The organism is Pedobacter sp. SYP-B3415 (assembly GCF_004138205.1).
GTDB lineage: Bacteria > Bacteroidota > Bacteroidia > Sphingobacteriales > Sphingobacteriaceae > Pedobacter.
The window spans coordinates 1-57,671 of record NZ_RXNQ01000003.1 but is presented as its reverse complement, the minus strand read 5'-3'; the positions used below and the strand labels follow the sequence as shown (position 1 = coordinate 57,671).

50 protein-coding genes (1 of these 50 running past the window's edge) are annotated in these 57,671 nt (G+C 48.1%); 30 read left to right on the top strand and 20 right to left on the bottom strand.

Translation table 11 applies throughout. The annotated features are described in order from the left end of the window. On the bottom strand, positions 1–56 hold the 5' portion of the coding sequence (locus EJV45_RS02055; protein ID WP_129713984.1) for a SulP family inorganic anion transporter. 1,438 nt of this gene lie to the left of the window's left edge; 56 of the gene's 1,494 nt are visible here — the first part of the coding sequence; it begins with the start codon at positions 54–56; the stop codon falls past the left edge of the window. Positions 57–162: 106 nt separating this feature from the next. Next, entirely contained in the window at positions 163–645 is a 483-nt protein-coding gene (locus EJV45_RS02050) for a GNAT family N-acetyltransferase (RefSeq protein ID WP_129713983.1), read from the bottom strand. 135 nt (positions 646–780) lie between these two features. On the opposite strand from EJV45_RS02050, the gene EJV45_RS02045 reads away from it, so the two are divergent. The 4 genes from EJV45_RS02045 to EJV45_RS02030 are packed head-to-tail and all read left to right on the top strand — an operon-like array spanning position 781 to position 6,087. Next, positions 781–1,326, top strand: a complete 546-nt coding sequence (locus EJV45_RS02045; protein ID WP_129713982.1) for a gluconate 2-dehydrogenase subunit 3 family protein — start codon at positions 781–783, stop codon at positions 1,324–1,326. After that, positions 1,319–3,034: a GMC oxidoreductase gene (locus EJV45_RS02040; RefSeq protein ID WP_129713981.1), complete on the top strand. Its 1,716-nt coding sequence runs from the start codon at positions 1,319–1,321 to the stop codon at positions 3,032–3,034. The genes EJV45_RS02045 and EJV45_RS02040 overlap by 8 nt, the downstream gene beginning before the upstream one ends. Continuing rightward, positions 3,031–5,487 carry a bifunctional UDP-N-acetylmuramoyl-tripeptide:D-alanyl-D-alanine ligase/alanine racemase gene (locus EJV45_RS02035; protein WP_129713980.1) on the top strand — a complete coding sequence of 819 codons (2,457 nt, stop codon included), beginning with the start codon at positions 3,031–3,033 and terminating at the stop codon, positions 5,485–5,487. The genes EJV45_RS02040 and EJV45_RS02035 overlap by 4 nt, the downstream gene beginning before the upstream one ends. A 9-nt stretch (positions 5,488–5,496) precedes the next feature. Beyond that, complete coding sequence (locus EJV45_RS02030; RefSeq protein ID WP_129713979.1) at positions 5,497–6,087, top strand: DUF502 domain-containing protein; 591 nt, start codon at positions 5,497–5,499, stop codon at positions 6,085–6,087. Positions 6,088–6,126: 39 nt separating this feature from the next. Here the strand turns inward: EJV45_RS02030 and EJV45_RS02025 are convergent, their stop codons facing one another. The 3 genes from EJV45_RS02025 to EJV45_RS02015 form a co-directional block, all read right to left on the bottom strand. After that, on the bottom strand, positions 6,127–6,753 hold the full coding sequence (locus tag EJV45_RS02025; protein WP_129713978.1) for a hypothetical protein: 627 nt from the start codon (positions 6,751–6,753) through the stop codon (positions 6,127–6,129). Between the two features lie 388 nt (positions 6,754–7,141). Further along, the gene (locus tag EJV45_RS02020) at positions 7,142–7,849 is read right to left on the bottom strand and encodes a TIGR00730 family Rossman fold protein (protein WP_129713977.1); all 708 of its coding nucleotides are present in this window, start codon (positions 7,847–7,849) and stop codon (positions 7,142–7,144) included. 13 nt (positions 7,850–7,862) lie between these two features. Next, on the bottom strand, positions 7,863–9,341 hold the full coding sequence (locus EJV45_RS02015; RefSeq protein WP_129713976.1) for a sodium:solute symporter: 1,479 nt from the start codon (positions 9,339–9,341) through the stop codon (positions 7,863–7,865). A gap of 71 nt (positions 9,342–9,412) precedes the next feature. Between EJV45_RS02015 and recR the strand changes: the two genes are divergently transcribed. The 11 genes from recR (at position 9,413) to EJV45_RS01960 (ending at position 22,173) form a co-directional block, all read left to right on the top strand. Continuing rightward, entirely contained in the window at positions 9,413–10,030 is a 618-nt protein-coding gene (gene recR, locus EJV45_RS02010; RefSeq protein ID WP_129713975.1) for a recombination mediator RecR, read from the top strand. A 13-nt stretch (positions 10,031–10,043) separates the two neighbouring features. Then, complete coding sequence (locus EJV45_RS02005; protein ID WP_129713974.1) at positions 10,044–10,838, top strand: glycerophosphodiester phosphodiesterase; 795 nt, start codon at positions 10,044–10,046, stop codon at positions 10,836–10,838. A gap of 8 nt (positions 10,839–10,846) precedes the next feature. Beyond that, positions 10,847–11,668: an SDR family oxidoreductase gene (locus EJV45_RS02000; protein WP_129713973.1), complete on the top strand. Its 822-nt coding sequence runs from the start codon at positions 10,847–10,849 to the stop codon at positions 11,666–11,668. A gap of 263 nt (positions 11,669–11,931) precedes the next feature. Continuing rightward, positions 11,932–12,927 carry an anthranilate phosphoribosyltransferase gene (gene trpD / locus EJV45_RS01995; protein ID WP_129713972.1) on the top strand — a complete coding sequence of 332 codons (996 nt, stop codon included), beginning with the start codon at positions 11,932–11,934 and terminating at the stop codon, positions 12,925–12,927. Between the two features lies 1 nt (position 12,928). Continuing rightward, positions 12,929–13,579: a phosphoribosylanthranilate isomerase gene (locus tag EJV45_RS01990; RefSeq protein WP_240755165.1), complete on the top strand. Its 651-nt coding sequence runs from the start codon at positions 12,929–12,931 to the stop codon at positions 13,577–13,579. A 4-nt stretch (positions 13,580–13,583) separates the two neighbouring features. Then, positions 13,584–14,765 (top strand): tryptophan synthase subunit beta, encoded by a 1,182-nt coding sequence (trpB, locus tag EJV45_RS01985; RefSeq protein WP_129713971.1) that lies wholly within the window; start codon positions 13,584–13,586, stop codon positions 14,763–14,765. A gap of 21 nt (positions 14,766–14,786) precedes the next feature. Next, entirely contained in the window at positions 14,787–15,551 is a 765-nt protein-coding gene (gene trpA, locus EJV45_RS01980) for a tryptophan synthase subunit alpha (RefSeq protein WP_129713970.1), read from the top strand. A gap of 102 nt (positions 15,552–15,653) precedes the next feature. Next, positions 15,654–16,250: a TetR/AcrR family transcriptional regulator gene (locus tag EJV45_RS01975; RefSeq protein WP_129713969.1), complete on the top strand. Its 597-nt coding sequence runs from the start codon at positions 15,654–15,656 to the stop codon at positions 16,248–16,250. An 86-nt stretch (positions 16,251–16,336) separates the two neighbouring features. Continuing rightward, positions 16,337–17,515, top strand: a complete 1,179-nt coding sequence (locus EJV45_RS01970) for an efflux RND transporter periplasmic adaptor subunit (protein ID WP_129713968.1) — start codon at positions 16,337–16,339, stop codon at positions 17,513–17,515. Between the two features lie 25 nt (positions 17,516–17,540). Then, the gene (locus EJV45_RS01965) at positions 17,541–20,726 is read left to right on the top strand and encodes an efflux RND transporter permease subunit (protein ID WP_129713967.1); all 3,186 of its coding nucleotides are present in this window, start codon (positions 17,541–17,543) and stop codon (positions 20,724–20,726) included. Then, a complete protein-coding gene (locus tag EJV45_RS01960) occupies positions 20,713–22,173 on the top strand; it encodes a TolC family protein (protein WP_129713966.1) in 1,461 nt (486 codons plus the stop codon). The genes EJV45_RS01965 and EJV45_RS01960 overlap by 14 nt, the downstream gene beginning before the upstream one ends. Before the next feature lie 71 nt (positions 22,174–22,244). Here the strand turns inward: EJV45_RS01960 and EJV45_RS01955 are convergent, their stop codons facing one another. Further along, complete coding sequence (locus EJV45_RS01955; protein WP_129713965.1) at positions 22,245–22,865, bottom strand: L-threonylcarbamoyladenylate synthase; 621 nt, start codon at positions 22,863–22,865, stop codon at positions 22,245–22,247. A gap of 77 nt (positions 22,866–22,942) precedes the next feature. Here EJV45_RS01955 and EJV45_RS01950 point away from each other — a divergent pair, with 77 nt between their 5' ends. Then, positions 22,943–24,610 carry an FMN-binding glutamate synthase family protein gene (locus tag EJV45_RS01950; protein ID WP_129713964.1) on the top strand — a complete coding sequence of 556 codons (1,668 nt, stop codon included), beginning with the start codon at positions 22,943–22,945 and terminating at the stop codon, positions 24,608–24,610. A gap of 19 nt (positions 24,611–24,629) precedes the next feature. Here EJV45_RS01950 and asnS read toward each other — a convergent pair whose 3' ends face one another. The 4 genes from asnS to sucC all read right to left on the bottom strand — a co-directional run bounded on the left by asnS (position 24,630) and on the right by sucC (position 30,727). After that, complete coding sequence (gene asnS, locus EJV45_RS01945) at positions 24,630–26,078, bottom strand: asparagine--tRNA ligase (RefSeq protein WP_129713963.1); 1,449 nt, start codon at positions 26,076–26,078, stop codon at positions 24,630–24,632. Positions 26,079–26,731: 653 nt separating this feature from the next. Then, positions 26,732–27,262 (bottom strand): ferritin, encoded by a 531-nt coding sequence (locus EJV45_RS01940; RefSeq protein WP_129713962.1) that lies wholly within the window; start codon positions 27,260–27,262, stop codon positions 26,732–26,734. Positions 27,263–29,019: 1,757 nt separating this feature from the next. Further along, positions 29,020–29,379, bottom strand: a complete 360-nt coding sequence (locus tag EJV45_RS01935; RefSeq protein ID WP_129713961.1) for a hypothetical protein — start codon at positions 29,377–29,379, stop codon at positions 29,020–29,022. Positions 29,380–29,536: 157 nt separating this feature from the next. Continuing rightward, on the bottom strand, positions 29,537–30,727 hold the full coding sequence (gene sucC / locus EJV45_RS01930) for an ADP-forming succinate--CoA ligase subunit beta (RefSeq protein WP_129713960.1): 1,191 nt from the start codon (positions 30,725–30,727) through the stop codon (positions 29,537–29,539). A 176-nt stretch (positions 30,728–30,903) separates the two neighbouring features. Between sucC and EJV45_RS01925 the strand changes: the two genes are divergently transcribed. The 4 genes from EJV45_RS01925 to EJV45_RS01910 all read left to right on the top strand — a co-directional run bounded on the left by EJV45_RS01925 (position 30,904) and on the right by EJV45_RS01910 (position 35,939). After that, the gene (locus tag EJV45_RS01925; RefSeq protein WP_129713959.1) at positions 30,904–32,532 is read left to right on the top strand and encodes an acyl-CoA carboxylase subunit beta; all 1,629 of its coding nucleotides are present in this window, start codon (positions 30,904–30,906) and stop codon (positions 32,530–32,532) included. 148 nt (positions 32,533–32,680) lie between these two features. Then, positions 32,681–33,643 carry a thioredoxin-disulfide reductase gene (gene trxB, locus EJV45_RS01920; RefSeq protein WP_129713958.1) on the top strand — a complete coding sequence of 321 codons (963 nt, stop codon included), beginning with the start codon at positions 32,681–32,683 and terminating at the stop codon, positions 33,641–33,643. A gap of 262 nt (positions 33,644–33,905) precedes the next feature. Continuing rightward, positions 33,906–34,970, top strand: a complete 1,065-nt coding sequence (serC, locus tag EJV45_RS01915; RefSeq protein ID WP_129713957.1) for a 3-phosphoserine/phosphohydroxythreonine transaminase — start codon at positions 33,906–33,908, stop codon at positions 34,968–34,970. 18 nt (positions 34,971–34,988) lie between these two features. Beyond that, positions 34,989–35,939, top strand: coding sequence for a D-2-hydroxyacid dehydrogenase (locus EJV45_RS01910; RefSeq protein ID WP_205942311.1), 951 nt, complete (start codon positions 34,989–34,991; stop codon positions 35,937–35,939). A 48-nt stretch (positions 35,940–35,987) separates the two neighbouring features. Here the strand turns inward: EJV45_RS01910 and EJV45_RS19395 are convergent, their stop codons facing one another. From EJV45_RS19395 to EJV45_RS01900, 3 genes are all read right to left on the bottom strand, one after another. Next, positions 35,988–36,134 (bottom strand): hypothetical protein, encoded by a 147-nt coding sequence (locus EJV45_RS19395; protein WP_165304956.1) that lies wholly within the window; start codon positions 36,132–36,134, stop codon positions 35,988–35,990. An 11-nt stretch (positions 36,135–36,145) separates the two neighbouring features. Beyond that, positions 36,146–36,685, bottom strand: a complete 540-nt coding sequence (locus EJV45_RS01905) for a hypothetical protein (RefSeq protein WP_240755164.1) — start codon at positions 36,683–36,685, stop codon at positions 36,146–36,148. Positions 36,686–36,823: 138 nt separating this feature from the next. Continuing rightward, a complete protein-coding gene (locus EJV45_RS01900) occupies positions 36,824–37,603 on the bottom strand; it encodes an S-adenosyl-l-methionine hydroxide adenosyltransferase family protein (RefSeq protein ID WP_129713956.1) in 780 nt (259 codons plus the stop codon). Positions 37,604–37,706: 103 nt separating this feature from the next. Between EJV45_RS01900 and EJV45_RS01895 the strand changes: the two genes are divergently transcribed. The 5 genes from EJV45_RS01895 (at position 37,707) to EJV45_RS01875 (ending at position 43,735) form a co-directional block, all read left to right on the top strand. Continuing rightward, positions 37,707–38,666: a PhoH family protein gene (locus tag EJV45_RS01895; RefSeq protein WP_129713955.1), complete on the top strand. Its 960-nt coding sequence runs from the start codon at positions 37,707–37,709 to the stop codon at positions 38,664–38,666. A 1,365-nt stretch (positions 38,667–40,031) separates the two neighbouring features. Continuing rightward, positions 40,032–40,982: a phosphoribosylaminoimidazolesuccinocarboxamide synthase gene (locus tag EJV45_RS01890; protein ID WP_129713954.1), complete on the top strand. Its 951-nt coding sequence runs from the start codon at positions 40,032–40,034 to the stop codon at positions 40,980–40,982. Positions 40,983–41,066: 84 nt separating this feature from the next. Then, entirely contained in the window at positions 41,067–41,453 is a 387-nt protein-coding gene (locus tag EJV45_RS01885) for an anti-anti-sigma factor (RefSeq protein WP_129713953.1), read from the top strand. Between the two features lie 62 nt (positions 41,454–41,515). Then, positions 41,516–42,421 (top strand): ribonuclease Z, encoded by a 906-nt coding sequence (locus EJV45_RS01880; RefSeq protein WP_129713952.1) that lies wholly within the window; start codon positions 41,516–41,518, stop codon positions 42,419–42,421. 96 nt (positions 42,422–42,517) lie between these two features. Beyond that, positions 42,518–43,735, top strand: coding sequence for an MFS transporter (locus tag EJV45_RS01875; RefSeq protein ID WP_129713951.1), 1,218 nt, complete (start codon positions 42,518–42,520; stop codon positions 43,733–43,735). Here EJV45_RS01875 and EJV45_RS01870 read toward each other — a convergent pair. From EJV45_RS01870 to pyrE, 4 genes are all read right to left on the bottom strand, one after another. Continuing rightward, entirely contained in the window at positions 43,725–44,837 is a 1,113-nt protein-coding gene (locus EJV45_RS01870) for an acyltransferase family protein (RefSeq protein ID WP_205942310.1), read from the bottom strand. The two genes, EJV45_RS01875 and EJV45_RS01870, sit on opposite strands and share 11 nt — an antisense overlap. A gap of 162 nt (positions 44,838–44,999) precedes the next feature. Next, positions 45,000–47,603: an ATP-dependent chaperone ClpB gene (gene clpB, locus EJV45_RS01865; protein ID WP_129713950.1), complete on the bottom strand. Its 2,604-nt coding sequence runs from the start codon at positions 47,601–47,603 to the stop codon at positions 45,000–45,002. A gap of 297 nt (positions 47,604–47,900) precedes the next feature. Beyond that, positions 47,901–48,299: an SRPBCC family protein gene (locus tag EJV45_RS01860; protein WP_129713949.1), complete on the bottom strand. Its 399-nt coding sequence runs from the start codon at positions 48,297–48,299 to the stop codon at positions 47,901–47,903. Between the two features lie 48 nt (positions 48,300–48,347). After that, positions 48,348–49,004, bottom strand: a complete 657-nt coding sequence (gene pyrE / locus EJV45_RS01855; RefSeq protein ID WP_129713948.1) for an orotate phosphoribosyltransferase — start codon at positions 49,002–49,004, stop codon at positions 48,348–48,350. Here pyrE and EJV45_RS01850 point away from each other — a divergent pair. Beyond that, positions 49,003–49,665 (top strand): NUDIX hydrolase, encoded by a 663-nt coding sequence (locus EJV45_RS01850; RefSeq protein WP_129713947.1) that lies wholly within the window; start codon positions 49,003–49,005, stop codon positions 49,663–49,665. The genes pyrE and EJV45_RS01850 overlap by 2 nt on opposite strands. Here the strand turns inward: EJV45_RS01850 and coaD are convergent. From coaD to EJV45_RS01835, 3 genes are read right to left on the bottom strand one after another with little or no spacing between them, the layout of a single operon-like run. Next, entirely contained in the window at positions 49,625–50,086 is a 462-nt protein-coding gene (coaD, locus tag EJV45_RS01845; protein ID WP_129713946.1) for a pantetheine-phosphate adenylyltransferase, read from the bottom strand. The two genes, EJV45_RS01850 and coaD, sit on opposite strands and share 41 nt — an antisense overlap. A 49-nt stretch (positions 50,087–50,135) precedes the next feature. Then, positions 50,136–50,669 carry an RsmD family RNA methyltransferase gene (locus EJV45_RS01840; protein WP_129713945.1) on the bottom strand — a complete coding sequence of 178 codons (534 nt, stop codon included), beginning with the start codon at positions 50,667–50,669 and terminating at the stop codon, positions 50,136–50,138. Beyond that, complete coding sequence (locus tag EJV45_RS01835; protein WP_129713944.1) at positions 50,657–51,475, bottom strand: DUF3822 family protein; 819 nt, start codon at positions 51,473–51,475, stop codon at positions 50,657–50,659. The genes EJV45_RS01840 and EJV45_RS01835 overlap by 13 nt, the downstream gene beginning before the upstream one ends. A 136-nt stretch (positions 51,476–51,611) precedes the next feature. Between EJV45_RS01835 and EJV45_RS01830 the strand changes: the two genes are divergently transcribed. The 4 genes from EJV45_RS01830 (at position 51,612) to mnmE (ending at position 57,562) form a co-directional block, all read left to right on the top strand. Then, positions 51,612–52,772 carry a putative sensor domain DACNV-containing protein gene (locus tag EJV45_RS01830; protein WP_370291114.1) on the top strand — a complete coding sequence of 387 codons (1,161 nt, stop codon included), beginning with the start codon at positions 51,612–51,614 and terminating at the stop codon, positions 52,770–52,772. 2 nt (positions 52,773–52,774) lie between these two features. Beyond that, positions 52,775–54,193 (top strand): ATP-dependent RecD-like DNA helicase, encoded by a 1,419-nt coding sequence (locus EJV45_RS01825; RefSeq protein ID WP_129713943.1) that lies wholly within the window; start codon positions 52,775–52,777, stop codon positions 54,191–54,193. A gap of 1,105 nt (positions 54,194–55,298) precedes the next feature. Continuing rightward, positions 55,299–55,982 (top strand): MCP four helix bundle domain-containing protein, encoded by a 684-nt coding sequence (locus tag EJV45_RS01820; RefSeq protein ID WP_129713942.1) that lies wholly within the window; start codon positions 55,299–55,301, stop codon positions 55,980–55,982. A gap of 221 nt (positions 55,983–56,203) precedes the next feature. Beyond that, positions 56,204–57,562, top strand: coding sequence for a tRNA uridine-5-carboxymethylaminomethyl(34) synthesis GTPase MnmE (gene mnmE / locus EJV45_RS01815; RefSeq protein WP_129713941.1), 1,359 nt, complete (start codon positions 56,204–56,206; stop codon positions 57,560–57,562). The last annotated feature ends 109 nt before the right edge of the window (positions 57,563–57,671 follow it).

The following is a 57,671-nucleotide window of genomic DNA, read 5'->3' as shown; positions in this document are numbered from 1 at the left end:
TCGTTCTTATAATTGATCGTTTGGCTGAAATTAAACAGCCCGGATATTTGTTTCATGTGCGTAGCGTGGCCAGGCGGATAAATTGGCAGGATTGCATTTCAGCTGTTTTTGCAGCGTTTTTCATCCCCGGCTGTGCGAATGCAAAGGTAAGAAAATCTGCGCTCAGCCATTCGGCTGTCTGCAGATCATATCAATGCGGTCATATCCCGGGCCATAGGCATCTTTATTTATTGCGGTGACCTGAAAACCTGCGCGTTCAAAAAAGCGGTAGGATAACTGCGTGGTGTCAAGGTGAATTGTCACCCCTGGGCATGCTGTAAAAATGGCTTTTAGCCTGTACATCAGCAGCTTCTGGCCTATGCCCATGCGTTGCTGCCGGTGCAAAACCATTCCCCAGGTTAACCAGGCCTCAGCTTTTGGCTGGTGAATGGCATATCCGCCGCAGGCTAAAATATCTTCGGCGGCCGATACCACAAAATAGGCGTGTTGCCAGTCGCTCTCTTTGTGATGCGAACGCTGTGCTGCATCGTCGATATATGCAGTGAAATCGTCAATTTCCGCTGGCGCAAAGTACTCAGGGACATTACTGTAAAACACCCGGAGACAGCCAGGCCGGTCTGCCGGTTCGTATGGTCTGAGAGTCATGGTACTAAAATACGTATTTTGACGTTCATGGGGTTATTGCGGCTGGGGGAACGCGGCTTGCAATCTGCTTCGAATAACCTTAACTTCGTGTATTGCCAGGCAAACCGCCCGGCATATGCACAGGCAAACTACATCATGAAAAGACGAACGGCAATCCAACAAATTCTTATTCTGGCCGGTGGGGTGGTGCTGCTCCCTTCCTGTCTTCAATCGTCAGGTAAGGCAAGTATTGCGCTGAGTCATCTTGATATGACACTAGATCAGGAGCAGCTTCTGGCAGAGGTAACTGAGACAATTCTGCCAAAAACAGATACCCCGGGGGCGAAAGATCTGAAGTTACATTTGTATGTGATGAAAATGGTAGATGACTGCCATCCGGAAGAGGAGCGTAAAAGCTTTTTGCAGGGGCTTAAAAATCTGGATGCGTACTGCACCGATGCGTATGGAATGAATTTCAGCGGCCTGACTCCGATCGACAGGGAACGCGCGTTGCTGGCCATTTCGAACAAAACGCAGGAGCTTCCTGAAGGGCTTAACGAATTTTATCAGATTGTAAAAAACCGGTCGATAGACGGTTATCTCAACTCTGAATATGTAATGAAGAATCTGGTGGTTTGGGAGTTGGTTCCCGGCCGCTACAACGGGTATTTTCCTGTTAAAACCGCAAAAATAAATGGCTAATTTCAATATAGACGCAAAAGCGCAGCAGACCTTTGATGCAATCGTGATCGGGTCTGGAGTAAGTGGGGGCTGGGCAGCCAAAGAATTTACCGGTAAAGGCTTAGCAACGCTTGTGCTTGAACGTGGCCGTGATGTCAGGCATTTAAAGGACTATCCGACAACAAATATGTATCCCTACCAGTTTGCGCACCGCGGAGCGCTTACCCAGGAGATAAAGACTGAAAATCCTGTAGCAAGCCGCTGTTACGCTTTCCGTGAAGATGCCATGCATTTTTTTGTGAAAGACAAAGAACATCCTTATGTACAGGAGAAACCTTTCGACTGGATACGCGGCTATCAGGTGGGCGGTAAATCGTTGTTGTGGGCCCGGCAAACCCAGCGGTGGAGCGATTTTGATTTTGAAGGGCCGCTACGCGACGATTTTGCGGTTGACTGGCCAATCAGATACAAAGATCTTGAACACTGGTATAGTTACGTGGAACGCTTTGCAGGCATATCGGGCAACAAAGACGGCCTTGCTGAATTGCCTGACGGCGAATTTTTACCGGGCTACCCGCTTAACGCAGTGGAAGACCATTTCAAAAAAACATTATCTGGAAAGTACAGCGGAAGAAAGCTGATCAGTGCACGATGTGCGCATCTTTCTCAGCCGCAGGACATACACCTGCAGCAGGGCCGGGGGCAGTGTCAGAACCGTGTGCTGTGCCAGCGCGGCTGTCCGTTCGGCGGATATTTCAGCAGTAATTCCTCAACCCTGCCATGGGCTGAAAAAACGGGGAAACTTACGCTGAAGCCAGATTCGGTTGTAGAATCGATCATTTACGACGAGCAAAAGGGGCGGGCCACAGGTGTAAGGGTCATAGACGCGAAAACAAAAAAAACAACCGAGTATTTTGCAAACGTCATCTTCGTCAACGCGGCTGCCCTCAATACAAACCTTATTCTTTTAAATTCTGTTTCGTCACGCTTTCCTGAGGGGCTGGGGAACGACAGCGGTGTGCTTGGAAAATATGTAGCGTTCCATAACTACAGCGCGCGTGTTTATGCTGAATTCGACGGACTCAGGCAGTTCAAAACAGACGGCCGTAATCCGGCAGGGGGCGGCTATATTCCCCGGTTCAGGAACCTTCATAAACATGAAATGGATTTCAAACGGGGCTACGCAGCAGGTTTCTCAGCTTACCGGGGTTTTGAGCCTGATATGTCGGGAATAGGGGCAACATTGAAAAAAAACATCAATGAGAAAAACCTTGGCCCTTGGCGGGTAAACTCACACATGATGGGAGAAACCATTCCTAAAGAAAGCAATTATGTGCGCCTGAGTAAAGATAAAAAAGACGATTGGGGCATTCCACAGCTGCAGATCGCCGTCGCCTATGACGATAATGACGCAAAGATGAAGGCAGACTACCTGGAACAATTGTCGGATATGTTTGCTGAGGCTGGTTTCAGCAATATCCGCAAGGACGAATCATCGCAGGCGCCCGGTCTTGATATTCATGAGATGGGAGGAGCGCGCATGGGGCTCGACCCGAAAACATCGGTTTTAAATAAGTGGAACCAGATGCATGCCTGCAAGAACGTGTTTGTAACCGATGGCGCGTGTATGACCTCAACGTCTACGCAAAATCCCTCGCTCACCTATATGGCTATGACCGCCCGTGCTGTAGATTATGCTGTAGCTGAAATGAAAAAGCGCAACATATGAGTAAGGTGACCTATGTTGCCAGGCAGATCGCAGAAGTTCTGGACGCTGAAACAGCATTATTCGATCCTGAAGCAAAGATACAGTACCTGGCTACAGACAGCCGTAGTCTGACTGACCCGGCCCGTTCGCTTTTCTTTGCTCTTGAAGCGCTTCGAGACGGGCATGAGTTTGCCGCTGATGCGTATCAGCGCGGTGTGCGGAATTTCGTATTTCGTGCCCGCACACATGCAAATAAGTTTGCAGGTGCCAATATTTTTTACGTTGATGATGTCCGGGCGGCCCTGCAAAAGCTTGCTGCCTTTCACCGGCGCAGTTTTAACCTGGAAACCATCGCCATAACGGGGAGCAACGGAAAAACCATTGTAAAGGAATGGCTTTACCAGTTGCTGGTTGAAGACTTTAACATTGTCCGGAGTCCAAAGAGCTTTAACTCCCAGATCGGAGTTCCGCTTTCGGTATGGCAGATCACACCTGAGAATGATCTGGCAATTTTTGAAGCAGGCGTGTCGAAGGCAAACGAGATGACAGCGCTGGCGAATGTCGTCAGACCTACTATCGGTGTACTGACCAACATTGGCGACGCACACTCGGAAGGTTTTGCCGATAATAAGGAAAAACTGGCTGAGAAGCTGAAACTTTTTAAGGGTGTAAAATGCCTTATTGCCTCACCCGATTACCTGCAATCGCCGTTACCGGACGACCTGGCTATAGAAAACATCTTTACCTGGAGCATGACAAGGCCGGCAGATTTACGCATCATGTTTTCTGAGCCTATTGAAGGCCGAACTTATCTGCGTGCGCTTTACCAGGAAAAAGAGATCGAATGTTTGCTGCCCTTTGTAGATCACGGCTCGGTCGAGAACGGGATTATCTGCTGGGCAACATTGCTATCAATGGGTTACACTCCTGAGGTATGTGATGCGCGGCTGGAGAAGTTAAGCCCGATCGGTATGCGTCTGGAGCTGAAGAACGGTATTAATCAGTGCTCGGTAATTGATGACTCATACAGTGCTGACGTTTCATCGCTGGCTATCGCGCTCGATTTCATGAATCTGCAAAACCAGCATCCGCGGCGAACGCTTATTCTGTCTGATATTCCGCAGTCGGGAAAAAATGATGCAGAACTGTATGTTGAAGTTGCGGCGCTTTTGCACAATAAGAATGTAAACCGGCTCATCGGGATCGGTCCGCAAATCAGCGCATTTGCAGAATTTTTTTCGATGGAGACGGCATTTTTTGATAGCACGGAGGCGTTTCTGGAAGCTTTTCCGGGAATGCATTTCAGTGAGGAAACGATCCTGGTAAAAGGAGCCAGGCGGTTTGGCTTTGAGCGAATCAGCAAGGTGTTGACGCAGAAAGTTCATGATACGGTTCTTGAAATCAACCTGAACGCCTTATCAGCGAACCTGCAGTTTTATCGCTCACAACTTGACAGCGGTACAAAAATCATGGCCATGGTCAAGGCCTTTTCTTATGGAAGCGGAACATTTGAGATTGCTAACCTCTTACAATTTAATAAAGCAGATTACCTGGCAGTAGCTTATACCGACGAAGGTGTCGCATTGCGGAAGGGAGGGATCAAGATGCCTATCATGGTGATGAGTCCGGAGTTTGCAGCGTTTGAAGCCATCGTACAACACCGGCTAGAGCCTGAACTTTACAGTCTTGAGGTATTGAATAACTTCCTGTTATTTCTTGGAAACCGGCATAAAGATTATCCGGTACACCTCAAACTCGATACGGGCATGCACCGGCTGGGGTTTGACGAGAAGGACATAAACGAACTCAAAGACATTCTGAGTAAGACTGACGCGATCAAGGTAACGAGTATCTTTTCTCACCTCGTTGCCTCTGATGCCGCTGAGCACGATGGCTTTTCCATAAAGCAGATCGAAGCCTTTAACCGTATATCGCTTGATGTGTTATCGGTGCTTGACTATATGCCGCTTCGTCATATCTGCAATACATCGGCTATTGTGCGCTGGCCTGATGCACACTTTGACATGGTGCGCATTGGTATCGGCCTCTATGGCTTTGATGCTGCGCTTGCTGCCGGCGCCTTGCAGACTGTGGCAGTTCTGAAAACTACTGTTACCCAGGTAAAAACGCTCCAGCCGGGCGAATCTGTTGGTTATTCACGCGCGGGAATGATGCCTGACGGTGGACAAATTGCCACGGTAAAGATCGGGTATGCTGATGGCTATAGCAGGGCATTTGGAAATGGTGTGGGCAAAATGCTCGTTGCCGGACAATTGGTGCCGGTTGTAGGCTCGGTCTGTATGGACATGTGTATGCTGGATGTAACCGGACTGAAAGTCAGTGCAGGGGATACAGCGATTGTTTTTAACGATCAGCATTCCATTTCAGCGCTGGCAGCATCGATCGGAACTATTCCGTACGAAATCCTGACTAATATATCACAGCGGGTCAAACGGGTTTATTTTTATGAGTAAATTTGTTCCATGAATAGAATAGGCCGGCCTTTATTGAACTACCTGATCAAAGGACTTCTGATTGTTGTTCCTGTAGCGCTCAGCATTTTTATCGTGGTATGGGCAGTGACAACGGTAGACAGCTGGGTAAATGTAAACAGTGTACTGGGCGTTGATCCGCGCACGGGCGAGAGTCGGAACATACCCGGCCTCGGTTTGCTTACAGTTTTACTGATAATCCTGATTGCAGGGATTTTCGTTACAAATTTTGTAACCGAACCCATGTACAACTGGTTTCATCGCATACTAAATCGCCTTCCGCTTATCAATTTTATCTATGGATCGATTAAAGACCTTACAGAGGCATTTGTTGGCGATGAAAAAAAATTCAATCACCCGGTGCTGGTTGAGGTAGAGGGCGGAATGAAGAAAATAGGATTTTTAACACAGCCTGATCTCAACAAGCTTGAGTTACCGGATGAAGTTGCGGTGTACTTTCCACTCTCTTATTCTTTTGCCGGACAACTTTGTATTGTGCGCAGAGAACGTGTCAGAGACCTGCACATCAGTGCCGCTGATGCAATGAAGCTGGTTGTTAGCGGGGGCGTTAGCGGTTTATGAAAAGCTGCAAACGGAATTGCGTCTGCAGCTTTGTAAAAATTATTGAATGCGCTGAAATGACAGGAACTGTACCTGCATCTGCGTTGTGCTACCTGCGCCATAGGTATTTCCGAACGCCGCAATGGTAGTTCCTGCATTTAGTCTGATGATGGCCTTACCTGTCAGGCTGATGGATGTTCCGGCCCAGGTTTCGCCAAGAATTGGTCCGTAAAGACCGCTAACGAAGTTCGATACAAGCTCCCGATCGTTACCTGTGTTTTTCAGGTGAATACCGATAACGCCAGAGTGCTGATCAAAGAAAGTACCCGGACTTATCGTGAATGCTCCCTCTATCACATATAAGCCCGTTACCGGTACTGTGTAGGCGTTATTTGAGAAGCCGGAGGCGGATACGCTACCGGGCGATTTGCCCAGAGCAAGTTGTACGGGTTCATTGCTGAAGATAATATCAGAGATATTTCCCTTCAATGTGATTGAAAGATTTGACTGGTTTTCCGCAGTGGGATCTGCGATCTGATCATTTCTTGTCTGGTCAGCGTTAGCGATGTATCGCTCATGCGCTGAACTGGTCTTTTGCTTCTCGGTAGTTTGTGAGAATGCGGGCATGACTGAATTTATACTGATCAGTCCTGCGAATGTTAGTTTCAAAACGGTGTGTTTTTTCATTTTATTCAACTTATTGTAAATGCGCATAGCTCAACGCTTGCAAGCGTTGTGGACGCAATGGTATACAGTTAGTTGTTTTCTTAGCGGAAGGTACGGAAACCGCCGATGCGGTAGCCGGTGAGTAGGGGCAACATTAACACCAACACTTGAAAGTTTATAAAACACTTGATTATTTCGAAGATTTTGAGACGGTTAGTGGTGGCTTTTAGCGCTGTAGCCATGTCAGGGGGCGGAAAACGTGGTAGAAGACAAAAACTCTCCAAAATGTTGTAGAGCTTAATGCTCTGGAGAGTAATGTGTTAGGTGTGGAATTTTATTCCGGTATTGGGGTATGATGGGAAGAAAAAACCTTCTAGGTTTCCAAAACCTAGAAGGTTTAGGGGAAGGTTTAGAAATTCGGCTTAAGCACGTACTTCTCGTAAAACTTGAAGATATGTTCCGTCGCTTCTTCTGCGGTATCTACCAGTCTGAACAAATTCAGGTCTTCAGCATGAATGTTGTGCTCAGTTTCCAGCATCGATGTTTTTAACCAGTCGATCAAACCTTGCCAGTACTTTTTACCCACCAGGACGATCGGGAAACGGGCAATTTTGCCAGTCTGGATCAGTGTCAGCGCCTCAAATAACTCATCCATCGTACCGAAGCCCCCGGGCAGCACAATGAAGCCCTGAGAATACTTCATAAACATCACTTTTCGAATAAAAAAATAGTCAAATTCTAGAAGCTTGTTGTGGTCAATGTATTTGTTGTGAAACTGCTCAAAAGGCAGCTCAATATTCAATCCGACAGACTTACCGCCGTTGTTAAAAGCGCCCTTATTACCTGCTTCCATAATACCAGGACCGCCACCGGTAATTACACCATATCCCCGTTCAGTAAGCAAATGACCGCAGCGCTCAGCAAGAGCGTAGTAAGGATTGCTTTCTGCCGTTCGTGCCGACCCGAAGATCGTAACACAGGGGCCAATTTTTGCTAATTTTTCAAAACCGTCAACAAACTCAGCCATGATCTTGAAGATCTGCCAGCTGTCTGTAACCTTAATCTCCTGCCAGTTTTTGTTTTCGAAAGCGCTTCTTATCTTGTCTTCACTCGTCATATCGGTAGATTTTTTAGAATTTAGTCTGATTCGTGGTCGGCTTACTCGTTATCAGCAACATCAGGTAGGTAATCAATCCGTTCAGTACAATAAGTTCAAAACCGATCACATAGCCTGTAAACCGCTCAGAGTTTGCCGCGATCAGGTAACATAGCACCGGCGAAATAAGGCAGATCCATGGAACCAACTTATCCGTCACCCCGCGGCGGCTGATCATTCCAAAGGCAAATAAGCCCAGCAGCGGGCCATACGTATAACCAGCGGCTGTAAAAATGGCTGTTACCACAGAATCATCATTAAGGACTTTGAAGATCATGATCACCAAAACCATAAGTGCCGAGAAGCCGATGTGCACCCAATGCCTCATGGTAACAAGTTTCGGATCATTTTGATCTGATTTTTTGTCAAAATGAAGAAAATCTACGCAAAATGAAGTTGTAAGGGCGGTGAGTGCCGAGTCGGTTGTTGCAAAGGTCGCCGCCGTCAGTCCGAGCATAAAGATGATTCCGGGCACAATGTTCAGGTGGTTGAGGGCGATCTCCGGATACAGATGATCGGCTGTTTGCAATGCGGCTACGTCAATATTATTTTGGGCTGCATAGATATACAGCAGGGCACCAACACCCAGGAAAAAGATATTCATGATCACAAATACCGCAGTGAAACTAAGCATGTTCTTTTTGGCCTCACCAATGGTGCCCATGCTCAGGTTCTTTTGCATCAGGTCCTGGTCAAGTCCGGTCATGGCAATCGTAACGAAAATTCCGCCGAAAAACTGTTTTAAAAAGTGTGATTTGCTCCCGAGAAAATCCTCCCAGAAAAAGATTTTAGAATAACTGCTGGTTTTTACCGCCTCGAACGTTCCGGCAATGTCAAGATTCAGCGAGTCAGAAATAAAATAAAGCGACAGAACCACAGACAGCAACAGAAATACGGTCTGAAGGGTGTCTGTTATGATAATCGTTTTCAGGCCGCCCTTACGCGTGTACAGCCAGATGAGAACCAGGCATATGATGATTGTTAGCCAGAATGGAACGTTCCACGCATCGAAAATGAATTTCTGAAGTACAATCGCAACAAGATACAATCTGAACGCAGACCCAATGGTTCTTGATACAAGGAAAATCATCGCCCCCGATTTGTAGCTCCAGTAACCAAGACGTTTTTCCAGATAGGTATAAATGGAGATCAGGTTGATCCGATAATAAAGCGGAAGCAGTACAGTGGCAATGATAATGAACCCAACGGCATTGCCAAGAATAAACTGGAAGTAACCAAAGCTCGATTTTCCTACCGCACCCGGAACTGAAATAAACGTTACGCCAGACAGCGCGGTACCAATCATGCCGAAGGCTACGAGATACCATTTCGAGTTTCGATTGGCAACAAAAAATGTTGAATTGTCTGAAGATTTACGTGAGGTGAAGTAGGAAATAAGGATGAGAATGAGAAAATACCCAATTAAAAATGAGAGGAGTATGGTTGGGGTCATGTTTGTGGTTTTAGCCGCTAAATGTAGCAATAAAATGAAATTTTAACGGAAGATAAACATAAATTTGCAGGATGAATTTTTCCTCAAAATTGCTCGAAAATGCGGTTGCTGAATTTGCGAAGCTGCCGGGAGTAGGGCAGAAAACCGCGCTCCGGCTCGTGCTGCATTTGCTGAACAGGGAAGAGCAGGAGGTTGAAGATTTTGGAAATGCCATCATCACCCTGAAAAGAGAAATCAAACATTGCCGCAGCTGTCATAATATTTCAGATACAGATACCTGCGAGATCTGCGCATCACCAAAACGAGATACAGCCCTGATCTGTGTTGTTGAAGATGCCCGGGATGTCATGGCTATTGAAAACACAGCACAGTACTTTGGGCGGTACCATGTTTTAGGCGGGCTCATATCTCCGATGGACGGGATAGGCCCGGCCGACCTGTTTATCGAAAGTCTTGTAAACCGTGTGCAAACTCAGGAGGTCAAAGAGGTTATTCTGGCGCTTAGTCCGAATATGGAAGGTGATACAACCTTGTTTTATCTCTATAAAAAACTCAAAGATTTTAATATCCCGATAACCACAATTGCCAGGGGTGTTGCCTTCGGCGGAGAACTGGAATACGCCGATGAGATCACCTTGGGACGCTCTATCGTAACCCGGGTTCCGTATGAGAATGCGATGATGCGCTAAACTATACGTGCTTATGAATGCTGTCAAGATTTTGTTTATTAATATGTTATGTGTTCTGACTTTAGCGCAGTGCCTTCCGGCATATGCTCAGGTCCGGATCCACTCACATAACGACTACACCCACCGGCAGCCGCTGACAGAAGCCCTCGGGAAAGGCATTTACTCCATTGAAGCTGATGTGTTTTTGCAGTTTGATTCACTTGTTGTAGCCCATACCCGTAAAGGACTTGGTCAGGCCAAAGGCTTGAATGAACAGTACCTTACACCGCTCAAAAGTTATCTGCTGGGCGATACGCTGCCGCCGGTATTGAAACCCGGACAGTTGATGGTCGATTTTAAAGATTCCTGGCAAACTACCTATCCCGTGTTTATCAAAGTCGTGCAGCCGCATCTGGCCATGTTCAGACGTAAACCGGACGGGCCGGGAATGCTGCTCACCATAAGTGGCAATCGCCCGCCAGACAGCACATTTCATCGTTACCCCGACTTCATCTACTTTGACGGATTGCCTTTTGTAAAATACCGTCCAAGGGATCTCAGGAAGGTGGTCATGATCAGCGATAATTTCAAAAAGTCGTCCGCCTGGAACGGCGCCGGGCAGCTCCCGGCGGCTGATCAGGTGGCGCTGAAAAAAATAATTGACGATGCTCATCTGAAAGGCAAGCCCGTTCGGTTCTGGAATGCGCCCGATACAGAAGAGGCATGGAAACAACTTGCGGAATTGGGCGTAGATATCATAAATACCGACCGTGTAAGTGAATGCAAACGTTATCTGCTTTCTCTGCAAAAACCTAAAAATACTCTTTAGCTGATAAAATGCAAGACATTAAAAATAAGATTGTTATCATTACCGGTGCATCATCAGGTATAGGCCGGTCGCTCGCCACTGTCCTGGCGTCTCGCGGTGCAAACCTAGTGGTGGCTGCGCGTAATGCGGAAGCGTTGAACGAACTTGCGGAGGCATTGCGCAGGACTTACCAGGTGCAGGTTGTGGCGATTCAGACAGACGTCTCACAGGAGCAGGACTGCCGCCGGCTTACAGAGCAGGCGCTTTCTGTATTCGGCCGGATTGATATTCTGATCAATAACGCCGGACTTTCCATGCGTGCCCTCTTTCGCGACACCGAATTGTCTGTCCTTAAAAACCTGATGGACGTAAATTTCTGGGGCACGGTGTATTGTACAAAATATGCGCTGCCCGCATTGCTTGAGAGCAAAGGAACAATCGTTGGCGTCTCATCTATAGCAGGTTTTCGGGGGCTGCCGGGCCGGACAGGTTATTCTGCCTCTAAATTTGCCATGAACGGCTTTGTAGAATCGCTTCGTACAGAGCTGCTTCATACAGGTGTTCACGTTCTGTTGGCCTGTCCGGGCTTTACTGCGTCAAATATCCGCGTCGCTGCGCTTTCGAAAGACGGGTCTTCCCACGGCGAAACGAGTATGGAAGAAGGCAAAATGATGAGTGCCGACGAGGTGGCTGTGCGGATCGCGGACGGGATCATCAAACGGCAGCGCACCCTTGTTATGACTAATCAGGGTAAGCTCGCCGTATGGCTGAACAAATTACTGCCGGCTCTGGCCGATACCATGGTATATAAACATTTTACAAAGGAGAAAAACCCCTTGATCAGGGCTTAAATTTGCGGATATCTGTAAAATCGATAATTTTTTTGCAAATCCTAAAAAAATAACAATATTTGCCTCTGTACATGAACAGACAAAATGTAAATATCAGCTGGTGGTGGCATAACGATAATCGTTAGGCAAATCCGTCCGTGCATATTGAAATTATAATCATATTCAAGAAAAACAGGGTTGCCGAAAACGCAGCCCTTTTTTTATGGCCATTAAAAAGCCTGCAGCTGTGAATATTTTAAACAGAATGAAAGTTTCAACATTAGATGAAAACGATACTGAACCACCTTTTCGAAAATAAAACCTTTGGCCGCGATGAAGCAAGGCAAATCCTGATCTCTATTGCCCGGGGTGAATATAATAACTATCAGATCGCCTCGTTTATGACGGCTTATTGCATGCGCAATATGACTGTTGCAGAGTTGCAAGGTTTTCGCGATGCGATGCTGGAGCTTTGCATCAAGGCAAGCCTGCCCGCTGATGCGCTGATTGATCTGTGCGGAACCGGCGGCGACGGGAAAGATACCTTTAATATTTCCACACTGGCCAGCTTTGTTGTAGCGGGGACCGGAAATAAAGTAGCCAAGCACGGTAACTATGGTGTCTCATCAGGCTGTGGTTCCTCAAATGTAATGGAATACCTCGGGTATCGCTTCACCGCCGACCAGGGACATCTCAGCAGACAGCTTGACCAGGCCGGTATTTGTTTTCTGCATGCGCCTTTATTCAATCCGGCTATGAAAACTGTGGCACCGATTCGCAAGGAACTTGGTGTGAAGACATTTTTCAACATGCTCGGCCCGATGGTTAATCCGGCTCAGCCGAAATACCAGATGGTTGGCGTTTTTAGTCTGGAACTGGCTCGTTTGTATGCCTATCTTTATCAGGAAACGGATAAAAAGTATACCATTTTGCATGCGCTTGAAGGTTATGATGAGATCTCACTTACCTGCGATGTAAAGACATTTACAGACCAGGGCGAACACCGCCTCAGCTTGGCTGATATGGGCTTTGAGAGGATAGACCCGGGGGCCATTCGCGGGGGCAACAGTGTTGCATCTTCTGCCGCTATCTTTTTAGACGTGCTGAACAACCGTGCCTCAGCTGAACAGAGCAATGTGGTACTCTGCAATGCAGCCTTAGCCCTGCGTACCATACATGGCGCAGAGACAAGTTTCGCGGATTGTTATTATGAGGCAGAAGAGTCGCTTCAGAGCGGAAGAGCACTTGCTGCATTTACCAAACTTATTGAGGTTAACTAACATGAAAATAAAGATCTGCGGCATGCGCGAAGCCGGAAACATCAGCGAACTGGCCGAACTGGCACCAGACTATATGGGATTTATATTCTATAAACCCTCACCCCGTTTTGCAGGAACATTGCTGCCTGATCTGCTGTCGCGCCTGCCGGTGGCCATAAAAAAAACCGGTGTGTTTGTTGATTGCCGTCCTGAAGAAGTTCTTGAGATCAGCCTGCAGTTTGGATTAGATGCCATACAGTTACATGGATCGGAGAGCCCGGGTCAATGCTTCGAAATTACTGCCCTGTTTGCCGACAGGCCCCGGCCCGAAATGATCAAAGCGTTTGGAGTCGGGCCAGGTTTTGATTTTTCGATAACTGAAGACTACCGGGATGCGGTCGGCTATTTTTTGTTTGATACCCGTACACCCGGGCATGGAGGCTCGGGAAAAACATTCGACTGGAGATTGCTTGAAAACTATAAGGGGGACAAGCCTTTCTTTCTCAGTGGCGGAATTGGGCCTGAGCACATCGATGAACTGCGTAAGTTCAATGACAGCCGGCTGTATGCGCTTGACCTGAACAGCCGTTTCGAATTAGCACCGGCACTTAAAGACATTGCGGGCTTAACAACGACTATAAACACACTGCGCGGAAACGCGATAAATCAATAAGGATATGAGTTACTTTGTAAATGAAGAAGGATATTATGGTGATTTCGGTGGTGCCTACATCCCGGAAATGTTGTATCCAAATGTTGAAGAACTGAGATCAAACTATCTCAAAATCATCAATGAACCGGGTTTTCGTGCTGAGTTTGATCAGTTGCTGAAAGATTATGTGGGTCGACCGTCGCCTCTTTATCTTGCAAAACGCCTCAGCGCCAGGTATGGTGCAAATATCTTTTTAAAACGCGAAGACCTGAACCACACCGGTGCACATAAAATTAACAACACCATCGGACAGATCCTGATGGCAGAACGTTTGGGTAAGAACCGCATCATTGCAGAAACCGGTGCCGGTCAGCATGGCGTTGCCACCGCAACGGTTTGTGCTCTTCGCGGACTGGAATGTGTGGTCTATATGGGCGAGATCGACATACAGCGGCAGGCACCGAATGTTGCCAGAATGAAAATGCTAGGCGCCAAGGTGGTTCCGGCAACATCTGGAAGCAGAACACTCAAAGACGCAACCAACGAGGCTATGCGCGACTGGATAAATAACCCGGTAGACACACATTACATCATTGGTTCTGTTGTAGGCCCGCATCCGTACCCCGACATGGTTGCCAGGTTCCAGTCAATCATATCTGCCGAGACCAAAAAACAACTTTTAGAGCAGACCGGCAGTGAACTTCCTGATTATGTGCTGGCCTGCGTAGGCGGCGGCAGCAATGCCATGGGTATGTTCTACCATTTTATCGATGATGAAAGTGTAAAACTAGTTGCTATTGAGGCCGCCGGAAAAGGTGTTCGCTCGGGCTATTCTGCAGCAACGACCACACTTGGGCAAGAAGGAGTACTGCATGGAAGCCGGAGCATTCTCATGCAAACGGAAGACGGACAGGTTGTAGAGCCGCATTCAGTGTCTGCAGGTCTGGATTATCCCGGCATTGGCCCGCAGCACGCGCATCTTTTTAAGACCGGCCGGGGCGAATATGTTTCAATTACCGACGATGAGTCTCTGCAGGCAGGATTACTCCTTACACAACTTGAAGGCATTATTCCGGCAATCGAAAGTGCACATGCATTGGCACAGCTGGAAAAAATGAAATTTACCCCAGGTCAGAACGTCGTAGTCTGCCTCTCGGGAAGGGGAGATAAAGACATGGAAACCTATATGAAACATTTCGGACTATAAAAAGTCATCACATATACAGCAATGAACAGACTAGAAGCTCTCTTTCAGAGAAAAAAAGGAAATATTTTATCGATCTATTATACAGCGGGCTACCCGGATTTGCATGATACAGTAAGAATAGCTGAGGAACTGGAGGCGGCCGGGGCAGACCTGCTTGAGATCGGCTTTCCTTATTCAGACCCTGTAGCAGACGGGCCGGTGATACAAGGCAGCAGCAAAGTTGCACTTGATAATGGCATGAACCTGAAGCTTCTTTTTGAACAGTTAAAAGACCTTCGCAGCCGTGTTTCCATTCCGGTGCTTTTGATGGGATATGTTAATCCGGTGCTTCAGTATGGTGTAGAAAAATTCTGTGAGTCCTGCAAAGCGGTTGGTGTAGACGGATGCATTGTTCCTGACTTGCCAATGGCCGAGTATGAACGCCATTATAAATCTTGTTTCGAAGAAGCGGATCTTTGCAATATCTTCCTCATCACTCCGCAAACCTCAGCAGAACGGATCAGAAAAATTGACGGGCTGAGCAGGGGATTCATTTACCTGCTGTCGTCGTCTGCAACAACCGGAAAAAACCTCCAGGTTTCTGAAAATACTGAAGGCTACTTTGCTCGCATCAAATCAATGAACCTTAAAAACCCGTTGATGATCGGTTTTGGTATCAGTGATAAAGCCACATTTCAAAAAGCTTCAGCCTACGCCAGCGGAGCCATTATCGGTACTGCATTTGTGAAAAGCCTCGGTGAAGGAAAACCTGTAAATGATTTTATTCGCTCAATTACAGGTAGTTAACAGAGAGGAGAGTGGTAATGACAAATGGATGATACGGTGCCCCTCATCCATTTCATACCTTTGTTTAACAGTGTTAAATGATTTACGGCTGTAATCGCAAGTATGGGTAGTAAAGAACGGATCACGAGATTAAAGGAAGAAACCAGAACAAACATTCTGGACGCTTCCCTGCAGATTGCGCAAAAGGAGGGGTGGCAGGCATTGAGTATGCGTAAGATCGCTGATGAGATCGAATACACTGCACCGATTATTTACGAGTATTTTCCAAACAAGGAAGGCATTCTTTCTGAGCTCGCCAGAAAAGGTTATTTGCTTCTGTCTAAACAAATGAGGGAAGCAAGAGCAGATCATAGCGAACCAGAGAAGCAACTGGAAGCCATGTGGGTTGCCTATTGGAACTTTGCCTTTGCCAACCGTGAGTTTTACCAACTCATGTTTGGAGTAGAAATGATCTGCTGTAACATGAAAAAGTGCATGGAAGAGGCAGATCATGTGCAGGAGCTTACGTGTGAGGTAATCAGACAGTTGTATAAAACAGACGTGTCTGACCAGGAGGTTTGCCGGAAATACTATACTTTCTGGTCGATTATTCACGGTCTGATATCTATTAACCTCGTTAACAGAGGAATGAACGAAGAGATCAACCAGTCGATTCTGAAAGACGCGATCATCGGTATCATTCGCTCTATAAATGGCTAGGCCATTTTTTTTCAATAATATTTAACACTGTTAAATTTTTTATACACGTTTAATAACAAAAAGTAATAATAAAAACCGAAATCCCCATGAAAACAAAATTGCTGTACCTTTCATTTAACGCTGTTAAACTGTTTAACAACGTTTTGAAGGTTTTATTTTTATCCCTTGTATCTACCGTTATCCTTTCGTGTGCGCAGAAGCCCGAGCAGCCGCCCGCACCACCAGCCCCGGTTTTGCCTGTATCTACGATTACAAGGACAGCTGAGACTACCTATAACGAATATCCGGCTGCGGTACAGGGTGCGGTTGATGTGGACATACGCCCGCAGGTGAGCGGTTATCTGGAGAAAGTGCTGGTAAACGAAGGTGCGTATGTAAAAGCTGGTCAGCCGTTGTTCCAGATTAATGAGCGTCCGTTTCGCGAAGCACTTAACAATGCCTTAGCTGCGTTGCATGCGGCAGAAGCAGCTGTTGCAAATGCCCAGGTCGAGATTGATAAGATCAATCCGCTGGTAGCCAACAAAGTTGTGTCAGATATCCAGCTGAGAACAGCCCGTGCCGCTTATAAAATGGCCGTCGCCAATGTAGAACAGGCGAAAGCCGGTGTGGCAACTGCCCGTATCAATCTTGGATACGCCCGGATTAAAGCGCCTGTAAGCGGTTATGTAGGCCGCATCCCCAAGAAACAGGGCAGCCTTGTGTCTGCAACAGACCCCGAAGCGCTGACTCGGTTGTCTGACATTCATGAAGTGCACGTGTACTTCTCATTGGGTGAAACAGAGTTTAACAGCTTCAATGCCAAGTATGCCGGTAAAACCTTTGAGCAGAAGCTGCGTAACATGCCTCCTGTAACACTGACACTGGCTGATGAAAGCGAATACCCTGTTAAAGGAAAGATAGATATGGTTGATGGGCAGTTCGATAAAAATACCGGTGCTATAACGCTTCGTGCGAGCTTTCCAAACGCTGATGGAACCCTCCGCTCGGGCAACACCGGCAAGATCCGCCTTGGCGTTAACCACCGCGACGCGATGCTCATTCCTCAATCGGCAACGATAGAAATGCAGGACAAGATTTTCGTCTATGCATTAAACAAACAAAATAAGGTGAATAAACAACCTGTCACCATTGGCGGCACCAGCGGCAACCAGTACCTGATCAAATCGGGTTTGGAGCCGGGCGATCGTATTGTGCTCAAAGGTTTCGAAGTGCTGAAAGATGGTGATGCTGTTGTACCCGAAAAATTAACCTCCTCCCTGAAATAAACCCCTCCTTAAAAAGAAAATTAACATGTTTAGGAAATTTATAGAAAGGCCTGTCCTGGCCACGGTGATCTCAATCATCCTGGTTATCCTTGGCGGACTTGGCCTGAGCAGGCTGCCTTTAGAGCAGTTCCCTGATATTGCACCCCCCGCGATCCAGGTTACCGCCCGTTACCCGGGCGCAAACGCCGAAACCGTCCTTCGCGCCGTTGCACCGTCGCTCGAAGAGTCTATTAACGGCGTTGAGAATATGAGTTACATGAGCTCAACCGCAAGTAATGACGGCTCGCTTGTAATCAGTGTATTTTTTAAGCTTGGTACAAACCCTGACCAGGCATCTGTGAACGTGCAAAACCGCGTGGCACAGGCCACCGCACAGCTGCCCGCCGAGGTAGTTCAGGCTGGCATTACCACCGCCAAACAGCAAAATAGTATTGTAATGGTAATAGACCTTTTCGCTGAAGAAGGCGGGGAATATGACCAGACCTTCCTTGCAAACTATGCGCAGATCAATATCATTCCGGAAATCAAACGTATATCGGGCGTTGGGCAGGCAAATATCTTTGGTGGCATCAAGGACTATTCGATGCGCGTCTGGCTCGATCCGGCGAAAATGGCATCATACAACCTGACGCCCAAAGAGGTGTTTGCGACTATCCAGGATAAAAACCAGGAAGCTGCACCCGGAAAATTCGGCGAAAGCAGCACACAGGCCTTTGAATACGTTATCAAGTATAAGGGCAAGCTGAATAAACCTTCAGAGTACGAAAATATGGTGATCCGCTCAAACAGCGATGGCTCTGTTCTTCGCCTTAAGGATGTAGCGCGCATTGAGTTCGGTGCTTACAGTTACAGCAATTATGCCCGTGTAGATGGCAAGCCTGGAACAAACATCCTGGTTATGCAGCTTTCCGGTTCAAATGCCAATGAAATTCAGGTAGCCATTGGTAAACTGATGGAGAAAGCAAAAAAGAGCTTCCCGAAAGGAGTAGAGTACCATGTGCTTTACAATACCAAAGAGCCACTCGATCTCTCAATTGACCAGGTGAAACATACGCTTATCGAAGCCTTTATTCTGGTGTTCATCGTAGTATTTATTTTCCTGCAGGACTTCCGCTCTACATTAATCCCCGCCATCGCCGTCCCTGTAGCGATTATAGGTACCTTCTTTTTCATGCAGCTTTTTGGCTTTTCAATTAACCTGCTCACACTGTTTGCACTGGTGCTCGCCATAGGTATCGTCGTCGATGATGCTATTGTCGTCGTTGAGGCCGTCCATGCCAAAATGGAGAACGAACACATGCCGCCGCGCGAAGCTACGCTTTCGGCCATGAGCGAAATTACGGGTGCGATCATCTCGATTACGCTTGTCATGTCTGCCGTGTTTCTGCCTGTCGGATTTATGGAAGGTTCTACGGGCATGTTTTATCGTCAGTTCGCCTTTACGCTTGCTATCGCGATTGTTATTTCTGCGGTAAATGCTTTGACATTAAGTCCGGCGCTGACTGCCCTCTTCCTGAAAGACAAACTGCATGATGCCGCTTCCGGCCACAAGCCTAAAAATTTTAAAGAGCGGTTTTTTATGGGCTTTAACGCCGGTTTCGATAAACTAACCTTTAAATACCTCAGCAGCCTCCGCTTCCTGTTCCGTTATCGCTGGTTCAGCCTGGCAGGTCTGGCGGTCGTGATTCTGGCTACGGTAGTATTGATGCGACGTACGCAATCGGGATTTATCCCGTCAGAAGACCAGGGTTTCTTTGTGATCTCACTCAGCATGCCGCCGGGTGCATCGCTCGACCGGACCACAGCAGCAATCAAAGAGGCAGAGAAACGGCTCATGACCATGGAAGGTAAACGTTACATTTCTGTTGTGTCTGGTCTGAACATTCTGACCCAGGCTTCAAATCCGTCTGCAGGCGTTATCTTTTACCTGCTTAAACCTGTTGAGGAACGCGGTAAGATCAAGGACATCAATGGTATTATGGCCGATGCGCAGCAGCGGCTCAGCGGCATCAAAGGCGCTACATTCTTTGCTTTTACCTTTCCAACCGTTCCGGGATTCAGCAATGTTGATGGTCTTGACTTTGTGTTGCAGGACCGTACCGGCGGGCAGCTTGACAAATTCGGAAACATAGGCAACAACTTTATTGCCGAGCTGATGAAGAGACCGGAGATCGCAGTCGCTTTTACCTCCTTCCGCGCTGATTATCCACAGCTGGAGATGGAAGTTGACGACGTAAAGGCAGAGCAGCTCGGTGTCAGCACGCAGGATATTCTTCAGACTATGCAGACCTATTTTGGCAGTGCGCAAGCCTCAGACTTTAACCGGTTCGGCAAGTACTACCGGGTCATGGTACAGGCTGATGTGGCCGATCGCCAGGATCCTTCAGCAATAGACGGTGTCTTTGTACGCAACCGCCAGGGGGATATGGTCCCGATCAATACCCTGGTGAGCCTGCACAGGGTTTATGGCCCTGAAACCGTGTCACGTTATAACCTGTTTAACTCAATCGGCATCAATGCGATTCCAACACCCGGTTTCAGCTCGGGCGATGCGATCCGTGCTGTAGAAGAAGTGGCAGCCCGCCACCTGCCAAATGGTTTTACCTACGAGTTTTCGGGTCTGACCAAAGAGGAAATCACTTCAGGCGGACAATCGGTAATCATTTTTGCGCTTTGTCTGCTGTTTGTGTATTTCCTGCTGGCCGCCCAGTATGAAAGTTATATCCTGCCCCTTTCTGTTTTGCTCTCTATTCCGACCGGCGTATTCGGCGTATTTGCGGCCATCGGGCTTACCGGTATATCAAACAACATCTATGTGCAGGTCGCGCTGGTCATGCTGATCGGTCTGCTCGCTAAGAATGCGATTCTGATTGTAGAGTTCGCGGTGCAGCGCAGAAAGGCGGGCAAAACTTTACTGGCGTCGGCCATTGAAGCTTCAAAACTCAGGCTGCGCCCGATTATTATGACTTCTCTGGCCTTCATAGTTGGCATGATTCCAATGATGGGCGCCACGGGGCCATCTGCTCAGGGTAACCACTCGATCAGTATCGGCGCCGCAGGCGGGATGGTTTCAGGCGTAATCCTCGGCCTGTTCATTATCCCGGTCCTGTTTATCGTATTCCAGTACCTGCATGAAAAAGTAAGCAGCAAACCACGGATACGGACAGAACAAAAACAACCTCAAGAAAAAATGATTTATGAAACTGTATAATCCCTATATCAATTCAATTTCCCGTCACCGCTGGAAAATTCCGGCGGTGACCTGGGCGGCCATCACCCTGGTTCTCTTTCTTGCAGGCGGCTGCAAGGTGTCTAAAGATGTACCATTACCGGTAAAGGCGCTTCCTGAAAGCTACCGGAGCACAGCCGCGGTCGGCGACTCAAGTATTGCCGCGATTCCTGTGCAAACATTTTTTACGTCAAGAGACATCCGTAGCCTGATTGATACGGCGCTGCTGCGGAATAACGATCTGCAGCTGGCACTGCGAAATATTGATGCGGCCGAAGCGCTTTACAAACAGGCACGGCAGGGAAATTTACCCGAGCTGAAGCTTAACGTAACGGCGACTACAACCAGGCCTTCAGATAACAGCCTGAATGGCATTACGGCGGGGCAGTTTCTTGGGACCAGACATATTGAAGATTTTAATGCCAATCTTGGTCTTGTATGGGAAGCCGATATCTGGGGTAAAATAAAAAGCCGGAATGCCGCTGCACTGGCGGCCTATCTGCAAACGAAGGAGGCGCGGAATGCGGTTCAAACACGTGTCGTCGCAGCTGTAGCCGAAGGTTACTACGGGCTGCTTATGGCAGATGCGCAGCTGGATGTTGCCCGTAAGAACGTCAAATTAAATGATAGTACTTTACGCATTATTCGCCTGCAGTTCAACTCCGGACAGGTTACTTCGCTCGCGGTACAACAGGCCGAAGCGCAGCAGCTGGCTGCTGCGACGTTGGTCCCGAGGCTTGAGCAGGTACGCATCCTTCAGGAGAATGCGCTGAGCATTCTGACCGGGAAAATTCCAGGGCCGGTAGAACGCTCGGGTACGCTTCAGACGGCAGAAGTGGCCGATGAATTTGGCGCCGGATTGCCTGCCGCTCTGCTGGGAAACAGGCCTGATATTCGCACAGCTGCCCTGGCGCTCGATGAGGCCAATGCACGTGTAGGCATTTCAAAAGCGAGTATGTACCCCACGCTTACAATCAGCGCCACAGGCGGTGTAAACTCTTTCAAAGCCAGTAATTGGTTCAATGTTCCGGCCGCCTTGTTTGGCGTTGTGTCTGGAGGAATAACTCAGCCGATTTTTCAGCGCAGACAGTTAAAAACTGCTTATGAAATCTCAAAGATTGACCGGGAAAAATCAGTCATTCAGTTCAGGCAGGCGGTACTTGTGGCCGTTGGCGAGGTATCAGATGAACTGGTGCGTGTAGATAAATTGAAATCAGAATATGAATTGGCCGAACAGCGCGCCCTGAAATTGCAGTTGGCAGCGCGAAATGCCGGATTGCTGTTCAAAAATGGCATGGCCAATTACCTCGAAGTGATAACCGCGCAATCTGCTTTGCTGCAGAGTGAGCTTGACCTGGCTGGGATCAGAACAGCCAGGCTGACTGCCGGTGTAAGACTCTATCGCGCCCTTGGCGGCGGATGGAAATAGTGATTTAATTTCAGATTTCGGGCCCCCGTTGCGAAAGTGCGGGGGCTTTTTTTGCAAATGTAATTTACTGCCTACAGGTAAGCTTCAAGATCGCCTTTGCCTTCCCTGATTATTTCAAAATCGCCGGTCGTACAGTCGATCACCGTAGAGGCCTCGTTGCCGCCAAATCCCCCGTCGATCACCAGGTCAACCTGGTCGGCATATTTTTCATGAATCAATTCAGGATCAGTCGAATACTCGATCAGTTCATCATCGTCTTTTATAGAAGTTGAAAGAATCGGATTTCCCAGGGTACGAACAATTTCCCTGGCAATATTATTATCAGGAACACGGATACCTACCGTCTTTTTATTCGAGCTCAGCAGCTTCGGTACGTTGTTATTTGCATTAAAGATAAATGTAAACGGACCGGGTAAGGCCTTTTTCAGCACGCGGTAAGTTGCATTATCGATTGGTTTGATATAATCAGCAATGTGACTCAGGTCATAACAGATAAAGGAAAGGTTGGCTTTCTCCGGCTTCAGACCCCTGATACGGCAGATCTTCTCAATGGCCCGCTGGTTCCGGATGTCACATCCCAAACCGTAAACCGTATCGGTAGGATAAATGATCAGACCACCTTTTCGTAATATCTCAACTGCCTGGTCAATACTTTTTGCGTTCGGATTTTCAGGATAGATCTTTATTAGCATACTGTAAAGGTACCTAAAATTGTGCCATGGCAGGTCATGTTTTGCATATGCGACCTGAAATGGTTAATTTTTGCACAATGAGAAAAGCGTTTATAGCGATCGCCGCGTTCCTGGTGACCGCCACCGTGATGATCAGCCTGGCATGGCCGCCATTTTACTGGGCCTTTATTTTTATCGGTCCGATCGTGCTGCTTGGTATTTATGACCTGTATCAGCCAAAGCATAGCATTGTCAGAAACTTTCCCATAGTGGGACGGATGAGGTATTTCATGGAAGACCTGCGTCCGAAAGTTTACCAGTATTTTGTAGAAAGTGATGTGAACGGAACGCCTTACAACCGATTAAGTCGTTCGCTGATCTATCAGCGGGCAAAGAAAGAAAATGACACCATACCTTTCGGAACGCAGCTGAATGTATACGACAATGGTTATGAATGGTTAAGCCACAGCATTGCTGCAATTAGTCATCATGAATTAAATGGAGATCCGCGCGTGCTGATTGGAGGTCCGGAGTGTACCCTGCCTTATTCTGCCAGTATCTATAATATATCTGCAATGAGTTTTGGTTCGCTCAGTCAAAATGCGATTCTGGCGCTTAACGGCGGTGCAAAGCTGGGTAATTTTGCGCACAATACCGGCGAAGGCGGGATCAGCGATTACCACATGAAACCTGGCGGCGACCTGATCTGGCAGATTGGAACCGGTTATTTTGGTTGTCGTAATGCCGACGGAACCTTTAATTTTGATGCGTTTGCCGAACGTGCACAGCGCGATCAGGTAAAGATGATCGAGATCAAACTTTCTCAGGGGGCCAAACCTGGGCACGGCGGAATGCTGCCGGCACGGAAGGTAACACCCGAAGTAGCCCGGATCCGGCTTGTACCTGAAGGGAAAGACGTTTTGTCGCCCCCGGGGCATTCGGCGTTCCGCACGCCGCCTGAATTGCTGGCCTTTCTGCAGACTTTGCGCAAGTTAAGCGGCGGAAAGCCGGTTGGATTTAAGCTATGCATCGGGCGCAAAAGCGAGTTTTTCGCCATCTGTAAAGCGATGGTTAAAACCGGGATTTATGCTGACTTTATAACCGTCGACGGGGGAGAGGGGGGCACTGGCGCAGCTCCGCTCGAATTTTCGAATTCAGTTGGTATGCCGCTGCGCGATGCGGTTGCATTTGTATATGATGTGCTGACCGGTTTCGGACTAAAAAAACATATCCGGATTATTGCTTCTGGAAAGGTTTCTTCCGGCTTTGACCTGATAAAAAATATTGCACTTGGTGCCGACCTGTGTAACTCGGCGCGGGGAATGATGTTTGCGCTCGGCTGCATCCAGGCACTGGAGTGCAACAGTAACACTTGTCCAACGGGCGTGGCTACCCAGGACCCGAGCCTGATGAAAGGGCTTGTTGTTGAGGATAAAACCGTGCGCGTGGCGAATTTCCACAGTCTTACCGTTGCGAGTGCTGTTGAATTGCTTGGCGCAGCCGGCCTGCGCGAACCGGCACAGCTGACGCGAGCGTATATAAACCGCCGCATATCACAGAATCTGATGCAGTCTTACATGGAAAGTTTTCCCTATATTCCTGAAGGAAGTTTGCTGCAGTCGCCTTATCCGGCGCGCTTCGAGCTTGGCATGGCGTTAAGTTCGGCAGACAGCTTTGCACCTACCGATTATAAAGTGTCTATGGTCGACTACGCTCATGCCAATTCGCTTTTTGATGCACCCCACAACAGTGACGTGCACCATTAATCGACCGGTTGGGAATCCCCTAAAACTCAGCGCTTTTTGGAAAACGCGGGAATGCAATTACGTCGCGGATATTCGTCATACCGGTTACAAAAAGAACCAGCCGCTCAAATCCGAGTCCGAAGCCTGCATGCGGAGCAGAACCAAAGCGGCGGGTATCCAGGTACCACCACAGTTCTTCTTCAGGAATATGCATGGCTTTCATGCGATCTGTTAAGCGGTCAAGCCGCTCTTCACGCTGCGAACCGCCTACAATTTCACCGATGCCCGGAAACAGGATGTCCATTGCGCGGACCGTACGGCGCCCTTCGCTGTCAACCTCATTCTGGCGCATGTAGAATGCTTTAATATCTGCCGGATAATCAGTCAGGATAACCGGCTTTTTGAAGTGTTTTTCTACCAGGTAACGTTCATGCTCTGACTGCAGGTCTGCACCCCAGCCTTCAATCAGATATTTGAATTGTTTTTTCTGGTTTGGTTTTGAATTGCGCAGGATGTCAATCGCTTCTGTATATGTCAGCCTTACAAAGTCGTTACCCAGGCAAAAGCTAAGTTTGTCTATCAGCGCAAGTTCGCTGCGTTCCTGCTGCGGTTTGTTCTTTTCCTCTTCCAGCAGCCGGCCGTTCAGGAATTCAAGTTCTTCCTTACAATGCTCAAGCGCGTATGAGATTACATACTTAAGCATGTCTTCTGCCAGTTGCATGTTATCTTCCAGGTCAAAGAAAGCTACCTCAGGCTCAATCATCCAGAATTCTGCCAGGTGACGTGTGGTGTTTGAGTTTTCTGCGCGGAAAGTTGGTCCAAATGTATAGATCTGTCCGAAAGCCATAGCTGCCAGTTCACCCTCAAGCTGTCCCGAAACTGTAAGGTTTGTTGCCCGGCCGAAGAAGTCCTGAGAAAAATCGATCGAACCATCTTCTTTCCGGGGTGTTTCGTTCAGGTCCAGGGTAGTAACCTTAAACATCTCACCCGCGCCTTCAGCATCAGATGCTGTAATTACAGGGGTATGCATATATACAAAACCACGGTCATTAAAAAACTGGTGAACCGCGAAAGCAAGGGCATGCCTGACCTTAAATACTGCATTGAAGGTATTGGTCCGGAAGCGGAGGTGCGCGATTTCCCTCAGAAATTCCAGACTATGCTTTTTTGGCTGCAACGGATATTTTTCCGGATCGCTGTCGCCGAGGATTTCAATCTCCGTTGCTTTAACTTCTACAGACTGACCTTTGCCTAACGATTCGACGATTTTACCGGTAGCAGCTATTGCAGCCCCGGTAGTAATCCTTTTCAGAAGACTTTCGTCAGTGTTCGCGAAATCGACCACAACCTGAAGATTAGCCATGCAAGATCCGTCATTTAAAGCAATGAACTGATTATTTCTGAAGGTTTTTACCCAGCCCATTACACGAACCTCTTTCCCATAGGCCGTTTCCTTAAATACTTCTTTGATCTGCTGTCTTTTAATCATGGTGTGTGCGATTTTTAGGTGGGCAAAAATACGCATTTTGTTGTACACCAGCGAAAATCGGTCATATGCAATTGGAAATTTGGTTCGTAAAATCGCCGCAGGTTTATTTTTTAAGTAGCACGATAGATGTGGAGCTATCAGAAATTATCACTTGAATTCTGTTCTTTTCAATAAAAATGCGATATAATTTCTGCTGTTTGTGACTGAATTTGTTGGTTATAGCTGATTTTTCGGTTGAAAAAGTGGATACTATGCTGTATTTCACAAAACAATAGCTTATTACAGGTATATATTTGAATAAAAACATCGAAAAATTGAATTTATTGTTGGTTTCAATCGCTATTTAAACTGTAATTCTAGCTTTTTTATGGTATTAAGTCTTGTTTACGTATAGAAAATTTAAAAAAAGTCAGGTTTTATTTGGAATTTATAAGTAAATGTGTACTTTTGTAATGCTCGTTAATTATTATTATATATTTGGTTTGAAAAAAAGCTCCGGTTCTCGGAGCTTTTTTCTAAAATGACTTATTATTCATCAACATAAACTAAACAAACAACCAAAACTCAGGAGTACATCCTGAGTTTTTTTCGTTTAGGTGTAAAAAAAGGTCTCCTTTTAAGGGAGACCTCTCGTATTTGTTTTGTTGTGGTGCTTATGCTTCTGAGGTGTACTCGATTTTGCCGACATTTTTGTCGATATGCCATCTGCCTGTACCTTCCTCGCCAATCACTTCGAAAAGTTCGAGTGCACGGCGCGCTTTATACTCTTCTTCGCGCTGTTCTTTCAGGAACCAGTTCAGGAATTCAATGGTAACAAAGTCCTGTTCCTTATGACATCTGGCAACGATATTTTTAAAGCTCTGGGTGATAGCGATTTCCTGCTCAAGTGCCTCTTCAAAAACTTCGCGGAAGCCGCCGAAGTCGCTTTTAATGCCCAATACTTCAGGAGAGATGGCATTGGCACCCATGTCCAGAAGATACTTGAACAATTTAAGCTGATGCTCGCGCTCCTCATCAGACTGCTTCATGAAATAGTCAGCTGAGCCGTCAAAACCGTTTTGATTACACCATGATGCCATGGCCAGGTAAAGTGCGGATGAATGGGCTTCTTTTTTTATCTGTTGATTCAAAAGTGCTTCAACTTCTGTTGAAAGCAGACATTTGATACGCATTAAATCTTTCATTTCTTTTCCTTTTTCTGTTAAACAAAGATAAGATGCAATACTGCTGATACTGAAATTTATTTGCTATATGAAATTAATCTAAGTAAGTGAAAAGCAAGTATTTATATTCAGTTTAAATAACATGAAATTACGCTTGCTGTACTGCATCCAGAGTGATAACAATTAAAGCGCCCGGTGGTTTGGTTGGAATGGGGGAATTGAAACAGATAGCGTATGTAGGTATTCGTAGTTGGTATTTAGACAGCATAATTGCTAGATATGAGATATGAGTCTTGAGATTTTAATAGTATATAGGTATTCGTAGTTCGTATTTAGACGCGGAGCAAACCGTAGATATGAGATTTTAGATTTGAGTCATGAGACACGCAAGACCCCTCGGCAGGTAAGGCGTATTGAGCGGTGCGCCGTGGTCGTTCGTCCTGGTTCTTTTTTCTTTAATCTCATTGAGAGGTTAGGCGCCGTTGTCTTTCATCCTTTTTCCATTTTCTTTGGTCTCGTGAGGGAGGCTCTGCACCCAGGTCCTGGCTCATGATTCATGGCTCGTGCCTCCTCATGAGGTCATCCAGACAGAGTGGAGCGGCGGAAGGATCTGACTCGGGATCTATAGTTAGATTCTTCGCTACGCTCTGAATGACCCGCAGGGGGAATCGCCTGGAGTGAAGCCAATGAATTTTGGTAGACTTGAGATTTGAGATTCGAGTCCTGAGACGTGCAAAACCCCCGACCAGTATGGCGTATTGAGGGGTTAGGCGCCAATACTTACAACTTAATACCTACAACTTATAACTTCTCTGGCTCGTGGTTTGGCTACCGGTCATTCGTCTTGGTTCTTTTTTCTTTAGTCTCACCGGTGAACGTTCGCCGCTGCTTCGTCGCAGGGGATCCCTCGACGTTGCGATATCAAAAAAAACGGATTGCGTAAACGCGCTTCGGGATGACGGCGTGGGGGACGTTGCTGGGGCTTGGCAAAGTGAGGGGTTAGGCGCCGTGGTCTTTCATCCTTTTCCATTTTCTTTGGTCTCGTGAGGGAGGCTCTGCACCCAGGTCCTGACTCATGATTCATGGCTCGTACCTCCTCATGAGGTCATCCAGACAGAGTGGAGCGGCGGAAGGATCTGACTCGGGATCTATAGTTAGATTCTTCGCTACGCTCTGAATGACCCGCAGGGGGAATCGCCTGGAGTGAAGCCAATGAATTTTGGTAGACTTGAGATTTGAGATTCGAGTCCTGAGACGTGCAAAACCCCCGACCAGTATGGCGTATTGAGGGGTTAGGCGCCAATACTTACAACTTAATACCTACAACTTATAACTTCTCTGGCTCGTGGTTTGGCTACCGGTCATTCGTCTTGGTTCTTTTTTCTTTAGTCTCACCGGTGAACGTTCGCCGCTGCTTCGTCGCAGGGGATCCCTCGACGTTGCGATATCAAAAAAAACGGATTGCGTAAACGCGCTTCGGGATGACGGCGTGGGGGACGTTGCTGGGGCTTGGCAAAGTGAGGGGTTAGGCGCCGTGGTCTTTCATCCTTTTTCCATTTTCTTTGGTCTCTTGAGGGGGGCTCTGTGCCCAGGTCCTGGCTCATGATTCATGGCTCGTGGTTCGGCTACCGGTCTTTCGTCTTGGTTCCTTTTTCTTTAATCCCATTGAAAGGTTAGGCGCCATGGTCTTTCATCCTTTTTCCATTTTCTTTGGTCTCGTGAGGGGGGGGCTGCGCCCAAACTTAAAACCTAGAACTTAAAACCTACAGCTCCAAAATTCAACTCACCAAACGATAAAGGCAGTCACTGATCATATGATTCAGTTTGAACATAACAAAGGTGCCTTGCAGGAGTGATTTGAGTGAAACGATCTCAACCGCATTCAGAAGATAGATGTGTTCGCAGCCATTAAAGGTTACAACTTCGTAATCCGAACGGTGACTGGAAAGCAGCATGTCTTCAACATCGATCCGCTCTACCGCCTGCTTGAATTTAAGCAGTGAATTAAAGCTGAAGCGGGCAAATTTGCCACCGAAATCAAGGTATAGACAATTGAGTTTGTCTGATTGGTAAACGGCGCCATGGGCGTCGGCGAAAACGTTAATCAGCTGATTCAGATCTACACATGCTTTTTCCATCGTTACAAAAATTCAATTTATTTAGAATAAATCCAAATCAAATTGAAATTCCTTCATGCCCGGCTTTTACTCGGGGCGACCGTTTGCAGACCAGCGCAAAAAAAAAATCCCCGGCAAACATGCAGGGGATTGATTACTGCCATGCAGCAGTTATATCTTAAGCCAGAACCTTACTTACCAGATCGGCAGCTTCTTTCAGTGCGATTGCTGAATAAACCTGTAGACCTGATTCATCAATCAGTTTTTTTGCTTCGACAGCATTGGTTCCCTGAAGCCTGCAGATAATTGGCACAGGAACATTACCAAGCTCTTTGTATGCGTCAATCACACCCTGCGCTACACGGTCGCAGCGTACAATACCACCGAAGATATTGATGAGGATTGCTTTTACATTCGGATCTTTCAGAATGATGTTAAACGCGGCTTTTACAGTCTGTGCGTTTGCAGTTCCGCCTACATCAAGGAAGTTTGCCGGCTCACCGCCTGCAAGTTTGATGATGTCCATGGTTGCCATGGCAAGGCCGGCACCGTTAACCATACACCCAACGTTTCCGTCCAGTTTTACATAGTTAAGGTTAGATGCACTTGCTTCAACTTCCATCGGATCTTCCTCAGTTGTATCGCGCATAGCAGCGTAATCAGCATGACGGAACAAACCGTTTTCATCAAGATTTACCTTCGCATCTACAGCAAGGATCTTATCATCTGAAGTTTTCAGCACCGGATTGATCTCAAACATAGATGAATCTGTAGATTCGTATGCTTTATATAAAGCTGCTACAAATTTCACCATTTCTTTAAAGGCATTGCCGCTCAGGCCCAGATTGAAGGCGATTTTACGCGCCTGGAAACCCTGCAGACCTACTTTAGGATCAATTTCTTCTTTGAAGATAAGTTCAGGCGTTTTTTCAGCAACTTCTTCGATATCCATTCCACCTTCAGTAGAATACATAATGATATTTCTGCCTTTTGCGCGGTCGAGCAATACGCTCATGTAGAACTCTTTGGTCTCTGAGTCACCAGGATAATAAACATCCTGAGCAATAAGAACCTTATTTACTTTTTTGCCTTCCGGACCGGTTTGCGGCGTAATGAGCTGCATCCCGATGATGGCACCTGCTTTTTCTTTAACTTCATCCAGATTTTTCGCCAGTTTCACGCCACCGCCTTTTCCGCGGCCGCCGGCATGGATCTGTGCTTTAACCACTACCCAGTCAGAGTTGTAGTCTTCCTTCATTTTCCTTGCGGCTTCCACAGCCTGTTCAACGGTGTCGGCAACAATTCCTTCCTGAACGTTTACACCGAAACTTTTCAGAATTTGTTTTCCCTGGTATTCGTGAATATTCATCTGCTAAAAATTTGTCCAAAGCTACAATTTCAGAATTGGTTTCAAAAACTAATCTGTGAATTGGTCTGTGTACGCGGGTCATGGTCTGTGAGCCGCGGCCGACAGTCAGGCAACCATAGACCAGAGACCAAATCAGTCTATTTCGCGCATTCATAAAAAGCGCCTAAATTGCCTGCATGGATATCGACTTCAACAGAAACGAAGACAGCAATAAACAGCTGGTTTACGACCTGAATACCCGGCTGAAAAGAATATATAAAGGTGGCGGCGATAAAAGCATTGCCAGGCAAAAGGAAAAGGGCAAACTGCTTGCGCGCGAGCGCGTAAGCCTGCTTTGCGATGCAGACAAGCCTTTCCTTGAAATCGGTGCCTTTGCTGCCGACGGAATGTATGAACAGGAGGGAGGCTGCCCAGCTGCAGGTGTGGTATGCGGCATTGGTTATATCTCCGGCCGGCAATGTATGATTGTAGCCAACGATGCCACTGTGAAAGCAGGTGCATGGTTTCCGATGACGGCCAAGAAAAACCTTCGTGCCCAGGAGATCGCTATGGAAAACCGTCTTCCGGTCATCTATCTTGTCGACAGCGCCGGCGTTTACCTGCCCATGCAGGATGAGATTTTCCCCGACAAAGAGCATTTTGGCCGGATGTTTCGTAATAACGCCATCATGTCTGCCGAAGGCATTGTCCAGATAGCCGCCATTATGGGTTCCTGCGTAGCGGGCGGCGCCTATCTGCCCATTATGAGCGACGAGGCCATGATCGTTGAGGGGACCGGCTCGGTTTTTCTTGCCGGCTCGTACCTCGTTCGGTCCGCCATAGGCGAAGATGTGGATAATGAAACACTTGGCGGCGCAACCACGCATTGTGAAATTTCAGGCGTTACCGATTATAAACACCCTGACGATCAGAGCTGCCTGGAAAGTATCCGGAACATCATAAGTAAATTGGGTGCGCCCGCGCAGGCCGGCTTCGATCGGACCCTGCCCCGGCCACCAAAACTGGACCAGAAGGAAATCTATGGCATCCTGCCCGAAGACCGTGATAAGTCTTATGACATGCGCGAACTGATTACCCGCCTTACCGACGATTCTGAATTTGAGGAATATAAAAAGCTCTATGGTCAAAGCATTCTGTGCGGACTGGCGCGGATTGACGGTTGGGCTGTTGGTATCGTAGCCAATCAGCGTAAAGTCGTAAAGTCGAAAAAAGGGGAAATGCAGTTCGGCGGGGTGATCTATTCTGACAGCGCAGATAAGGCCGCAAGATTTATCATGAATTGCAACCAGAAGAAAATCCCGCTGGTGTTCCTGCATGATGTAACCGGATTTATGGTGGGAAGCCGCTCCGAACAGGGCGGCATTATCAAAGACGGTGCAAAAATGGTGAATGCAGTTGCCAATTCCGTTGTGCCGAAATTCACTTTTATTATCGGGAACTCGTACGGTGCAGGTAATTACGCGATGTGCGGAAAGGCTTATGACCCCCGGCTGATCTTCGCCTGGCCGAGTGCAAAAATTGCTGTCATGGGCGGCGCCCAGGCGGCGAAGACCTTATTACAGATTCAGCAGGCCGGACAGAAGAGCAGGGGTGAAGAAAACGACGCAGCGCAGGAAGCTGCGACGCTGAAAGCAATCACCGACCGTTACAACAGCCAGACTACACCTTATTATGCGGCATCCCGAATGTGGGTCGATGGAGTAATCGACCCGCTTGAAACCCGCAAGATCATCTCAATGGGTGTCGAAGCGGCTAATCAGTCGCCGATAACCCGGCGGTTTAATCCGGGAATTATCCAGACGTAGAGGGCGCAGGTCCAGAGCATTGGCTGGCGGTCTGTAGAGAACGGTCGCCTACAAATGACGCTTGCCAGACCAAAATGCAGCTTCCGGAACCCGGGCGGTTTAGACAAGAGATTTATTTTCATTAATTTTGCATTTCAAAAATTAATTCATGAATAACCAGACAGAAACTGAACATGTAGAATGTTTGATCATCGGTTCCGGTCCGGCGGGATACACCGCTGCCATCTATGCAGCCAGAGCCGACCTGAAACCTGTTTTATATACCGGCATGGAAGCCGGCGGACAACTGACACAAACCACCGACGTTGAGAATTTTCCGGGTTACCCGACCGGAATCACAGGGCCGGAGATGATGGAAGATTTCCGTAAACAGGCAGAACGTTTTGGCACAGACATCCGTTTCGGTTATGTAAGTTCGGTCGATTTCTCATCGCTTCCGCACAAAGTTGTGGTCGATGAGATTAAGACAATTACCGCAGACACAGTCATTATCTCAACAGGGGCATCGGCTAAATGGCTTGGCCTGCCAAGCGAGCAGCAGTACAACGGTTTCGGCGTTTCGGCCTGTGCCGTTTGTGATGGCTTCTTTTTCAAGGGACAGGACGTGGCGATCGTCGGTGCCGGCGACACCGCCGCCGAAGAGGCAACCTACCTCGCGAAATTGTGCCGCAAGGTTTATATGCTGGTACGGCGCGATGAGTTTCGTGCATCAAAAGCTATGGTGCACCGCGTCATGAATACGCCGAACATCGAGGTGGTCTACAATACAGAAACAACCGAGATCATTGGCGACGGTAAAAACGTGACCGGTGTGAAAGTGAAAAACAACCAGACCGAACAGGAATCGGTCATTGATGTGACCGGCTTTTTCGTAGCCATAGGGCATAAGCCGAACACTGATATTTTCAAAGGTCAGCTTGATATGGATGAAACCGGCTACCTGATTACCCAGCCTGGCTCAACACGCACCAACGTCGAAGGGGTATTTGCCTCCGGCGATGTGCAGGACCACTACTACCGGCAGGCTGTTACGGCAGCAGGATCTGGATGTATGGCCGCGCTCGATGCGGAACGGTATCTGGCTGCAAAAAAAGATGCAGTCATCGCATAACGATAAAAATATTATCACAGAAAAGGGATCCGGCATATGCTCAGGATCCCTTTTTTTTGTTTAAAATACACATCATACATGTTGCAAAATCGTATTAGCAACTTTTTAGCATTGTTTCAGGTCTTTTGCAATATTTTCAAGAAATAAGCATTTGTTTGTCAGATGTATATCAAAGTGACAAAAACGTTATAAAAATTAAAATAGCGGACCGATAACTGGGGCAAAAGCTTTACTTTTACGCCATCAAAAAACCCATTATATAATGAAACATAATTTCGGAGCCGGTCCATGTATCTTACCGCAGGAAGTGTTTAAACAGGCTGCACAAGCCGTTTTAGATTTTAACGACGGATTATCGATTCTGGAAATTTCGCACCGCACCACCGAGTTCGAGGCTGTGGTTGCTGAAGCTGAAAAATTGGTTAAAGAGTTGTTGAACGTTCCATCGGGATATTCGGTGCTGTTCCTTCAGGGCGGTGCCAGCCTTCAGTTTGCTATGGCACCTATGAACCTGCTGGGCGAGGGTCAGACAGCCAGTTATCTGGATACCGGTGTCTGGGCAAGCAAGGCAATCAAAGAAGCAAAGGTGATCGGTAATGTAAACGTTGTTGCCAGTTCAAAAGAGGCCAACTATACCTATATTCCGAAAACCTATGATATTCCGGCCGATAGCGCTTATTTCCATTTCACATCAAACAACACCATCTACGGAACAGAGTTTTTTGACTTCCCTGAAACCGGTGTTCCTATCGTATGCGATATGTCTTCAGACATCATGAGCCGCAGCTTCGATGTATCCAAATTTGCGCTGATTTATGCAGGTGCGCAAAAAAACATCGGCCCGGCAGGCCTCACTGTTGTCATTGTAAAAGACGATATTCTTGGTAAGACCGACCGGAAAATCCCCTCTATGCTCGACTACAAGCAACACATTGCAAACGGGTCTATGTACAATACGCCGCCCGTATTCTCAATTTATGTAGCGCTGTTAAACCTTCGCTGGCTGCGCTCAAAAGGCGGGGTAGCTGAAATCGAAAAGGAAAATATTGCGAAAGCAAAAGCGCTTTACGCCGAGATCGACAGAAACCCGCTTTTTAAAGGTACCTGTGCCGTAGAAGACCGCTCGCGCATGAACATCACTTTTGTGATGGAGAATCCTGACCACGAAAAACCCTTCCTGAAGCTTGCTGAAGAGCACGGCATCATTGGAATCAAAGGACACCGCAGTGTTGGCGGGTTCCGGGCTTCGATGTACAACGCGTTATCTATTACCAGTGTACACGCGCTTGTTGAAGTGATGCAGATCTTTGCCGAAAAAAATTCATAATTATAACCGAGAAATCAAATGATAAAGATACTTGCCAATGACGGGATAGACCCCATCGGGAAGCGTATGCTGGAAGAGGCCGGATACATTGTAGATACCGAGACCGTTCCTCAGGACCAGCTCGTTTTTGCGCTGCAGAACTATGACGGTATTACCGTACGCAGCGCCACAAAGGTACGTAAAGAGCTGATTGATGCCTGTCCAAACCTGCGGCTTATCGGCCGGGGTGGCGTGGGCATGGATAATATTGATGTAGATTATGCGCGAAGCAAAGGCCTGGCCGTAGTAAACACGCCGGCCGCCTCGTCACTTTCTGTAGCGGAACTGGTCTTTGCACACCTGTTTACCGGGATCCGTTTTCTGCAGGATGCAAACCGTAAAATGCCTGTTGAGGGAAACACACAGTTCAATAACCTGAAAAAGGCCTATGCCAAAGGAACAGAGCTGAGTGGCAAAAGCATTGGTATTATCGGGTTCGGGCGCATTGGCCGGGAAACCGCTAAGGTTGCGCTGGGACTGGGAATGAACGTGCTTGCTTACGATCTGTACCCCTATGAAGGTCACATTACGCTTCGCTTTCAGGGCGACATCCTGGTTGATGTGCCGGTGAAAACTGTAGAACTTGAGCGGGTCATTACAGAGAGCGATTTCATCAGTTTGCATACACCTTTCGCTTCACAGCCGATTCTTGATGCAGCAGCATTTTCCAGGATGAAAAAAGGCGTGGGCATTGTGAACTGTTCGCGTGGCGGAACGATAGATGAGCCGGCGCTGATCGCTGCACTTGATTCCGGACAGGTATCCTTTGCCGGACTGGATGTGTTCGATAACGAACCAACCCCGCGTGCGGAAATTCTTCAGCATCCGAAAATTTCGCTGACACCGCATATCGGTGCCTCGACAAACGAAGCACAGGAACGAATCGGCGCCGAGCTGGCCAGCCTTATCATTGCCCATTTTTCTAATTAGTTTTTGATTTTTTAATACGCTGAAGGCGCCGCAAGGCGCCTTTTTCATTTAGTCAAGTGCACGCATCAGCACCCAGTACCTGTATCCGGTAATCGCTTTCTGCAGTTTGCTGAGCTTTGCCGGGTCTTTCCGGTAATAACCGGGCAAAACCCGTTTGTTTATGCGGGCAAGAAACTTGAAAAAAGCTTTCGTCATGTTGTTTCGTATCAGACCTTCCGGCTGCGGTAAAAGAGGTAAGCGCCTCCGGTTATAACCAGTAACAGGAAAACCACGATATAGTTTGCCAGGCTTTTCCTGCCTTCAAGCTTCTTAATGCGATCCTGTAACTCCTGGTTATGATCCTGCAATTGTTTTATCGAGGCGCGGTAACGCACCAGTCTGTCGCTGTGATCGGTTACTGCAGTGCTTTGTTGTTTAACCTGGAGATCCTTGTATTCCAGCAGCACCTTCAACTCCTTAAAAATGTCATTGTCGTTCAATACGATCTGCCGCAGTATTTCATTTGAATTGCGAATGTCCTTTTTGGTTTGGAAACCAAAAATTCCCGTACGCATGTTCAGGCTTTCATCATAACGCCCAAATTCTGCGCTGCGTTGCTGAAGCAGGCTGTTAATCTTACTGCGTTGCGCCTCGTATGCGGCAGAATCCTGCTGCTGCGCGGATCCTGTTCTGGCACCGGCAAAAAAAAGTACGGTGAAGACGATACAATACCTGAAAAGCGCAGAGGCGATGACTTTGTTTAGCATGGCAAAGGGAGTTAACTGGGAAGAGCGGTTATATAAAAAAACCGGTTACAAAATACAGGAATCAATCCGGAGAAACGGGCGGGCGGGCTACCTGAGGGTCGGTTCATGGATGAAAAACGTGTTTCCATGAAATTTGTTTTAGGAGTGGAATTCGACCCGCACAATATCACCAAGGTGCAGCCCGAGCAGGCCGCTTGCTTTTCCTTTATTAATGGCTATTTCAAGGTGGTTGCTGATACCGAACAGGCATAACTTCTCGCCTTCAGGCACCTCATTGTAATGCCAGCTTAGCCGGTTGATGGTTTCGCTTTTCCGAAAATAGAGTGTGAAATCGCGGTTGCGCTGCAGGCCTGTAAAAAGGTCCTTTGTAATGTTGGTAATTACATTGCAGAATGTATCTATATAGATGACGCTGCCGCGGATGATGTCGCGCTCGATGACCGGGCTCAGCAGCATTTTCTGTTCAAGTTCAGCAACGGGGAGTCCGATTTCTTTCAGCCTGTTTCCTTTTGCAAGATGTACAGCGGCCTTGACAAAAATATCTACGAGTGGAAAGTGCAGATACTTGAGGTCTTGCATGATGTTCAGCTCGACCGCTTCGTCAGGAACATCATCAAACAGGATTGAAAAAATTCCGTTGTCAGCGCCGACAAAGTAGTGTTCGCGGTACCTGGCTGCGATGTATTTGGTGTTCTCGTTAAAGACGCTGTCAATGCCGATCAGGTGTACGGTGTTCTTTGGAAAATAACTGAATGCATTCTTCAGAACAAAGGCGGCGTAGGAGATGTTAAAGGAAGGAACATCATGGGTAATATCAACGATATTAACAGACGGGAGAAGGCTCAGAAGGCTGCCTTTTAGTGCAGCCTTGTAGAAATCTTTCGATCCCAGATCTGTCGTTAAAGTGATAATCCCCATTAAACTATGAATATTTATGCTTAATCTTGCCCAGGTGGCATACTGCTTGCAAATATTCAATTTTTATGTGAATTAACCACCTGAAACTAAAAAATACTGAAGCTTGAACGAATTAAAACTGACCCTCGAATCGGTTAATCCGGCAGAATTCTGGGGAGCAAATAACGAGCATTACGAACTGTTAAAACAGGCTTTTCCGAAGCTTAAACTGGTTGCACGGGGCAATGATATCAAGGCCCTCGGTGAGGACAAGGAGCTTCAGAACTTTGAACAAAAATTCAGCGAACTTGTAGGTCAGCTGGAGCGTTACGGGAAGCTGAGCGCGAATGATGTGGAGTCGATCCTGCTGACAAAACGAAAACCCACAGCTACCGATGCTGCGGCCGAAAAAAGCGGCGGCAGTGGCGAAGTTATTGTCTTCGGAACAAATGGACTCCTGGTAAAGGCCCGGACGGCCAACCAGCGGCGCATGGTTGACAGCATAAAAACAAACGACGTTCTTTTTGCAATCGGTCCGGCGGGAACCGGAAAAACGTATACAGCAGTAGCGCTGGCTGTCCGCGCGCTGAAGAACAAGGAAATCAAGCGGATCATCCTGACCCGTCCGGCGGTTGAAGCAGGCGAGAACCTGGGTTTCCTGCCCGGCGACCTGAAGGAAAAAATCGATCCTTACCTGCGGCCGTTGTATGATGCGCTGGATGATATGATTCCACCCGAGAAACTCAAATACTATATCGAAAACAGGACCATTGAGATCGCACCACTCGCCTTCATGCGCGGGCGAACGCTCGATAATTGTTTTGTAATTCTTGACGAAGCACAGAACGCAACCGATATGCAGCTGAAGATGTTCCTGACAAGGATGGGTCCGTCTGCAAAATTCATCGTAACCGGCGATGTGACCCAGATCGATCTTCCAAAAAAGACAATGTCAGGCCTGCATAATGCCCTGCGGATCCTGGTTGATATAAAAGGTATTGACCTGATCTACCTGAGCGGGGAAGACGTGGTGCGCCATAAACTTGTGAAGAGCATTTTGAAAGCGTATGGAGATATTCAGTAGGGGAGTGGTAAGTTTTAAGCTCTAAGTTTTAAGTTGTAAGTCTGGGCCCTCAATGAGATCAAGGAGAAAGGAACCAGGAAGAAAGACAGCTTGAGTTGAAAGCTGAAAGTAAAAAGTTAAAGCCTGGGCGCATACCCCTCAATGACCGCTGGTTGAGCCACGAGCCATGAATCAGTGAAGTTTAAGTTGTAGGTATTAAGTTGTAAGTCTGGTTGCAGAGCCCCTCAGTGAGATTAAAGAAAAAGGAAAAATGAGGAAAGACCACGGCGCCCAACCCCTCGCTCGCCAAGCCCGGCTCACGTCCCCCTCGCCGTCATCCCCAAACCCGTTTACGGAACCCCTTTTTCCGATAGCGCAACGGCGAGGGATCCCCTGCGAAGAGGTAGCATCCACCGTTTGTTAAGGGAGATCAAAGAAAAAAGAATAAGGATAAAAGATTGTTTGCACCCCCTAATTCACTCCCTTCACGGGTCATTCAGAGCGTAGCGAAGAATCTGACTTGTGATCCCGAGTTAGATCCTTTCCCGACGCCATCTGGCAGGCCCGCCCGCTCCGCTCCGTCTGGATGACTTCAAGGGGAACCGCGAGCCATGAATCATGAGTCAGTGTTGTCCGGGGAAAGTTCGCGAACGCCTATAGTTCTTTGGTTTTCAATAGATGTGAGGCTATGGTATCGAACCGCTCACCGCCGCGGGGGCTCCTTCTTTTTGGCGAAAAAGAAGCAACCTGAGGCATAGCCGAAAGCGTTCGTACCATTAAAAACAACATACAAGACACGAACAAAACGCTCCGGCTGTGTATCTCTTCTTGCATAAAAGCATCAAAAGTCCGACGGCGGCGGGAAAAGGCCCCGATTATCCCTGCGCCATTCCGTTCCGGGCTGGTTCCCCTCCTTGGTTCCTCCCGACCTCCCTAAAACAGTGCAATACTTTTAATACTTTTCTGCGGCGAGAAGATACAAGGCCGGTCCGCACCTATCAGTGACAGTAAGCAGGCAAAACCGTCATCAAAACTGCCGCCTGTACGTAAAACCCGCAGACATAGAATATTGGTGGGCTTGATTCAGAAGACTCAGGCAAATACTGTTTTGAGACTGGTTAGAAGGATCCTCTTTCATTCAGCCAATTTTTACCGGATAACCATGAATCATGAGTCAGGACCTGGGCGCAGAGCCCCTCAATGCGAGTAAAGAAAAAGGAACCAAATGAATGACCTCGGCGCCTAACCCCTCAGTGAGACTAGAGAAAAATCGATAAGAAAAAAGACCACGCGCCTGAACCGATAATACGCTATAAGCGGCCGAGGGATTTTTGCGCCCCGAAAAAACTCCCTACAACCTACGTCTTTACTTTGTATTTTTACCGCATGAACGCAATTAAAGAAACGCATTTCACTTTCCCCGGACAAAGCAATTTCTACAAAGGCAAGGTCCGTGATGTTTATACAATCTCTGATAAATACATGGCCATGGTCGTTACCGACCGCATATCGGCTTTTGATGTGGTGCTGCCTGAAGCAATACCATTCAAAGGGCAGGTGCTAAACCAGATTGCGGCCCGCTTTCTTGCTGCTACCGCCGATATCGTTCCTAACTGGGTTATCGATGTTGCTGATCCAATGGTTACCATCGGCCGGATCTGTGAACCGTTCAAAGTTGAAATGGTTATCAGGGGGTACCTCGCCGGACACGCCTGGCGCGAATACAGCCAGGGAAAACGGAGCGTTTGCGGTGTTTCGCTTCCTGACGGACTGAAAGAAAATGACCGCCTTCCGGAACCTATCATTACGCCGACTACAAAAGCTGCCGTTGGGCATGATGAAGACATCTCCCGCGAGGATATACTGGCAAAAGGCATCGTTTCTATTGAGGACTACGACCAGCTGGAAAATTATACGCGTGCGCTATATCAACGCGGTACCGAAATGGCTGCTGACCGGGGCCTGATCCTCGTCGATACAAAATATGAATTCGGAAAAGCCGACGGCCAGATTTATCTGATTGACGAAATTCATACACCCGATTCATCCCGTTATTTTTATGCTGCAGGCTATGAGGAGCGTCAGCAGGCAGGCGAGGCGCAAAAGCAGCTTTCTAAAGAATTTGTACGAAAATGGCTCATTGAAAACGGATTTCAGGGCAAAGAAGGCCAACAGGTTCCGCAGATGACCACTGATAAAGTCAATTCAATATCTGAACGGTATATCGAACTTTATGAGCAGATTACCGGCGAGCTGTTTCAGCGCGGAGAAAGCCAGGCAATTCTTGGTCGCATTGAAGAAAACATTCTGAACGCTTTAACAAGGTTGTCATCTTAAATTCTTTATATTCGTAACAGATAGGAGGGTTAAACCCCTCAGTAGAAACGGGAGATCTGTAGTCTTCCTATGGAGAGAAAGAATATGAAATTTTCAGTAGACAAACACGATAAATACGTTACAGTAGTTCTTCAGGAACCAAAGTTTTCCAATGAAATTGCCGCAGGCCTGAAATCAGAATTATACATTCTGCATGCTGAAGGTTTCAGGAATATCATTCTGGACCTGAGTTCTGTAAAAGAATGCAATGACGCGCAGGATCTGAGCAGCCTTCTGGCCGGCGACCGCCTTTGCAAGTCTTCGAACGGAATTTTTATTGTAATCGGCGTGCAAAAGGAGATCAGGCACATTGTCGGTATTTCCAACATTTACAACTCTGTAACTTTTGTGCAGCGGCTGGAAGAAGCAACCGATCTGATCTTCATGGAAGAGCTGGAAAAAGAATTACGTGGTTCAGACGTCGGTGAGTAAACATCAGACGGGTTTTTCCTGTTCCCTGTTAAAATCGTTTACACCGGAAGGAGAGTCTACACATGAAATTTGAAGTTACCGTGCTTGGAAGCAGTTCGGCTACGCCGGTCTTTAACCGGAACCCGAGTGCACAGGTACTGAACTGCAATGAAAAAATATACCTGATTGACTGCGGGGAAGCAACCCAGCAGCAGTTGATCAGGTATAATATCAAATCGGCGCGTATTGATTATGTGTTTATTACACATCTTCACGGCGATCACTATTTTGGCCTGATCGGTTTGTTATCCAGCATGCACCTGAACGGCAGGCTAAAACCGATCGACATTTATGGTCCTGCACCCTTGCAGGAAATTCTTGAGCTACAGTTTCGTCATTCAGAAACCGTTATCCGCTATCCGATTAACTTCCATGCAGTAGATCCGGGCACGCCGGGCATTGTCATGGAAAACAGCGATCTGACCGTTTACAGTTTCCCGTTAAATCACCGCATCCCCTGTACAGGCTTCAGATTTGGCCAAAAAAAGCGGCAGCGTAAGTTAATTAAGGAAAAAGTTCTCAATGTGCCGGTCGTATATTTCTCTGCACTGAAAAAAGGTGCAGATGTGACTCTTCCGGACGGCAGTATACTGGCAGCCGAAGATTATACGGTAGCTTCAGAAGAGCCCCGTTCTTACTCGTATTGTTCAGATACCCTTTGTGACGGCAGTTACTTCGAAGCAATAGAAGGCAGCAACACAATTTATCATGAAGCTACCTTTCTTCATGAGATGCTCGACCGCGCCAATGAAACGCATCATACAACGGCTCTTCAGGCCGCCGAACTGGCTGCCCGGGCCGGAGCGGAGAACCTGATCATAGGTCACTATTCGTCCCGGTACAAAACGCTAGATGCCCTGCTGGATGAGTCGCGCGCGGTATTTCCGCAGACGCAATTGGCAATCGAAGGACGTACCTATACCCTTTAAGTCTTCAGCTGGCCAAAATCAGGACATGATGAAGTGATACTCGGCTGACAATTATGCGTCGGGGTATGGATATTTTTGCGCATCAAACCTCGGTAAATGAATACACCAATTGCAGGCGGAGTCGAAAAGACGGTCTTTCCTATACTTTTTGCGCTTAGTTTCTCGCATTTATTAAATGATACCATCCAGTCGCTTATCCCGGCAATCTACCCGATCGTAAAAACGAACTATCACCTTACATTCGGACAGATTGGCCTTATAACCCTGACCTTTCAACTGGCGGCATCACTGCTTCAGCCTTTTGTTGGTCTGTATACAGATAAAAAGCCACAGCCGTATTCGCTAGCTATGGGCATGGGCTTTACCCTGACCGGACTCATCCTGTTGTCACTTTCCAATCAGTTCTACCTCATGCTGATGTCGGTCGCTTTCGTAGGGATCGGGTCATCGATCTTTCACCCGGAAGCTTCGCGGATGGCACATGCAGCTTCTGGCGGTAAGCGCGGACTTGCGCAGTCACTTTTTCAGCTTGGCGGAAATGCAGGCAGTTCCCTCGGGCCTTTGCTTGCCGCCTGGATCATCGTACCGAACGGTCAGGTAAGTATCGCCTGGTTCTCGCTCATCGCGCTGCTGGCTATCCTGGTGCTTCGGTGGGTGGGAGGCTGGTACAAAGGTCAGCTGGAATCCATTATGGAAAGGAAGAAAAAAGCTGCGGTTAAGATTAATACGTTATCGCGCGGTAAGATCATCTTCGCTATTTCCATTCTGTTGATCCTTATTTTCTCGAAATACTTCTACATGGCCAGCTTATCGAGCTATTTTACCTTTTATCTCATTCATAAGTTTGGCGTAAGTGTACAAAGCTCGCAGATCTACCTGTTTGTATTTCTATTCTCGGTAGCGGCAGGCACATTGGTTGGCGGTCCTGTTGGCGACCGGATCGGACGTAAATATGTCATCTGGTTCTCTATTCTCGGTACAGCGCCCTTTGCACTGCTGCTTCCGCATGCCAACCTGTTCTGGACCGGCATACTGATCGTTCCAATCGGAATGATTCTCGCATCGGCCTTCTCAGCTATCCTCGTTTATGCTCAGGAACTTATTCCCGGCAAGGTCGGACTGGTAGCAGGTTTATTTTTTGGTTTCGCCTTCGGTATGGGGGGCATTGGCTCCGCACTGCTTGGTGCGCTTGCAGACAAAACCAGTATTGAATATGTTTTCAGCGTCTGTGCCTACCTTCCGTTGATAGGCCTGTTAACCGGCTTTTTGCCGAATATCGAATCGCACAGAAAATTACAAACGCCTAAAGCTTAAAAAAGATCTTTCGCCTGTAGAGAAAGTAACAAAGTCCGTATTCAATTGCAAATGTAGCGAGCGAACAAAGTATTGGAATCAGCATGTTACCTGCGCCGAAGGCTGAAAGAACCGGCGTCAGTACCATAGCTACATACCCATTAAGCCAATTCCGGCCTACTATATCAAAAAACAGGTAGATGAAAATGGCATTCATGCCAACAACCGAAAAAAATTGGATACCCGGATCTAGATTTCTTTTGTCGATCAGGTAGTAAAATAAAGAAAAGATAAACAAGCAGCAGGCGAGAGAAACCAGCACAAAAGAAGCGGTTGCAACCGGTTTGATGATTGGAATAAGCGCTGACCAGTCCAGAATCAAACCGGTCAGCAGGAGCACAGCTCCGCTAAATAGTGCTGCGGGAAGAATAGCGATCCGATTACTCATATGCTTGCCAATCATGATACCGGCAATGGTATGCACTGCCGTTGGAAACCAGTTGATGAAGACATATCCATGCGTTTTTTGGTTAAACAACAGCCAGTCTGTATAATTCCCCACATTGCCGCCGTCAGTATAGCCACCTTCATAACCTGGTGCGGAAAAATACCTGTACATGAAATCAGTAAGCAGAAGGATGAGCACACAAACAAGGGCCTGCCGCCAGGACGACAGCCGAAAAATCAGGAAAGCAATTAGTGTGGTAAAGGCGAGCTGAGTCAGTATGTCGGTTACGTCGAGCCGCTCAATTGCGAACCATTCAGGGTCTGAAATCCGTTTGAAGAGGCCCCAGAAGATCAGCAGTGCCGCCCGCCTGAGTATTTTGAGAAACTGGCGTCTCCAGGTTATACCCTGTTGCTGCTGCCTGTTGAGCGAGTAGGCCATTGCCACACCCGCCATAAACATAAACAAGGGCTGTATCAGGTCCCAGAAGCGCCAGCCGTGCCAGCCCTTATGAAAGAACTGACTGAGGAAACCGGCCGAAAAACTGCCGGGCGGCGCAGCAGCCATCAGGTGTTCGTAAAGTCCGACGCTTTCCAGCGCGAGCAGGACCATGATAAATCCGCGGGTAAAATCCAGCGAGCGCAGGCGTCCGGACTGGACTGTATCGGGTTGTTGCATGCAGGGACAAGAAGGCAGGGTTAGCGCTGCCTGTAGCCAATGCTACCTATAATTTCAAGAACTTACAAGCAAAATATTGGCGCAAACGATTGCGCCACAGCTTGGTAATATAAAAAAGGACCAGTCAACGCGACTGGTCCCTTTCCGTTCATTCCGGAGACGCTAAACCTGATCTGATTGATTCAGGAAAACGAATTTGTGATCAAACATGTCCAGCCTGATGCTGCTGTCTTTATCTACTTTGCCCGCCAGGATCTCTTTAGACAGTTCATTCAGGATTTTTTTCTGAATAACCCGTTTTAATGGTCGGGCCCCGAATTGAGGGTCGTAACCCAGTTCTGCAAGCCAATCCAATGCTTCCGTCGAAGCCTCGATCTTGACACCCATTTCAGCGAGCGTCTGTTTTACCTGTTCGAACTGCAGGTTAACAATATTGCGGATCTCGCTGCGGTTAAGCGGGGTGAACATGATTAACTCGTCAATTCTGTTCAAAAATTCAGGTCTGATTGTCTGCTTCAGCAGTTCAAACAGATCGTTTTTCGTTTTGGCTACAACCAGGTCGCGGTTGTCTTCGTCAAGCTCTTTAAAGTTCTCCTGGATGAGGTGTGAGCCAATATTCGAGGTCATGATGATGATCGTATTCTTAAAATTCACCACCCGGCCTTTGTTGTCTGTTAACCGGCCATCATCCAGTACCTGGAGGAGGATATTGAATACGTCCGGATGTGCTTTTTCAATCTCGTCAAGCAGCACAACTGAGTAGGGTTTGCGGCGTACGGCCTCAGTCAGCTGACCGCCTTCATCATAACCTACATATCCCGGAGGCGCCCCGATAAGACGGGAAACGGCGTGTCGCTCCTGGTATTCACTCATGTCGATCCGCGTCATTGCGTTTTCGTCATTAAACAGGAAGTCTGCAAGCGCTTTAGCCAGTTCTGTTTTACCAACACCGGTTGTACCGAGGAAGATAAAGGAGCCAATTGGTTTTTTCTTGTCCTGCAGCCCGGCACGCGAGCGCCTGATGGCATCAGAAATGGCTTCGATGGCTTCATCCTGGCCGGCCACACGTTTATGCAGTTCTTCTTCCAGATGCAGCAGTTTTTCCCGCTCGCTTGCTACAAGTTTGGTAACCGGAATGCCGGTCCAGCGGCCTACCACCCCCGCAATATCATCTGCAGTCACTTCTTCTTTCAGCATCCGGCTATCGGCCTGCTGGTTTTCGAGTTCAGTCTTTAATTTCGAAACCGAATCCTGCGCTTCTTTGATTTTCCCGTAACGAAGCTCAGCAACTTTGCCGTAATCGCCGGCACGTTCGGCCTGATCAGCCTCAAGCTTATAATTCTCAATTTGCTCAAGCTGGCTGTTGATGTTGTCTACCAGGTCTTTTTCGCCCTGCCATTTCGCCTTAAGCTCGTTGCGCTCTGCTGACAGGTTAGCAATTTCCCCGCTCAGTTCCTGGACCTTTTTTTCGTCCTTTTCGCGTTTGATCGCCTCGCGCTCGATTTCGAGCTGCATGATCCTGCGGTCAAGCTCGTCAACGTTTTCCGGAACGCTGTCCATTTCGAGGCGTAACTTAGAAGCAGCCTCATCCATCAGGTCGATTGCTTTATCAGGCAGGAAGCGGTCTGAGATATAGCGCTGCGAAAGTTCCACAGCGGCAATGATCGCTTCATCCTTGATGCGTACCTTATGGTGTGTTTCATAACGCTCTTTAAGTCCGCGCAGAATAGATATCGCATCCTGTGTGTCGGGCTCATCCACCAGCACTTTTTGAAAGCGGCGTTCGAGCGCTTTGTCTTTCTCGAGGTATTTCTGGTATTCGTTCAGCGTCGTTGCACCTATGGCGCGAAGCTCACCGCGGGCAAGGGCGGGTTTCAGGATGTTTGCTGCATCCATGGCGCCTTCGCCGGCTCCTGCACCTACCAGTGTATGGATCTCGTCTATGAACAATACGATCTCGCCATCGCTTTGGGTAACTTCTTTTACAACCGCTTTAAGACGCTCTTCAAACTCGCCCTTGTATTTCGCGCCGGCAATCAATGCACCCATGTCAAGGGAATACACAATTTTACTTTTCAGGTTTTCGGGTACATCACCTTTAATGATGCGGAAGGCAATTCCTTCGGCAATAGCGGTTTTACCAACACCGGGCTCACCGATCAGAATCGGGTTATTTTTGGTTCGGCGGGAAAGGATCTGGATGACCCGTCTGATTTCCTCATCACGACCAATCACCGGGTCAAGTTTGCCGCTTTCTGCATATTCATTCAGGTTCCGGGCATACTTATTCAGGGCGTTGTATGTAGCTTCTGCATTCTGATCGGTTACGCGGTTGTCGCCCCGAAGTTCAGTAATGGCCTTTTTCAGGTCTTTCTCCGTAACGCCCTGCTCTTTTAACAGTTTGGCGGTCGTATCAGTAACGGCCAGCAAACCCAGAAGCAGGTGCTCTACAGAAACAAATTCGTCTTTAAATTCTTTCAGAAATGCCTGTGCTTTTTGCAGCACTGCATTGGTATTTGAGGAGAGGTAAATATTGCTGCCGCTCACTTTTGGATAGCGGCCAATCTCGGCATCCAGCTGCTGGTTCAGAAGATTCAGGTTGACGTTGAGTTTCCTCAACACATACGATACGACGTTTTCATCAACCGTAAGCAAACCCTTAAGCAGGTGCGCTGTCTCAATGGCCTGCTGCTGGTTGCCTTGTGCAATCTCAGAAGCCTGTTGGATGGCCTCCTGTGCTTTTATGGTGAAGTTGTTGAAATTCATACCTCAGCCGGAACAAAACAGGTGCCATCACGTACTTACCTGCAAAACCGGAAATTTTGTCGGTTATGGCTGGATATCAATGACTAAGTGTCTGACTAATAGGCTTTTGATATGAAATTTTGGCAGATGTAAAAAGAGTCTGCAGCTGAGAATCCGACAAAAAACACGCTACGCTTTATTTAAGAAAAATCAGCCAGATTGCGCCGCGGGCCGGCGTTTTGGTTTTATCAACTTTACCGTATAGCGGTAGTTCAAAGTATACGGTTCAGGCCCATTGCCCGCTGTTCGCAAGCATTCTTAGCCTAAAATTTCCTTCAGCTTTTCCGTCTCGTGGTTTACCAGTTTCTGAAGCGGGCCTGAGGCAAGCATTTTCATCATCATATTCAGATCGGCCGAGATGATATGTTTGGCTGTAGTGGATCCATTACCGCCGTCTTCGAGCACCCATTTCAACTCAACCTCGAACGGCGCCTTTTCTGAGGGGACAGCCACAATCTCTGAAAATTCTTTGCGTTCAGAAATATGAATGGCCAGTTTAGCCATGTTTTGAATGGTGAAACGGGCTTCATCGCGCGTAGATGACCAGTTATAGATGTTTTCAGGCATCAGCTGCTGGTGGTTGTTCATGTCTGCCAGGAAGTTAAAAACTTCTTCAACCGGACGTGAGATCTGAACAGTATTTTCTATAATGGTCATGTATGGGGTGTTACGTGGCCTGCAGACAGCAGGCCGGGTGATTAATATTTAGCCGGTAACCTGGTGCTGGCCCCAGTTAGCCGGGTCCTGGCGCCATTTATTTAATAATTCGATATCATTCTTCATGATAAAGCTGTGCTCAGCAGCGTAATCAAGCAGGGCACTATAATTCGACAGACTGGCATGGCGGCATTTCGCTGCCTTGAAGTTTTCTTCTGCTACATCAAAACCATAGGTAAAGATAGACACCAGTCCGGCGACCGTACAACCTGCAGCACGAAGTGCCTCAACAGCCTGTAAGCTGCTTTTTCCGGTCGAGATCAGGTCTTCTACCACAACAACGCGCTGACCTTCACTGATTTCGCCCTCAATCAGACTTCCGGTTCCATGTTCTTTTGCCTTAGAACGTACATAGGCGAATGGCAGGCCCAGGTCTTGGGCAACAAGAACACCCTGTGGTATTCCTGCAGTGGCAACGCCCGCAATCAGGTCTACCGAACCAAACTCTTCCTGAATAAGCTGGGACAATTTCTGGCGAATGTAGGTACGAACAGAAGGATGCGATAAGGTGACACGGTTGTCACAATAAATCGGCGATTTCCAGCCAGATGCCCAGGTAAATGGATTGGCAGGTTGCAATTTAATTGCTTTAATTTGTAACAAGAATTCAGCTACCTTTAACTCAATATCACTTTTATTGTACATGGCCCAAAAATACAGAATTTATATCAACGACAACACCCTTTTTATTGCAGATTCGCTACCCGTTTTAACCGATAAAATTCAACAACTTGACATTCAGGGCTTTGATTTTTCTGCTTTTTGTGCCGGGCTGGGCAAGAGCGGCAAACGCAATTATATTCTGATCGGACCTGACCCGAAGAAGATATTTCAAAAGGTTAAAAAAAGCTGCGAACTTATCAAAGCCGCAGGTGGCCTGGCCGAAAGTTCAAAGGGACGTTACCTCTTCATCTTCAGGAATGACAAGTGGGACCTGCCCAAAGGTAAGCTTGAAAAAGGCGAAAAAATGAAGATTGCCGCAGTGCGAGAGGTGGAGGAGGAGTGCGGAATCAGGGTGGCCGAAAGGGAAGAAAAGCTGTGCAGGACCTATCATGTTTATCCATACAATGGCGGACTTGCGTTGAAGAAAACCAACTGGTACCGGATGCGTGTTAAGGGCGAACCCAAACTTGTTCCTCAGTTGGAAGAAGGCATTACCCGCGCAGTCTGGTTAACTGCAGAAGAGGTGCCGGCTGTGCTGAGCAATACATTTCCGTCGGTCGTTGATGTGCTTCATGCCGCCGGACTGTTACCTGCCTCTGTTATTACAGGTACGCCAGCGTTCCCTGGGGCACAAAAGGGCTGACATCACCCTTATTTCTTAAAATATCACGGACAATTGTTGAACTTACAGCTGTGTATTCAGGTTTACTGAGCAGCAGAATAGTTTCTACACCAGGCAGCATGGTCTGGTTGATCTGGGCAATGGCCCGTTCATATTCAAAATCGGCGGCAGAGCGGATACCCCTCAGCATGTAAGAGGCGTTCAGCCTGCGGCAGAAATCGACAGTCAGACCCTCGTAAAGCTGCACCTCGATCTGGTCTTCATTTTTAAAGAGCTCGCTGAGCATCTTTTCCCGTGTCTCGACCGGCAGCAGGTGTTGTTTAGAGCTGTTTACGCCAATGCCAACAACTACCTTGTCGAACAGGGGCAATGCGCGCTTCAGGATGTCAACGTGGGCAACAGTGATCGGATCGAAAGAACCGGGAAAGAGGGCAATTTTCATAAGGTCTTCTTTTTCGCTGCGAAAGCGGCATCAGCAAAGAACTAAAAAATTATGCGTTTTTGAAAAAACTAAAGGAGGAATTGCCGTACTTCCGTGTCTCGGTATAGTTGGGCTGGTTGCTTAGCTGCATCATGCTCTGGTGCTCGACAATCAGCCAGCCGCCCGGCTTCAGCAGGCCATGGCTGTGTACAAGCAGCGGAATCTGGGGAATGGTCGCCAACTGATAGGGCGGATCTGCAAAGATCAGGTCGTAAGGTTCTTGCTTTTCGAGCAGGAGCTTAAAAACGTCTGCCCGCCTCACCGTTACGTTTTTCAACTGGTGCCGGGACGCGCTTTGGGTAACCCACTTTACACAACCGGCATGCTGATCTGCCGCTGTAACTTCCGCTCCGCGCGATGCAAATTCGAGCGAAACATTCCCGGTGCCGCAGAAAAGGTCGAGCACCCGTGTCTCCTCAAGGTCGAAAACATTGTTCAGGATATTGAATAACGCTTCTTTCGCCATATCGGTGGTTGGCCGGACGGGCAGATTTCCCGGCGGCTGCAGGCGGATGCCTTTTAGTTTTCCGCCTATAATCCGCATGACAGCTGCGCAAGAAGTGTACTGTAATAATGTAAGGGGAGATCGTTCAGGAGTGCAATGTCACTCTCCGGCTGCGCGGGAAGGAAGAAATACACCTGATCAAAGTATTTTGAAACACAGGAATGGGCCGTATCGTCTTCGTGAATAATGCCTGATAAATAAACCGTGGTATTCCGGTTAAGGGTCAGGCTGTCAATAAGCAGCAACAGATAATAGTTAAGCTCGGCGGAGTTTTCAATCTCATAAGTTTGGAAGAATACCGGCAGGCCATCTTTCTTTAATAAAAACGATACCTGCTGCGGATTGAAGTCAAGAACTAAGGCATCGCCCTGAAAATGCCGGGTCATGCTGAGCATCGGCGTAGCCAGCGGCAGAAGCGTGGCCTGATCGAAATGTGTCAGAAAGTGTTCTGCTTTTTCCGGTATGGTGAAAACCGTATTAAACTCCTGGTCGTCGCGCTGATGAACAGCAGTACCATCGGTAAAGTTAAAGTATCTGGCGTAGACGGCCGGATCTTCGGCTTCTAATGCTTTAGGAACAAAAATCAGGTTGTCTGTCTGCACGGCCACATAAGCATGTGCAAATGGAAGCGCAAAAACCGGGTCATCGGCAAGCGCGCTCACGGCGGCAGCAAAACCATTGCTGCAATGCGGAAGATCAAACAAAGCTTTAAGATCCTCGCTGCCGCCGCCAAAAATGGCAAATGAAAAGGATGTTTGTGTAATGCGAACCAGCAGTTCATCTGCTGCCTCGCGGCGACCCTCCAGTTGAGGTATAGACAGAAAGATACTGTTGTTGCCGTTCATTTGAGCAAAAGTAGAATTTTTTTTAATAACACGGGCCGCTGCCAATTTTACTCAGCGCCGACCAGCCTGCAGTTTTAATCATCAATACAATGCCTATCTTTAGCATTCAAAACCCGGAAAAATCCGGTCATCTTTAATGCATACGCACGATTATATGGAATACACGTCTACGTATCAGGCAGCGGCAACGGTATCTGAATTGGTAGAGAGTCATTTTGCCCGGCACATTGGCCTGGCCAATAACAATGGGGAACAGGGCGTTGCACCGCTGCCCGACCGCCAGTCTATCGAAAGCATGATTGATGCGGCGTTCTGGGCGAGCCTGCGTAAAGAGGAGGGCCATTCGCCGAAGATCTCGCTGGCCTACCTGCCGCCGGGCCATGCTGCAAGCGCGCTGATGTTCCGTCATCCGCTGCCGCTAACGCCAACCTTGCTGACTAAAATTGCGCCCGGTGTAGAGCGGGCGGGTATTCACCTTGGCGTCTGGAAATTTGATGATGAATTGATGATCTGGGGAACCACGCAGATTATTCCAAATTTCTGCTTTGTGCTTGATGTTTCTGAACCGGCGCTGCTGGTTATCAAACACCGGCGTATTTCCGGTTTCGGCAAATTCAGCAATGTCGCCGTTCTTAAAGGTGACCAGGTGAAGGTTGTCGATGAACGTATTGCATCGCTTCCCGATTCTCCCGCTATGGTCAGGGCCTTACTTGATCAGGAAATCCTGTCTTCGTGGAACGATCCGATCAATGTGCTTATTCAGTTGGCGGTTTCTATGCGAGCCCATGGCCGGGGCGGTTCGCTGATCATGGTCGATGCAGCCTCGCAAAGCTGGAGCGATTCGGTGATCAAACCGATGCAGTATGGTTTGGACCCGGCTTTTTGCGGACTCGGCAAACTGATCAGGCAGCAGGAAAGTAACGTAAGCGAACTTTACTGGTTAAGCGCCTTACAGCGTGAGGTTGACCATCTTTCAGGTCTGACTGCCGTTGATGGTGCCACGCTGATCAACAGTAATTTTCAGTTGCTTGCATTTGGTGCTAAACTGGGCCGTGCGCAGGGCAAACCGCAGGTTGGGGATGTTGCCCTGATTGAACCGGTTATCGGTGGCGAACAGGTGGTGGTGCACCCCGGCAGAATTGGGGGTACCCGGCATTTTTCTGTGGCGCAGTTTGTTAACGATGAACACCGGTCGCTCGGGTTGGTTGCTTCGCAGGATGGACATTTCACCGTCTTTACCTGGTCTGAGATGCAGCAGCGCGTACTGGCTCACCGCATTGATACCCTACTGCTTTAAAGATGAGTAAAGCTGCGCTGATTGCTGCCGCCTATCCCTTTCCGCCAACTGCCGAACAACAGGTGTTTTGCAGCGAGATGGCTGCCTTTCTTGAGGAAAGGCCAGCTGACGGCTGTTTTGTTCTTCGCGGCTACGCCGGAACGGGAAAGACTACCTCGCTGTCTGCATTGGTCAGGGCGCTTCGCAGCTTTGGTTACAAGGCAGAGTTGCTGGCACCAACCGGCCGGGCGGCCAAAGTAATGGGTAATTATTCCGGGCGTAAGGCTTTCACCATCCATAAACGCATTTACCGTAAACGCGCGGCGGTGGGTCACGACATGTCTTTCCAGCTCGCACCGAACCTGGCGCAGGATACACTCTTTATCGTCGATGAAGCATCGATGATTGCCGATGAACGCAATGAGCGCGGAAGTTCCCTGCTGGCAGACCTGCTGGAGTTCGTGTATAATGACAAAAATTGCCTTTTGATGTTTGTAGGCGATACCGGTCAGCTGCCGCCTGTGGGAAGCCTGGAGAGTCCGGCGCTGCAGCCAAAATACCTGAAAGACCGCTATGATCTGAACCTGCGCGCGGTCGAACTGAAAGAAGTGCTGCGGCAGGAAAAACAATCCGGCATTCTGCGCAATGCTACGATGCTGCGCAATTACATCAGGACCAATAAAGTGACAATCCCGAGGTTTGTGACCAAAGGTTTTCAGGATACCTTCCGAATGACCGGAATGCGCATGGTTGAAGGGCTGGAGTATGCGTACCGCGAATTTGGCGAAGAGTCTACGCTCGTGGTTTGCCGTTCAAACAAGTCTGCCAATACCTACAACAACCAGATCCGCTCGAGACTGCTTTACAGGGAAGAAGAACTGACAGGGGGCGACCGGATTATGATCGTTAAAAACAATTATTTCTGGCTTCCTGACAACGAAGATGCCGCTTTTATTGCAAACGGCGACATGGCGCGCATTATTCGGGTACGCGGCGAAGAAGAACGCTATGGCCTGCGTTTTATGGATGCGCAGATTGAACTGAGCGATTTCCCGGCGGCAGGCATTGTATCCTGTAAGGTGATGCTCGATACGCTGCAGGCAGAAACGCCAAGCCTGCCTTACGAAGCCGGAAAGCGGCTCTATGAAGGACTGCTGGAAGATTACGCACACCTCGGCAACCGGCCGGCGATCATGCGTGCGATAAAGGAAGATCCCTATTACAATGCGCTGCAGATCAAGTTTTCGTATGCGGTTACCTGCCACAAGGCGCAGGGCGGGCAATGGGATGCCGTGTTTGTAGATCAGGGTTACCTGACGGAAGAAATGATTGATCTTGATTTTCTCCGCTGGCTGTACACAGCGATTACACGCGCCAAACGGCAGCTGTACCTTGTCAACTTCGCTCCCTCATTTTTTGGCCAGCCGGCCGATGATTATTAAAAGCCGGGAAGTCGGATTGAGATATGAGTTCGTCAATAGTATATAGGTATTCGTAGTTCGTATCCAGACCGGGCGCAAAAACCCCTCCGCCGCTTTTAGCGTATTATGCGTTAAGGCGTGTGGTCTTTTTTCCTGGTTCTTTTTTCTTTGGTCCCACCGCGCGAACGTCGATGCTGCCTCTTCGCAGGGGATCCCTCGCCGTTGCGCTATCGGGAAAAAGGGATTCCGTAAACGGGCTTTGGGATGACGGCGTGGGGGGACGACAGTGGGGCTTGGCAAGGTGAGGGGTTTGTCACGCAGGTCCTGGCTCATGATTCATGGCTCGTGGCTCAACCAGCGGTCATTGAGGGGTATGCGCCCAGGGTTTAAACTTTTTACTTTCAACTTTCAACTCAAGCTGTCATTCATCCTTGTTCTTTTTTCTTTGGCCCACCGCGCGAACGTCGATGCTGCCTCTTCGCAGGGAATCCATCGCCGTTGCGCTATCGGGAAAAAGGGATTCCGTAAACGGGCTTCGGGATGACGGCGTGGGGGACGACAGTGGGGCTTGGCAAAGTGAGGGGGTTAGGCACCCAGGTCCTGGCTCATGATTCATGGCTCGTGGCTCAACCAGCGGTCATTGAGGGGTATGCGCCCAGGGTTTAAACTTTTTACTTTCAACTTTCAACATCAAGCTGTCATTCATCCTGGTTCTTTTTTCTTTGGCCCACCGCGCGAACATCGATGCTGCCTCTTCGCAGGGGATCCCTCGCCGTTGCGCTATCGGGAAAAAGGGATTGCGTAAACGCGCTTCGGATAACGGCGTGGGGGACGTCAGTCGGGCTTGGCAAATTGAAGGGTTAGGCGCCGTGGTCTTTCGTCTTGGTTCCTTTTTCTTTAATCCCATTGAGGGGTTGGGCGCCCAGACTTACAACTTAATAACTCAACTTAAAACTTTACTGATTCATGGCTCGTGGCTCAACCAGCGGTCATTGAGGGGTATGCGCCCAGACTTAAAACTTAATACCTACAACTTAGAACTTAATACACCTACAACTTAGAACTTGATTTCCTTTCGGTATATTTGGTTAGCGCGTCTGGACGCCAATCGTCTGCGCCATTCCATATGGACCTCGCTTATTTTTTCAGAAACAAGGTCAGGGTAGCCCTGCTGTTGTTTTGTGTTATGGGTTGTATTTTGCTCATCCGGATTCTGGAAGATAAAAGCGTGGAGAGCATCAATGAGGCCTTCGTCTCTATGTATAAAGACCGGCTTGTTCCGGCAACCGACCTGTATTTTGTTGGCGAACAACTTCATGCAAAGGAGCGGGCTTTAAGTCACGCGTTGCTGTACACCGGCGGCAACAGCACAGTCGATCCCGGCAGGCAGCTCAGGCAAAGTAATATCATTATTGATTCGCTGCTTGTAAAATATAGTCGCACGTATCTGGTAAAGGCAGAACAACAGCAGCTTCAGCTTTTTAAAGAACAGTCGAAACGGGAACGGCAGGCGGAAGCGGCTGTGCTAACGCTTTATCGTAGTGGCGAGCGGTCTGCTGCGTTAAAACTTTACGAAACTGAGGCGCGCAATTATGCCCGCCAGAGCAGCGCGCATCTCTCCAGGCTGATTGCCATTCAGCATTCGGTTGCCGACGAACTGATATCAGACAGCAATGTTTTTGTGTCGGGTACCCGACTGTATTCATTCGTACAGACTGTGCTGGCGATTGTGATCGGCGCTATGATTGTATCGCTGCTTTTTGCCTCAAAAACCGTCAATGTGCGGCAGGATAAGTATAAACTAAACTGACGCACACCCTGAAGTTTTAAAAATAGTAAAACCTTTTCTACGGCTCAGCGTTTTTTAAGTAGAGTTTTCATAAGGTTTTTGAGGTTTCGGGTTCTCAATTGAGACCCGGAATCAAACAACTAGCCTCGACCGTTATGGAAATTTTGAAGGAAGGTTTTTTTGAACCTTCCTTTTTTTGTGCCAGGCCGGGAAAGGCGTACTTTTGTATCTTATTCCAAAACATGATCGTTTCAGACACCATTGTTGCCTTGTCTACGCCGCCCGGAAGCGGCGCTATCGGCGTGATCCGCCTCTCCGGAGCAGATGCCATCGGTATTGTGAACAAGGTTTTTAAAGGAAAAGACCTGGAGCAGCAGGACTCACATACTTTACACTTCGGACTGATCACGGACGGATTGCTGATCATTGATGAGGTGGTGGTGGGGCTCTACAAAACGCCAAAATCGTACACGCGTGAAAATGTAGCCGAAATAAGCTGCCATGGTTCAAATTACATTATCCAGCAGATTATTCAGCTACTGATCAGGCAGGGCGCACGTGCGGCGAAGCCGGGAGAATTTACGCTTCGTGCTTTCCTGAACGGGAGTATGGACCTGAGCAGGGCAGAGGCGGTTGCCGATCTGATCGCATCAAACAGTAAAGCCTCACATGATGTCGCTATGCAGCAGATGCGCGGCGGTTTTGCCAAAGAGCTGGAGGGCCTGCGCGAGCAGCTGATCCATTTTGCTTCGATGATTGAACTCGAGCTCGACTTTGCCGAAGAAGATGTGGAATTTGCAAATCGCGGGCAATTGAAACAACTTATTCTGCAGATCGCTGCGGTATTGAACCGGCTGATCAGCTCGTTTGAAACCGGAAACGTGTTAAAAAATGGCGTACCGGTGGTCATTGCCGGCAAACCGAACGTGGGCAAATCGACCCTGCTGAACGCGCTGCTGAACGAGGAACGCGCTATTGTTTCTGACATTGCGGGCACCACACGCGATACGATCGAAGATGAGCTTAATATCGGCGGCGTACTGTTCCGGTTTATTGATACCGCAGGTATTCGTGAAACGGCCGATCTGATCGAGGCGCAGGGTGTAGCGCGAACGCGTGAAAAGATGAAACAGGCCAGACTGATCATTTACATGGCCGATGCCGCGCAAAGCCCTGGGGAGATCCGGACGCAACTCAACGAGCTGCAGCAGCTGGATATTCCGCACCTGGTGCTGATCAACAAAGCCGACCTGCTTGGTGAGGAGGGCAGGGAAGCTTTTGCAGGCATCGATGCTTTTTTCCTCTCGGCAAAGGAAGGCAAGGGGGTAGAGGAACTGAAAAAAGTGCTGCTGGAAAAAGTAAACCTGCACCGCATCAATACGGACGAAACGCTGGTAACCAACATTCGCCACGTCGAAGCACTCAAAAACACCTCGGCCGCGCTGGAAAGGGTGTTGCAGCACATTGACGAACCTGTAGCCTCAGACTTCCTGGCTATGGATATCCGCCAGGCCCTGCACTATCTTGGTGAGATCACAGGGACAGTGACAACAGACGATTTGCTGGAGAATATTTTTAGTAAGTTTTGTATTGGCAAATAGACCGACAAAACAACACAAACTCATATCAAACAAAATTAAAGTAATCCACTTAGCAGAATAGGTGTGTTTAATACCCTCGAGGTTGAGCCTAGCTTTACATTTGATAATC

What these genes read in the sequence shown, in the direction of transcription:
- EJV45_RS02050 (WP_129713983.1), bottom strand. Translation starts at nt 645, where the DNA reads ATGACTCTCAGACCATACGAACCGGCAGACCGGCCTGGCTGTCTCCGG.
- EJV45_RS02045 (WP_129713982.1), top strand. Translation starts at nt 781, where the DNA reads ATGAAAAGACGAACGGCAATCCAACAAATTCTTATTCTGGCCGGTGGG.
- EJV45_RS02040 (WP_129713981.1), top strand. Translation starts at nt 1,319, where the DNA reads ATGGCTAATTTCAATATAGACGCAAAAGCGCAGCAGACCTTTGATGCA.
- EJV45_RS02035 (WP_129713980.1), top strand. Translation starts at nt 3,031, where the DNA reads ATGAGTAAGGTGACCTATGTTGCCAGGCAGATCGCAGAAGTTCTGGAC.
- EJV45_RS02030 (WP_129713979.1), top strand. Translation starts at nt 5,497, where the DNA reads ATGAATAGAATAGGCCGGCCTTTATTGAACTACCTGATCAAAGGACTT.
- EJV45_RS02025 (WP_129713978.1), bottom strand. Translation starts at nt 6,753, where the DNA reads ATGAAAAAACACACCGTTTTGAAACTAACATTCGCAGGACTGATCAGT.
- EJV45_RS02020 (WP_129713977.1), bottom strand. Translation starts at nt 7,849, where the DNA reads ATGACGAGTGAAGACAAGATAAGAAGCGCTTTCGAAAACAAAAACTGG.
- EJV45_RS02015 (WP_129713976.1), bottom strand. Translation starts at nt 9,341, where the DNA reads ATGACCCCAACCATACTCCTCTCATTTTTAATTGGGTATTTTCTCATT.
- recR (WP_129713975.1), top strand. Translation starts at nt 9,413, where the DNA reads ATGAATTTTTCCTCAAAATTGCTCGAAAATGCGGTTGCTGAATTTGCG.
- EJV45_RS02005 (WP_129713974.1), top strand. Translation starts at nt 10,044, where the DNA reads ATGAATGCTGTCAAGATTTTGTTTATTAATATGTTATGTGTTCTGACT.
- EJV45_RS02000 (WP_129713973.1), top strand. Translation starts at nt 10,847, where the DNA reads ATGCAAGACATTAAAAATAAGATTGTTATCATTACCGGTGCATCATCA.
- trpD (WP_129713972.1), top strand. Translation starts at nt 11,932, where the DNA reads ATGAAAACGATACTGAACCACCTTTTCGAAAATAAAACCTTTGGCCGC.
- EJV45_RS01990 (WP_240755165.1), top strand. Translation starts at nt 12,929, where the DNA reads ATGAAAATAAAGATCTGCGGCATGCGCGAAGCCGGAAACATCAGCGAA.
- trpB (WP_129713971.1), top strand. Translation starts at nt 13,584, where the DNA reads ATGAGTTACTTTGTAAATGAAGAAGGATATTATGGTGATTTCGGTGGT.
- trpA (WP_129713970.1), top strand. Translation starts at nt 14,787, where the DNA reads ATGAACAGACTAGAAGCTCTCTTTCAGAGAAAAAAAGGAAATATTTTA.
- EJV45_RS01975 (WP_129713969.1), top strand. Translation starts at nt 15,654, where the DNA reads ATGGGTAGTAAAGAACGGATCACGAGATTAAAGGAAGAAACCAGAACA.
- EJV45_RS01970 (WP_129713968.1), top strand. Translation starts at nt 16,337, where the DNA reads ATGAAAACAAAATTGCTGTACCTTTCATTTAACGCTGTTAAACTGTTT.
- EJV45_RS01965 (WP_129713967.1), top strand. Translation starts at nt 17,541, where the DNA reads ATGTTTAGGAAATTTATAGAAAGGCCTGTCCTGGCCACGGTGATCTCA.
- EJV45_RS01960 (WP_129713966.1), top strand. Translation starts at nt 20,713, where the DNA reads ATGAAACTGTATAATCCCTATATCAATTCAATTTCCCGTCACCGCTGG.
- EJV45_RS01955 (WP_129713965.1), bottom strand. Translation starts at nt 22,865, where the DNA reads ATGCTAATAAAGATCTATCCTGAAAATCCGAACGCAAAAAGTATTGAC.
- EJV45_RS01950 (WP_129713964.1), top strand. Translation starts at nt 22,943, where the DNA reads ATGAGAAAAGCGTTTATAGCGATCGCCGCGTTCCTGGTGACCGCCACC.
- asnS (WP_129713963.1), bottom strand. Translation starts at nt 26,078, where the DNA reads ATGATTAAAAGACAGCAGATCAAAGAAGTATTTAAGGAAACGGCCTAT.
- EJV45_RS01940 (WP_129713962.1), bottom strand. Translation starts at nt 27,262, where the DNA reads ATGAAAGATTTAATGCGTATCAAATGTCTGCTTTCAACAGAAGTTGAA.
- EJV45_RS01935 (WP_129713961.1), bottom strand. Translation starts at nt 29,379, where the DNA reads ATGGAAAAAGCATGTGTAGATCTGAATCAGCTGATTAACGTTTTCGCC.
- sucC (WP_129713960.1), bottom strand. Translation starts at nt 30,727, where the DNA reads ATGAATATTCACGAATACCAGGGAAAACAAATTCTGAAAAGTTTCGGT.
- EJV45_RS01925 (WP_129713959.1), top strand. Translation starts at nt 30,904, where the DNA reads ATGGATATCGACTTCAACAGAAACGAAGACAGCAATAAACAGCTGGTT.
- trxB (WP_129713958.1), top strand. Translation starts at nt 32,681, where the DNA reads ATGAATAACCAGACAGAAACTGAACATGTAGAATGTTTGATCATCGGT.
- serC (WP_129713957.1), top strand. Translation starts at nt 33,906, where the DNA reads ATGAAACATAATTTCGGAGCCGGTCCATGTATCTTACCGCAGGAAGTG.
- EJV45_RS01910 (WP_205942311.1), top strand. Translation starts at nt 34,989, where the DNA reads ATGATAAAGATACTTGCCAATGACGGGATAGACCCCATCGGGAAGCGT.
- EJV45_RS19395 (WP_165304956.1), bottom strand. Translation starts at nt 36,134, where the DNA reads ATGACGAAAGCTTTTTTCAAGTTTCTTGCCCGCATAAACAAACGGGTT.
- EJV45_RS01905 (WP_240755164.1), bottom strand. Translation starts at nt 36,685, where the DNA reads ATGCTAAACAAAGTCATCGCCTCTGCGCTTTTCAGGTATTGTATCGTC.
- EJV45_RS01900 (WP_129713956.1), bottom strand. Translation starts at nt 37,603, where the DNA reads ATGGGGATTATCACTTTAACGACAGATCTGGGATCGAAAGATTTCTAC.
- EJV45_RS01890 (WP_129713954.1), top strand. Translation starts at nt 40,032, where the DNA reads ATGAACGCAATTAAAGAAACGCATTTCACTTTCCCCGGACAAAGCAAT.
- EJV45_RS01885 (WP_129713953.1), top strand. Translation starts at nt 41,067, where the DNA reads ATGAAATTTTCAGTAGACAAACACGATAAATACGTTACAGTAGTTCTT.
- EJV45_RS01880 (WP_129713952.1), top strand. Translation starts at nt 41,516, where the DNA reads ATGAAATTTGAAGTTACCGTGCTTGGAAGCAGTTCGGCTACGCCGGTC.
- EJV45_RS01875 (WP_129713951.1), top strand. Translation starts at nt 42,518, where the DNA reads ATGAATACACCAATTGCAGGCGGAGTCGAAAAGACGGTCTTTCCTATA.
- EJV45_RS01870 (WP_205942310.1), bottom strand. Translation starts at nt 44,837, where the DNA reads ATGCAACAACCCGATACAGTCCAGTCCGGACGCCTGCGCTCGCTGGAT.
- clpB (WP_129713950.1), bottom strand. Translation starts at nt 47,603, where the DNA reads ATGAATTTCAACAACTTCACCATAAAAGCACAGGAGGCCATCCAACAG.
- EJV45_RS01860 (WP_129713949.1), bottom strand. Translation starts at nt 48,299, where the DNA reads ATGACCATTATAGAAAATACTGTTCAGATCTCACGTCCGGTTGAAGAA.
- EJV45_RS01850 (WP_129713947.1), top strand. Translation starts at nt 49,003, where the DNA reads ATGGCCCAAAAATACAGAATTTATATCAACGACAACACCCTTTTTATT.
- pyrE (WP_129713948.1), bottom strand. Translation starts at nt 49,004, where the DNA reads ATGTACAATAAAAGTGATATTGAGTTAAAGGTAGCTGAATTCTTGTTA.
- coaD (WP_129713946.1), bottom strand. Translation starts at nt 50,086, where the DNA reads ATGAAAATTGCCCTCTTTCCCGGTTCTTTCGATCCGATCACTGTTGCC.
- EJV45_RS01840 (WP_129713945.1), bottom strand. Translation starts at nt 50,669, where the DNA reads ATGCGGATTATAGGCGGAAAACTAAAAGGCATCCGCCTGCAGCCGCCG.
- EJV45_RS01835 (WP_129713944.1), bottom strand. Translation starts at nt 51,475, where the DNA reads ATGAACGGCAACAACAGTATCTTTCTGTCTATACCTCAACTGGAGGGT.
- EJV45_RS01830 (WP_370291114.1), top strand. Translation starts at nt 51,612, where the DNA reads ATGCATACGCACGATTATATGGAATACACGTCTACGTATCAGGCAGCG.
- EJV45_RS01825 (WP_129713943.1), top strand. Translation starts at nt 52,775, where the DNA reads ATGAGTAAAGCTGCGCTGATTGCTGCCGCCTATCCCTTTCCGCCAACT.
- EJV45_RS01820 (WP_129713942.1), top strand. Translation starts at nt 55,299, where the DNA reads ATGGACCTCGCTTATTTTTTCAGAAACAAGGTCAGGGTAGCCCTGCTG.
- mnmE (WP_129713941.1), top strand. Translation starts at nt 56,204, where the DNA reads ATGATCGTTTCAGACACCATTGTTGCCTTGTCTACGCCGCCCGGAAGC.